This is a genomic window from Enterococcus nangangensis (assembly GCF_005405245.1).
Taxonomy (GTDB): domain Bacteria; phylum Bacillota; class Bacilli; order Lactobacillales; family Enterococcaceae; genus Enterococcus_J; species Enterococcus_J nangangensis.
Genome location: NZ_BJDR01000012.1, coordinates 1 through 56,710 on the forward strand (window position 1 = coordinate 1; position 56,710 = coordinate 56,710).

Below are 56,710 nucleotides of genomic sequence, written 5' to 3' on the forward strand. Positions count from 1 at the left end.
TTTTGTGGTTAAAAACATTGTACCGTATCAGGCACTCATATGGCCTTTTCTTTTTACACAATTATATGGACTTTATCAAATACTCATGACACTAATTTTACTCTATAATGGACTACAAATTAGAAAAGAATTATATGAAAAGAGAGATGAGGTATTTGTTAGAATCAGAAATTATGAGAACTATTCGCCTGGATAAAGGTCTTACGCAACAAGCTCTTTGCACCGATATTTGCTCACAAAGTACGTATGCCTCTTTTGAAAAGCAAGGATATTCTATTTCATCGGATAGGTTATTCAAACTACTTAACCGTCTTAATGTACACTTAGATGAGTTTGAGATGCTCCTAAATGGTAAGGAAAATATCAAGAAAATGCTAACAAGGAATTTAGAAAAGGCAATCCAAGGAAAAGACGCAACAGCCTTACAAACATTAGCTACTGAATTTTATCAACACTACGAATTAGAAAAGGACATTTTTTATTTATGCTATTATTTAAAGTCACTGGAGTTCTTTTCAAAGTTGACTACTTATTTTGATTTTAAATGTTTTTCTTATGAACAACGGCAAGTTGTAACAACTTTAAAAGAATACTTGAAGAATGTCGAACATTGGCGCTACTTTGAGTGTGCACTGTTTTCTAATTTGATCATGTATTTAGATTCCTCTAGTATTATGAATTTTATTAAAGCGTTACCGAACAAAGTAGATTTGGAATTACCGAAAAATCAAGAATTATTTATTAAAGCTGTCGTGAACAGCTGCGCTTCTTTGATTGAAAGCGAAGAATACCCATTGTTGTTAGCGACGTTACAACTGACGGAAGAATACACTACAGATTTAGAGCGATTGCATTGGCGCATCGTTTGCCAGTTTTTCAAGGATATCTGTGAAGAGATAGTAAAGGGAAAAAGAAATAAAGGACAATATCAATATCTAAAAATCTACAGTACCACGGAACATGATGGCTATTATCAGACCCTCATGAACTTTCGGCAACGGATATTGAAGGAAAAATGTAAATAAAGGTGAAGGAAACGCCGCGGCGTTTCCTTTTTGCTATCTGGCCGTGAGATTGCGTAAAGCAAGGGAAACCGCTAGAATAAGGACGATGGAATAAGGAAAGGTGGGGGCGCTGCAATGGAAAAATATCATCGGGCTTTTGGCGTTTATGGTTTTTATCTAGAACATGATCGGCTGTTAGTCATGAAGAAAAATGGCGGGCCGTACAAGAATCGCTACGATTTACCCGGTGGTTCTTTGGAAGATGGTGAAGCTTTAGCACATTGTCTTTATCGTGAATATTTAGAAGAAACAGGACGGCGCATTCAACAGGCGCAGCAAGTGGGCACTTATAGTTTTACTTATCCGTGGAACTATCAGACGTGGCATCACAATCAACACATCTGCGTATTTTATCACGTGACGGCCTTGGTGGCTGAACAGGCGGCAGCTGTGACGGCCTTTGCCGGACAGGATTCTTTAGGGGCAGCATGGGTACCTTTAAAAGAATTAACGCCAGCCAACGCTTCACCTTTAGTGTTAAAAGCCTGTGAGTTTTATTTGGCACCGGAAAAGTTTTTAGTTCATGATGTACACTATAAAACCTGGGACGTTTTGACTCAGCCGGTGTTTGCTTAAGGAATAGATAAGGAAGAAGTGAAAGGTAATGCGTAGTACTGAAGAAATGATGAACTTAATTTTGCAAGTGGCGCAAGAGTTGCCGCAAGTACGGGCGGTGGCTTTAAATGGTTCGCGGGCCAATGCCGAAGCCCCCAAAGATAGCTTTCAAGATTTCGATATTGTTTATGTGGTGACGGAAAAGGAACACTTAATTGCCAACCAAAATTGGTTGCGGGCTTTTGGCGACGTTTTGGTGGAACAACAGCCAGAAAATTCAGTTTTGTTTCCCCACAGTTTAGGAGAACGTTATACTTTTTTGCGGCAATTCACTGATGGCAATCGGCTTGATTTAATGTTGTGTCCAGTGTCTGCTCTAGCGGAGTGGTGGCAAGATAATCCTTTAATGACCGTGCTGTGGGATCCAGAAGAACTTTTGGCGGAACGACCGTTAGTAGACAGCAGCGTCTATTGGGTGAAAAAACCTAGTGCAGCGGAATTTTTAGATAGCTGCAACGAATTTTGGTGGGTGGCTACCTATGTAGTGAAGGGCTTGTGTCGCGGTGAACTATTTTATGCCAGTGACCACTTGTATGAAAATTGTCGTGGTGAGTTGTTACGTTTGTTGTCGTGGCAAGTAGGATTTGCGACGGATTTTGAAGTGAGCGTCGGGAAAAATTATAAATATTTAGCCCGCTATTTGCCGGCAGAGACCATGGCCAAACTCTACCAATTACAAGATTTAACGAGTCTGACAAAAATTTGGGAAAGTTTAATAGCCACCGAAGAACTTTTTAGTGAAGTTTCCGAGGCGTTAGCGCAAGGGCAAGGCTGGTCCACGTTTCAGTCAGCCAAAGGTGTCCAAGACTACACCATAGAAATGAGGAAAAAATTTCCATGTTAGATATTCAAGAAGTGTTGGCGAAATTTCGCCCCAATCAAAAAATAAATTACGATAAAGTATTGCAAAAAGTGATTGCTGGTTGGCAGCAACAGGCGGAGCGACCAAAAATTTTACTCCACAGTTGTTGTGGACCTTGTAGCACTTATCCTTTGGAGTATCTCAGTCAATACGCGGACTTGACGATTTATTTTGCCAACTCCAACATTCACCCGCAAGAAGAATATTTAAGACGGGAACAAGTGCAGCGGGATTTCATCCAGGACTTTAACGCTAAAACTGGGAATCACGTGGAGTTTTTAGCAGCACCTTATGAGCCTAATGCTTTTATCGCCGTGATGACCCAAGCTCACTTGACCCAAGAGCCTGAAGGGGGCGCCCGTTGTAGTGCGTGTTTTCAAATGCGTTTGGATTTAGTGGCAGAAAAAGCTTTGGCTCTCGGCTACGATTATTTTGGTTCAGCTTTAACCTTATCACCGAAAAAAAACAGCACTTTGATTAATGAAATCGGCATCGAAGTGCAAGAAATTTATAACGTTCACTACTTGCCGTCAGATTTTAAAAAGAATAATGGCTATCCCCGTTCCATTGAATTGTGTAAAGAGTATGATGTTTACCGTCAATGTTACTGCGGTTGTGTCTTTGCCGCAAAAGCCCAAGGAGTAGACTTAAAAGAAGTGAAGCGGGCCGCCAAAACTTATTTAGCGGCAAAAGAAGCACAGTCTGCAGCGGCCGTGCAGATTAATTACACGCAGCTAAGTGCCGACGAGGAGGAAGCTAAATGAAAAAAATTGCCGTCCTGGGGAGTAGTAATTTAGATTTAGTTTTTACCACTACGCAATTACCGCAAGCAGGCGAAACGGTAACGGGACAAGATTTTGTCATGCACTTAGGCGGCAAAGGGGCTAATCAAGCCGTTGCATTACAAAAGCTAGGGGCTGACGTAACTTTTTTCACTGCCGTGGGACAAGATGCTTTTGCTACGGAAATTCTCACGGGGCTTTCCGCCACCGGCTTAAAAGTTGTTCCACACCGTAGTACGCAACCGACTGGCGTTGCGCAAATTAATTTGTATGAGGGCGATAATCGGATTTTAGTCATTCCTGGGGCGAATCACGATTGGCCGGCAAGCTATTTAAAGCGTATCGCCGAACAAATTGCTGACTTTGATTATTTTGTCTTGCAGTTGGAAATTCCATTGCCGGTGGTGACTCGTTTGTGCCAAATCATTCGCCAGTTTCCTAACAAAAAAATCATTTTAAACCCAGCACCTGCCCAAGTTTTACCGCCAGAACTTTGGCCGTTGGTGGACTACTTGACGCCTAATGAGCACGAATTGCACCTTTTAGGGCGGAGGGGCACGACGGCGGAATTATTGCAAAGCTCACCACCCCAAATCGTCGTCACCAAGGGTGCTGCCGGAGCGAGTTATTTTGACCGTCACCAACAAAAAGTAATGACAGTGCCAGCTTTAGCTAACTTAAAGGTGGTGGATACCACCGGTGCCGGGGATACCTTTAACGGCGCCTTTGTTTACCAATTGGTCCAGGGGGCTGAACTAGCAGCCGCACTAGCATTTGCCAATGCGGCAGCGGGCCTAGCCACCACTAAAGTTGGGGCGCAAGCCGGCATGCCTAGTGCGGCCGCCGTGAAAGAAGCGCAAAGCAAGCACAGTTAAAAAGTTGCGAATGAAAGCGGTTGACATTTTGCGTTTCTTTTCTTATGATAATTGTAAGATAATATTTTGAGCACGTGGATAGTGATTGGTCTGGCCAAGCTAAACCTGGTTCTTAGTTGCAGCAGACGTCTTTGGCGTAGTCTAGCTGATACTGAGACTCAGGTTTTTTATTTGCTAAAAATGGTAGCGGATACAGTATTTGACGGGAGGAAAAAGGTCGTGGAAATTAAAAAAGTGTTGAACAATAACGTCGTGATTACCGCCGACGCTAAAGGGCAGGAAATCGTCGTGATGGGTCGCGGCTTGGCCTTTAATAAACGACCAGGTGATTTTATTTCCCCAGATAAAATTGATAAAGTGTACCAGCTGAATAACAATAATTTATTTCACAAATTCCAAGAGCTCTTACTAGAAGTGCCTGCGGAATACGTGGAAATTACCGACAACATCATTCAATACGCGACGGAAAAATTAAACACCCCTTTAAATGAATCCCTCTACTTGTCATTAACCGATCACCTCTACACTAGTGTGGAACGCGCCAAAAAAGGGGTGGAAGTCAAAAATGTTTTATTGTGGGATATTAAACGTTTCTTCCCCAAAGAGTACGCCATCGGTCAAAAGACCATTGCCAAGGTGCGGGAAAATTACGGCATCCAGTTAAGTGATGATGAAGCGGGTTTTATTGCGTTACACTTGGTCAACGCGCAAGGAGAAACGAAAGACGAAGACATGACGCAGCTCACGCAAACGATGCAAGATATTTTAAACATCGCCCGGCGCCATTTTAAGATGGACTTTGACGAAGAGTCGGTTTACTTTTATCGCTTTTCAGCCCATCTGCGCTTTTTTGTCTCCCGTTTATTACAAGCGCAAACCCACGAAGATGAAAGTGCGGACGACTTATTCTTTTTAGTGCAGCGGAAGTATCCGACAGCATTTGCCGGAGTGCAAAAGATTGCTACTTACGTGGCGGAAAAATTTCAGCACCACTTGTCCAGCGATGAACAACTTTACCTGACGATTCACTTGGCGCGTTTAGCGCAAAAAGATCGCCAGTTAACTTAATTTTAAAAAAGGAGGATGGCAATTTTAGTCTCACCCCCATTGGTGAGGCGGCGATGTAGGAGCATGGCGGTGGATAGTGACATTCAGTTGGCTAAACCTTCAATGAAAAAAATTTAATTGGAGGCATTACAAATGGGAAAATATCAAGAACTGGCAGCACAGATTGTGAAAAATGTGGGGGGCAAAGAAAATATCAACAGCTTAACCCACTGTATTACCCGCTTACGTTTTAAATTAAAAGACGAAAGTCGTGCGAATGATGAAGTGTTGAAAAATATGGAGGGCGTCGTGACGGTGATGAAAAGCGGTGGCCAATATCAGGTGGTCATTGGGAATCACGTGCCTTATGTCTATGAAGAAGTCATGAGTGCGGCTGGTCTTTCGGCTGAAAATATGGGAGATAGCAATACTTCTGGTGTCTTCAATAAGTTAATCGACGTCTTAAGTGGCATCTTCCAACCTTTCCTAGGAGCTTTAGCGGCTGGCGGGATGATTAAAGGGATGTTGGCGCTCTTTGTCGCTTTTAACTGGGTAACGGATACTTCCGGGACGTACATTATCTTGAATGCCATTGGCGATGCAATTTTTTACTTTATGCCGATTGCCGTGGGGATTACGGCGGCAAAAAAATTCAACGTCAACCAGTATGTCGGTTTAGCGATTGGGGCGGCCATGGTGTATCCCACGATTCAGTTGGATGCTTTAGCCGGAGTGGGAGATCCATTACGGACGCTTTTTGCTGGCAGTCTCTTTGCTAGTCCGGTCTATATGGAATTTATCGGCCTACCGGTAATTGCTAACAACTACGTCAGCAGTGTTGTACCGGCGATTATCGTTGTCTGGTTTGCTAGTAAAATTCAAAAAGTGGCCCGTAAAGTCATTCCGGAAGTCATTCAAAATTTCTTTGTACCATTTTTTGTCTTATTGATTAGTATCCCCATCGGTTTGTTAGCCATTGGGCCAGTCATTAGCTTCTTAACCGACTTATTAGCAGCTGGCTTCAACAACTTAATGGCCTTTTCACCGTTACTTTTTGGTTTAGTTTTAGGTGGCCTTTGGCAGTTGTTGGTAATTTTTGGTCTCCATTGGAGTGTGATTCCCATTGCCATTATTCAAATTGGGACGATGGGCTACTCCACGGCTTTAGTAGGAACTTTTGGGGCGAGCTTTGCTCAAACCGCGGCAGTGGCTGCCATGTACTTCAAACTGAAAAATCCGAAAGAAAAAGCTTTGGTAATTCCTGCGGTAATTTCTGGTCTTTGTGGGGTCACGGAACCGGCGATTTACGGTTTATCTTTACCGAAGAAAAAACCATTTATTTTCTCCATGGTAGGGGGAGCGATCAGTGGTGCCTTCTTAGCGCAAATGGGCGTCATTCAATATACGATGGGAGGCCTAGGTGTTTTCATGGTGCCGTCTTTCATTAACAATACTACTGGTGAAGCAATGGGGGCTATTTATGCCATTATTGCAATTGTCATGGCGATGGTGATTGGTTTTACGTTAACCTTCTTCTTCTGGCAAGACGACACGGTAGAAATTATGGAACCGACGACCACCACTAGTAATGGTAAAAAAGAAATTGTCATGGCCCCGCTTAACGGTACAGTCTCGGCTTTAAGTACGGCTAAAGATGAAGCTTTCGCAACGGGTGCTTTAGGTAAAGGCGTCTTAATTCATCCAACAGAAGGGAAAGTTGTTGCGCCTTTTGATGGAACTGTCGTAACGGTTTTCCCAACGCAACACGCTATTGGCATCGTCTCAGAACAAGGCTTAGAAATCTTGATTCACATTGGAATTGATACGGTACAACTGGAAGGCAAACACTTTAACGCCCACGTTACTCAAGGGCAAAAGGTAAAACGTGGTGACCTTTTAGTAACCTTTGAAAAAGAAGCCATCGAAAAGGCTGGCTACAGCACGGAAACGCCAGTCATTGTCACCAACACGAAAGACTATTTAGATATTTTAGAGACGGAAAAAACGTCCTTAAGTTCGGCCAACGATGAATTGTTAACTGCTTTGACTTAAGTAGTGACTGCAAAAAATCTGACTGTGGCAAGAGACGGCTGCAGTCAGCACCATTTAAAGCCAAAGGAGTGAAAGACAGATGACCGAAAAAAAGGGTGTTAAAATTGTCACGATTGGTGGGGGATCTAGCTACACGCCAGAGTTGATGGAAGGTTTTATTAAACGCTATGACGAATTACCGGTTGCTGAAATTTGGTTAGTGGACGTGCCGGCTGGTCAAGAAAAATTAGCAATTGTCGGGGCGATGGCCCAAAGAATGTGGGATGCCAGTCCTTATGATGTGACGGTTCATTTAACTTTGGACAGGCGTGAAGCGTTAGTCAACGCTGATTTTGTGACGACGCAATTTCGCGTGGGCTTACTAGATGCCCGCGTGAAAGATGAACGGATTCCCAGTTCTTACGGCATGTTAGGCCAAGAAACCAATGGCGCCGGCGGAATTTTTAAAGCTTTGCGGACGGTGCCAGTAATTTTAGATATTGTGGAAGATATGAAAGAGCTGTGTCCTAATGCGTGGTTGATTAATTTCACCAATCCTAGTGGCATGGTGACAGAAGCCGTGGTGCGCTACGGCAAATGGGAAAAAGTCATGGGTCTGTGTAATGTGCCAGTGATGGCCATGATGGTGGAACCAGCAATTTTAGGCGTGGAACCAGATGAATTGATTTATAAATTTATAGGCTTGAATCATTTTCACTGGCATAAGGTAACGGATTTAACCGGTAAGGATCGGACGATGGAGATGATTCGCGGGTTAGAAACAGAAGAAAATGGCTTGCCGAAAAATATTTATGATTTGCCTTTTTATCACGAGCAATTGGCGCAAATGCAGCTGATTCCTTGTGGCTATCATCGTTATTACTACCGGCAAGAAGAAATGTTGGCCCATGCGTTAGAAGATTATGAAACAATTGGCACCAGAGCCCAACAAGTGAAACAAACGGAAGCAGAACTTTTTGAATTGTACAAAGATCCAGCCTTAAACTACAAGCCAGAGCAATTACAGCAACGGGGTGGGGCTTATTATTCTGATGCGGCTTGTGAAACAATTGCTTCGATTTATAGCAATAAAGATACGCAAATTGTCGTCTCCACTAAAAATAATGGGGCGTGTCCAGACTTGCCGGCTGATTGTGTAGTGGAAGTGACGGCTTATGTAGGCGCTGGTGGGGCGCGTAACGTGGCGTTTGGCAGCTTACCAACGGCTGAACGAGGCTGGCTACAAGTCATGAAAGCCATGGAGCTTTTAACAATTGAAGCGGCGGTCACTGGAAATTATGGGACTTTGTTACAAGCCTTTATCATTAACCCTTTGATTCCTTCCGGCAATACTGCTAAACAAGTGCTGGACGAATTGCTCTTAGCCCATGCGGCTTACTTGCCACAGTTTGCGGAAAAAATTACGGAATTAAAAGCACAAGGACTGACGATTAAAGATGAAATAGCGCGGGAATTAACCGCTAAAGAAAACGAGAAGGAGGCAGTCTTAGATGGGATTTCCTAAAGACTTTTTATGGGGCGGGGCTACCGCTGCCAACCAATGTGAAGGAGGGTATCGCGACGGTGGCCGCGGTTTGGCCAATGTAGATGTGGTACCAGCCGGACCGGATCGTTTTCCAGTAATTGCCGGGCAAAAGAAAATGTTTAACTTTGATGAGGATCATTTTTATCCGGCACAAGAAGCCATCGATATGTATCACCGCTACAAAGAAGACATTGCGCTTTTTGGCGAAATGGGTTTTAAAACCTATCGCTTATCCATCGCGTGGAGCCGTATTTTTCCTAAGGGGGACGAAGAAACCCCTAATGAAGAAGGCTTAAAATTTTACGAAGATGTCTTTAAGGAATGCCACAAGCACGGCATTGAGCCTTTAGTCACCATCACTCACTTCGATTGCCCCATGCATTTAATAGAAAAATATGGCGCTTGGCGGAGTCGGGAGCTGATTATTTTTTATGAAAGACTTTGTCGCACGATTTTTAGTCGCTACAAAGGTTTGGTGAAATATTGGCTGACCTTTAATGAAATCAATATGATTTTACATGCGCCCTTTATGGGGGCGGGCCTCTACTTTGAACCTGGGGAAAATCAAGAGCAAGTAAAATATCAAGCGGCCCATCACGAGTTAGTGGCTAGTGCTCTAGCTACTAAAATCGCCCATGAAATTGACCCGGAAAACAAAGTAGGTTGTATGTTAGCCGCCGGCAATTACTATCCTTACATGCCTAAACCTGCGGACGTTTGGGAAGGGATGCAACAAGATCGCGAGAATTATTTCTTTATTGATGTACAAGCGCGGGGCAAATACCCTAACTACGCCTTAAAAGAAATGGCGCGCAAAGGAATTCAGTTGGTGATGGCAAAAGGCGATGAAGAACTGTTAGCCGCCCACCCCGTAGACTTTGTTTCCTTTTCTTATTATTCTTCCCGCGTGGCCACCACAGACCCTGATGAATTAGCCAAGACGGCTGGTAATATTTTTGCTTCCGTGAAAAATCCGTATTTGGAAGCTAGCGAATGGGGCTGGCAAATTGATCCTCTTGGATTGCGCATCACCATGAACGCCTTATATGATCGCTACCAAAAGCCCCTCTTTATTGTGGAAAATGGTTTAGGCGCAGTGGATACGCCAGATGAAAAGGGGTATGTGGCCGATGATTATCGCATCGACTACTTAGCCGCCCACATTCAGGCGATGGATGATGCCATTACAGAAGATGGTGTGGAGCTTTTAGGCTACACCACTTGGGGTTGCATTGATTTAGTTTCCGCCGGCACGGGGGAAATGAAGAAACGTTATGGCTTTATTTATGTGGATCGTAATAATGATGGCCAGGGGACGCTAAAACGCAGCAAGAAAAAATCTTTCAATTGGTATCAAAAAGTCATCGCCACCAATGGCGCAGACTTAAGTAACGATTAATTCAACAAAAAGAGTGGTGGGCAGTTTCGCAAGGAGCTGTCTACCACTTTTTTTATTATGCAGAACTTTTGAAAAGCTAGCACTAAAAAATAATTATTCTGAATAGTCATTAAGTAAAGAAAATAAAGGATTTTCTCTAACAAAAATAACGATTCTTCTCTATTAGAAAATGACTTAGTTTTTTCTGAAAAGACGCTAAGTTTTTTGAAGAAACACTTTTTATAAAAATGAAAGCGCTTCTAAAAATGTTAAGATGAAATTATAAAAAGGAGGAAACGCCATGAAAAATAATACCAAGTTGATTCACGGTTACAATGCTTTTGATGAAATGACGGGTGCCTCGTCGATTCCCATCTACCAATGCTCGACCTTTAAGCAGATTTCCATTGAAGTTGGGCAACCGTACACTTACTCGCGTTTTGGTAATCCGACACGGACTGCTTTAGAAAAAGCGGTAGCCTCAATGGAAGATGCGGAGTATGGAACGGCTTTTGCTTCAGGGATGGGAGCCATCTCTGCTGTTTTGCTGAGCTTCAAGCAAGGTGATCATCTCGTGATGTGTAAAAGTATTTATGGCGGGACTTTCCAATTAGTCAATGAAGCGCTGGAACGCTTTGGTATTGAAGTGACTTTTGTGGATGAAACCAATTTAAGTGCTTGGGAAAAGGCGATTCAACCTAATACGCGCGCCTTATATTTAGAAACGCCCTCTAATCCCCTCTTGTCAGTGACGGATATTGCAGGCGTGGTGGCTATTGCTAAAGAATACAAGCTCGCCACGATTATGGACAATACATTTATGACGCCGCAATTTCAAAAACCATTGGCAATGGGGGTTGATGTGGTGATTCACAGTGCTACTAAATTTATTAACGGCCATAGCGACGTGGTGGCGGGAATTGTCGTCACTAACGATGAAGCGTGGCACAACAAAATCTTTTTACAACAAAAAGTACTAGGCGGCATTTTAGGCGTTGAGGATTGCTGGCTGACGATGCGGGGCTTAAAAACCATGGGCCTGCGCATGGAGCAAAGCGCCAAGAGTGCACAAATTATTAGTGAGATGTTGGAAAATCATCCGGTGGTGAAAAAAGTAAACTATCCTGGTTTACCGAGTCATCCGGGATATGCTGTGCAACAAAAGCAAGCAACTTCTGGCGGTGCAGTGCTGTCCTTTGAGCTGGAAAATCAAGAGGCGGTCTTTGCTTTTTCCCACGCTTTAAAAATTCCCATTGTTGCTGTGAGTTTAGGGGGCGTGGAATCCATTTTATCTTATCCCGTCACCATGAGCCACGCTTGTGTGGCCAAAGCGGAGCGGGAAAAACAAGGCGTAACGGATGGTTTACTACGTTTATCCGTGGGCATTGAAGACACGGAAGATTTATTAGCCGACTTAGAACAAGCCTTAGCTGCTGTAAAAGTCGCCGTTAAAGTGCCGGTCGAACGCTAAATAGGAAAAATGCTGATTTCAGCAGCCAAAAGATATGAATAAGTTTGTTTGTGAGAAGTGTTGACGCACTTCTCTTTTTTGTTGCGCAATTTAAGCGTTTAGGCGCGTGATTTCTCCCAATTTAGGGAAAATTTTTCCGGAAATTAGTAAAAAGCTTAAAAATTTCAATACTGACGAAAAAATATTCTATGTTTTTTCACGAATGTAAACGCTATACTAAGGACACTAAAGCGCTAACAAAAGCGCCGAAAAGGAGGAAGTAAAGATTTATGAAGAAAAGAACAGCATTTTTAACCTTGGCCTTAGCATTAGGCTTGACTGTTTCATTAGCAGCTTGCGGCTCCAGTAAAGACGGTGGCTCAAGTGATTCCGGTAGCGGAGACAAAACGACCTCTAAAGTAGCTAACAAAGATAAACCCTTAGTGTGGTTTAACCGTCAACCTTCCAACAGTTCGACAGGTGAATTAGACATGAACGCTTTAAGCTACAACGACAACACCTACTATGTGGGCTTTGACGCGAAGCAAGGGGCCGAAGTTCAAGGAACCATGATTAAAGAATACATTGAAAAAAATATTGATAAAGTGGACCGCAATGGCGATGGCGTCATTGGCTATGTATTAGCGATTGGGGATGTTGGTCACAACGACTCCATTGCGCGGACACGTGGGGTGCGGACCGCCCTCGGAACTGGCGTGGAAAAAGATGGCGCCGTTAACAGTGAACCAATCGGGACGAACGCTGATGGGAAAGCAACTATCGTCCAAGATGGGACTTTAGATGTCAATGGTAAAACTTACAAAATCAGAGAACTTGCTTCACAAGAAATGAAAAATAATTCTGGGGCAACTTGGGATGCCGCTACTGCCGGGAACGCCATCAGCACGTGGGCTTCTTCTTTGGGCGACCAAATCGATGTCATCGCTTCTAACAACGATGGGATGGGGATGTCCATGTTTAACTCTTGGTCAAAAGAAAACAAAGTGCCAACATTTGGTTATGATGCCAACAGTGATGCTGTTGCCGCTATTGCTGAAGGGTACGGCGGGACCATTAGCCAACACGCTGACGTCCAAGCTTACTTGACTTTACGCGTTTTACGGAACGCTTTAGATGGCGTAGATGTTGATACAGGGATTGGGACTGCTGATGAAGCTGGGAATGTTTTAAGCGAAGATGTTTACACGTATAAAGAAGATGAACGTTCTTACTATGCCTTAAACGTTGCGGTTACTGCTGATAACTACAAAGACTTTACTGATTCAACAAAAGTTTACGAACCTGTTTCTAAACAATTAGATAAAACAAAATCACCTGAAAAGAAAGTTTGGTTAGATATTTACAACTCTTCTGATAACTTCTTAGGTTCTACTTACCAACCACTTTTAGAAGCCTACGATGATTTAATGAACTTAGATGTTGAATATATCGCTGGTGATGGTCAAACAGAATCCAACATTACCAACCGTTTAGGAAATCCTGGTGAATACGATGCCTTTGCCATTAACATGGTGAAAACTGATAATGGTGCATCTTATACCGCTATCTTGAATCAATAAGCTTAAAGGGAACTGGGACTGTGACAGGAGCTTGTTGCAGTCCCCTTTTCAAATAAAACTGGTTCATTTTTTAGTGAAGCAAGAGAAATAGCACAAAAAGCAAGATGTTCTTTTTTCGCTATTTCTCTGATTTCACGGTGGACCAAGCAACAAAAACTGGAAGCAGAAAATATCAAAAGAAGTTTACAGGGGTAAAAATAATGACAGCAGAGAAAGACGATATCGTTTTATCCATCAGAGGTATGAGCAAGTCTTTTGGCCGCAACCGCGTGCTGGATCACATTGACTTAGATGTGAAACGCGGCACCGTGATGGGGCTGATGGGGGAAAACGGCGCTGGTAAATCTACCATGATGAAGTGCCTGTTTGGGACCTATCAAAAAGACGAAGGCAGCATCTTCTTGGAAAATAAAGAAGTGAGCTTCACTGGACCTAAAGATGCCCTTGAAAACGGCATTGCTATGGTGCACCAAGAATTAAACCAATGTTTAGAAAGAAATGTGGTGGACAATTTATTTTTAGGTCGCTATCCCGTTAATTCCATGGGGATGGTGGACGAACGCCGTATGAAAAAAGAAGCCGCCGAACTGTTTAGAAAGCTGGGCATCACGGTGAACTTGAGTCAGCCGATGCGCACCATGTCCGTGTCGCAACGACAAATGTGTGAAATTGCCAAAGCGATTTCTTATAACTCCAAAGTGATTGTATTGGATGAACCAACGTCTTCTTTAACCGTGCAAGAAGTGGCTAAACTTTTTGAAATGATGAAGATGTTGCGGGAGCAAGGCATTTCTTTAATTTATATTTCCCACAAGATGGACGAAATTTTTGAAATTTGTGATGAAGTTTCTGTTTTACGAGATGGGAAGTTAGTTGCTACCAAGAGTACGAAAGATACCAACATGAATGAATTGATTGCCGCCATGGTGGGCCGCTCCTTGGAAAATCGTTTTCCACCAGTGGACAACACGCCAGGTGAGGCCATTTTATCCATTCGTCATTTATCCACCAAGTTTGAGCCGCAATTGCAAGATGTGTCTTTTGATGTGGGTAAAGGAGAAATTTTTGGTTTATACGGCTTAGTAGGTGCTGGCCGGACGGAATTGTTGGAAACAATTTTCGGGATTCGGACGCGGGCTGCGGGTCGCGTGTATTTCAACAATAAGTTGATGAACTTTAACAGCGCCAAAGAAGCGATGGATCACGGTTTTGCTTTGATTACTGAAGAGCGGAAAGCCAACGGGATTTTTGCCAAAGGGAATTTAATTTTTAATACCACTATCACCAACTTACCCCGTTATAAAAATGGGGTGGCTTTGTCCAATGCCAAGATGGAAAAGGCGACGGTGAAACAAATTAAAACCATGCGGACAAAAGCCATGGGACCTAATGATTCTATTTCCAGCTTATCTGGGGGGAATCAACAAAAGGTCATCTTTGGGAAATGGTTAGAACGCGATCCACAAGTCTTCATGATGGACGAACCAACCCGGGGGATTGACGTCGGGGCCAAATATGAAATTTACGAATTGATTATTAAAATGGCGAAACAAGGGAAGTCAGTGATTGTGGTTTCTTCGGAAATGCCAGAAATTCTAGGGATCACCAACCGCATCGGCGTCATGTCTAACGGCCGTTTATCCGGCATCGTCAACACCAAAGAAACCGACCAAGAAGAACTCTTAAGACTCAGTGCAAAATACCTATAACAAAGGAGACAAAAGTAGTATGGCAACTGGAAAAATTCTTAGTGCCGCGGATGAATTACAACTGCGTCAGCCCATTGACGAGTATGTAGGCGGTATTCAAAAACAAATTAACGATCTCCGGCAAGACGGGACCGACAAAGTGATTACCACTTTAAGTGCCATTGAAAGTGCTAAACGGGATCGCAGCTTATCTAAAGATGAAAAAGCCGCTAAAATCACCAACTTAAAAACACAATTGGAACAAGCGAAAAAAGTCGAAGAAAAAAATAAAGGAGCCATCGCCCAACTTATTGGCCAAGCTGAGACTTACATTAAAGCGCACTTTGACAAGGAATACTACCAACCGGTTGTCGCTAGTTGTGCCGCTGAAAAAGTCGCCGCTAAAGAAAAATATCAAGCTAAAGTGGCGCAATTGAAAAAAGAGCAACAACAAGCGATTGCCAAACTTTCTGACCATCAAGAAATCAAAGAAGAAAAATACGTCCACAAAAATAAATTATTTGATGCCAAGATGGACTTACAAAGCGAGCTGCGGGAAATTAAAGATCGCAAACACTTAGCCTTTACCCATAAGTATCATTTGCTGGACTTGTTGCGCTTATCGAAATTCTCCTTCAAAGAAACTTTTGATCAACGACGGGAAAATTACGTGTACTCCTTTAATCGTCGGGATTTCCTCTTACGCAATGGTTTGTATTTTGCTATTTTAATTATTTTCATCATCTTAGCAATTGTGACGCCAATTATTAAAGGTTCGCCACTGTTGACTTACAACAACGTCTTGAATATCTTGCAACAAGCTTCGCCACAAATGTTCTTGGCTTTAGGGGTAGCTGGGTTGATTCTCTTAACCGGGACGGACCTTTCCATCGGCCGGATGGTGGGGATGGGGATGACGGCTGCGACCATCATCATGCACCAAGGCATCAATACTGGTGGTGTGATGGGACACATCTTCGACTTCTCCCATATGTCTTTAGGAGGCCGAGTTGTGTTAGCTTTAGTGGTCTGTGTGGTGTTATGTACCATCTTTACGACGATTGCCGGACTCTTTACAGCAAAATTCTTAATGCATCCCTTTATTTCTACGATGGCTAACATGTTAATCATCTTCGGGTTAGTCACTTATGCCACTAAAGGGGTTTCCTTCGGGGCGATTGATCCAGCGATTCCCAACATGATTATTCCGAAATTAAATAGTTTTCCAACCATTATCTTCTGGGCTTTAGCGGCGATTGTAGTGGTTTGGTTCATTTGGAACAAGACGCGTTTTGGGAAAAACTTGTACGCTGTGGGTGGTAATCCTGAAGCCGCTGCTGTTTCTGGGATTTCTGTTTTTGCCGTAACAGTAGGCGCCTTTATCTTAGCTGGGATTTTATACGGCTTTGGTTCTTGGTTAGAATGTGCCCGCATGGTAGGTTCAGGTTCAGCCGCTTATGGTCAAGGTTGGGAAATGAACGCCATCGCCGCCTGTGTGGTAGGGGGTATCTCCTTCACTGGTGGGATTGGTAAAATCTCTGGGGTTGTTGTGGGGGTAATTATCTTCACCGCCTTAACTTACGCCTTGACGATTTTAGGGATTGATACTAACTTGCAGTTCGTCTTCTCTGGTTTAATCATCTTAGTAGCCGTAACCTTAGACTGCTTGAAATACGTACAAAAGAAATAAATTTTTAAACAGCAAACAACAGGATAATAAGAGAAGTATCCGAAAATAGGACGACTGTTTTTGTGATATTTCTCTTATTTTGCTATTTTCTCACGCCGTTTTTAAGTCATTTAATAATAAGGAGAGAATCTGAATTGTAGATAAATACTGGGATTGACTCGTTAATACATGATAGATTATAAATAATGTTGTTATCTAGCTAGGAATTTAAAAATTCACTATGTTGATGATAGCGTTATCATGCTATAATGCCAGTGACGTAAAAACGTGAGGAAAAGAGCCATAATTAACTACATAATGAGGGATCACATGGAAACGTACACGTTATTATTAGTAGATGATGAAGCAGATGTTTTAAAAGCCATCAATAAAAAAATGAATTGGGCGGAGTTAGGTTTTTCCGTCATTGGTTTTGCCGACAATGGGTTAAAAGCGTTAGAGTTGGTGGAAAAATACCAGCCAGACGTGGTGATGACGGATATTAACATGCCCTATATGAACGGCCTGGAACTAACGCAACGGATTAAAGAAGATTATCCGGCGACAAAAATGTTAATTTTCACCGGCTTTGATGAGTTTGAATATGCTAAAGAAGCGATTCGGCTGGAAGTTGGGGATTATATTTTAAAACCCGCGAGTTCTTTAGAGCTGACGGAAATTTTTAGTCAGTTAAAAGAAAAGTTAGACCGGGAGATTAGCGAAAGTCGCAACGTGGAAAGCCTGCAACAGTATTATCAGGACTCGTTACCTTTAATGCAGACTAACTTTTATTCGACGCTAATTGAAGGGCGGATTAAAGAAGAGGAGCTAGCAAAATATTTAAAGGATTACCAAATTCCTTTGACGGGACCTTTTTATTGTTGTCTGGTGCTCCACACGTCCTTGAGCCAAGTACCGGAAGGAATGAATCCTTTATTAGTGGTGGCTTCAGTCCAAAAGCAAGCCAAAGAATACTTCGGGAAAAAATGGTCCGTGGCCTATTTTACTTATTTAGGAGACACCATTATGCTGGTGCAACTAGCCAATGAAAATGAAATTTCCAGCTTAACGGATGAGTGTGATCGTTTTTGTAAATATATTTTGCGGCTTTTGCGGGCCGTAGTGACGATGGGGATTGGGCAAGTCTGTGGCGAACTTTTGGATTTAGACCAATCTTATACTAGCGGCCGGATGGCGGTATCTTACCGCGGACTATACGGCGCCTCGCGGGTGATTAACATTAAAGAAATCGCCCCCCAAGAGATGGAAAAATTTAACTTAGTTGACGAATCGGAATTAGCAGAACTCTTTAAAAAAATTCACATCGGTCCGGTGGCCGCCATTACGAAAGCCGCGCAGCAATACTTAGACCACGTCTACGCTTCCGCCAAGACTTGGCAACAGCATACCGTCGTCGTGGCCGAATTAATTGGCGCCCTCTATCGTTTTGCCGCCAATAATAATTTAACGGTGGAAGCTTTTGCCGGCAATTTGAAAGAGTTATACGCAAACTTGCCAGACTTAGAGCCGGATGCTTTAAGCCAGTGGTTAACGGCGATTAGTATCGACCTCCATGAAAAATTGCGGAATGCCCGGAGTAAGACAACGGCGACCTTGGTGCAAAAAGCCCAAGAGTACGTGCGTAATCACTACAGTGAAGCGAGTTTATCGTTAGATGATGTTTGCCAAGCTCTCGGCGTGTCTAACGCTTATTTTTCTTCCATGTTTAAACGGGAGACAGAAAAATCCTTCATTAGTTATTTGACGGATTATCGCCTCGATTGGGCTTCCCGTTTATTACTGGAGACCGACGAAAAGAGTTACGTCATTGGTCAACGAGTAGGCTACACGGATCCTAATTATTTCAGTTACGTTTTTAAACGGCGCTTCGGCATATCGCCGGTGAAATATCGAACGGGGATTACCAATCGTGAAGCATAATAATCAGGAGCTTAAAACCAGCAGTCGTTTTAAAAATATGAGTATGCAATCCATTCTGATGCTGACGTTTTCAGTGCTGTCGGTGCTGATTATTCTAATTACCGGCGTCTTATTGTACCAACGTTTCTCAGCGATTTCGCGCCAAAAAGAAGTCGCATCCACCCAAGAAATGATTGGTCAAACGAAAGAGGCGATGGACGACTATTTAATGCGGATGCGCCAAATTTCCGATACTGCGTATTACAACGTGGTGAAGGAAAATGATTTTTCCAATCAAATGCAAACGATCCATAGCGGCATGAACATCTTATACGAAGGCAACAAAGACGATTTAGCCAGTATCGCCATTTACAATAATTTTGGCAGTTTAGTGTTGGCTGAACCAGTCGCCTCGCAAAAAGAAGACCCCGATGTCACCAACCAAGAGTGGTACCAACAAGCCCTCTCAGAGATGGAAAACATTCACTTTTCCACCCCGCATATTCAAAACCTATTTGACAACGGGACGATGCGCTATGAATGGGTGATTTCTTTAGCCCGGGCTGTGGAGCTGAACAATAGCGGCGAGTCGCAATTAGGCGTTTTATTAGTGGATATGGACTACTACAAAATTTCCCATATGTTGGAGCAACTCAACAGCCAGAGTAGCAAAAAATATTATTACTTGTGTGACAGTACCGGCAATATTATTTATCACCCGAAACAAGTGCAGATTAGTAAAAAAATTGTGCCGGAAAATAATAGCGCCATTGTCCACTACCAAGAAGGCGTCCATGATGAATATTTTCAAGGAGCAGCGCGGAAAGTTTTAGTCAGTGATATTAGTTATACCGGCTGGAAACTAGTGGGGGTCATTCCTGCGGCGACTTTTACCCAAGATACATTTCAAACGGGACTCTTTATTGCTCTTTATGTCGTCTTGATGGCGATGGTTCTAGTCGTTATTAACCGGATGATTTCGTTGCGGATCTCGCGACCTTTGCAAAAGTTAAATGCTTCTGTCATGGAATACGAAGCTGGTGCCGGGGCAAAACCGGCGATTTATTTAGGGGGCTCCACGGAAATTCGCCACTTAGGCCAGTCTATTCAACAGTCTTATGAACAGATTGATCAATTGATGAAAGAGATTATTTTAGAACACAATGAACGGCGGAAAAGCGAACTGGATGTTTTACAAAGTCAGATTAATCCTCACTTTCTTTATAACACGTTGGAGTCTATCACCTGGATGATTGAAGGGGAGGAAAATGATCGGGCAGTCTTTATGATTACTCAGTTGGCGAAACTTTTTCGGATTAGTTTGTCTAAAGGACGGACGATTATTCCTGTGGCGGATGAACTGCAGCACGCTAAAAGTTACATGAATATTCAAAAGCAGCGCTATAAAGAGGCGATTGCGGTGACTTTTGAGGTGGAGCCAGCGTTAAATCAGTTATGTATCGTGAAACTTGTGTTGCAGCCAATTTTAGAAAATAGTTTGAACTACGCTTTAAAAGGTCTTGATGATAGTGGCGAAATTAAAGTTGTCGGCCGTTTAGTGGCGGGAGATATTGTCTTGACGGTGACGGATAATGGCATTGGCATTGCACCTGATGAAATTGATTTATTGCTGACGGATCGGCCCGAAGCCCATAAAAAAGGCTCCGGTGTAGGGCTAGTCAACGTCCACAAACGGATTCAGCTCTTCTTTGGTAAAGAGTACGGCGTGACTATCACCAGTAAGCTAGACGAAGGAACGACCGTGACGATTAAGATTCCGGCGATCCCTTACACGGAAGAAAATCGTCAAATTTTAGAACAAGGTTATAATTTTGGCGGCGAAGCCATGATTGAAGAACAAAGTCAGGAGGCCGCCCATGAAAAATAATAAAATTTTTATTTTAATTGAAGTTTCTTTGGCTATAGTGGCTATTATCTTAGGGACTTTGATGCTGAATCAAAAAACGGAGTCCGTAGTGGGGAAAGTCGCCGTGATTTTACCAGATTCTGATGATAACCGCTGGACTACTTTAAAGTCTGGCTTGAAGATGGCAGCCAAAGACCACCAAGTGGAAATGTTTGTGGCGGATACTAGCGGCAGCATGACCTTAGAGCAGCAACAAGCTCTTATCGAACAAGAAATTGCTAATGGGGCGGATGCGTTAATCATTCAGCCTTTAGCCAGTACGGCCGAGACGACTTATTTGCAAAAGTTACAGCAACGTTTACCCGTCCTCCTTTTAGGGGCCAGTACCCCATTAGCCACCAGTACCCCCAATTTTGTCACCAGCTCACCAGACAATTACGCCATGGGCCAGCATTTAGCTAACGAGCTTTTAAAAGATTATGCCGACAATTTGACGGCTAAAACAATTGGCTTAGTTCTGACGAATAGTGAAACGGAAACCATGAAAGCCCGCGCGCGGGGCTTTAGCGAAACCATTGCGGCAAAAGGCGGGAGCGTGACGTGGACTGTGGCGGATTTTGCCGCCACGGAGCGCACCACCGTGCTGGGGAAAAGGGCGAAAGTCAATATCGTGGTGGCTTTAGACGACGACAGTTTGACCGCAGCCGGCGCCACTGCTGCCAATCACGACTTAAAAGGCGCGATTGTTTACGGGATTGGCCACTCCACCGAAGCCCTTTATTACTTGGATACGGATCAACTGGAGTGTGTCATTGTGCCGGATGAATTTAGTATTGGCTATCAAAGTTTGCGCCAGACGGCCAAGCGTTTAAGCTTACACTTTTGGCAAGGGAAAACTATGGACACCACGTACTACACGTTGCGTCGAGAAACATTATTTGCTAAAGAAAATCAGGAACTTTTATTTATGATGAACCAATAGGGAAGAAAGGAAGTAGTAGGATGCAGTGGCCAAAGAAAAAACTTTTGAAAATCGGCCTGTGTTGTCTCGGGGTACTTTTCCTCAGTAGTTGCGGTAAAAAAGCCGCGGTAGAAAGCACGCGGATTTACGTCGGAGTTTCTTGTTATGATCAAAGCGATATTTTTGTCAAAGAGCTGACGACGCGTTTTGAAGAGGAAATCAAAGACATTGGTGATGCCGAAAAATTATCCACTATCGTGACGATTCGTGATGCCGCCGACTCTCCCCGCCAACAAAATAGCCAAGTCCAAGAGCTGATTGATGCCGGCTGTAATATTTTGTGCATCAACTTGGTGGAACGCACCGATACTTCTGAAATTATTGAACTAGCGAAAAAAAATAATGTGCCGGTGATTTTCTTTAACCGGGAACCCGTGGCGGAAGACTTGAAGCAGTGGGATAAACTATATTACGTGGGAGCCGACGCCAAAGAGTCGGGGACGATGCAAGGGGAACTGGCTGCAGAAGCGATTTTGAACAATCCGCAAATTGATCGCAATGGCGATGGCGTTATTCAATATGTCGTCTTAGAAGGTGAGCCGGGGCATCAAGACGCGATTATTCGTACCGAAGAAGCCATTAATACTTTGAAAAATAAAGGCATCAAACTGGAGAAATTAGGCCACGGCATTGCCAATTGGAATCGGGCACAAGCAGCCAATCGCATGGAACAGTTGATTGGCGAACACCAAAACAAGATTGAATTGGTGCTTTCCAATAACGACGATATGGCGCTAGGGGGTCTTGACGCTTACGCCAAATTAAACCGCACCGCGGCTAGTACGCCAATCTTTTTTGGTGTAGATGGGACGGCTGCTGGTTTACAAGCGGTGCAAGAGGGTACTTTGGCTGGGACTGTCTACAATAATAAGGACCAACAAGCTAAGGCGATGGCGGAGCTAGCCACCGCTCTAGTAACAGGTCAAAGTACTAGCTCGTTCCCCTTTAAAAATGGTAAAACACTTTACCTGCCTTATGCTAAAGTGACCCAAGAAAATGTTGATGAGTATTAAAAAAGCTGGCGTCCTCATGGGATGCCAGCCTTTTTTGCCGCTTAACCAATGCGGCGATTAAATTTTTCAAAGCCGAATAAAGCGTCAATCCGCGCCAAATATTCAGGAGGAATCGTCACGTCTAAAGCTTTGAGATTGTTTGCTAATTGCTGCGCGTTAGTGGCACCGGTAATCAAACTAGAGATGCGGGAATCCCGCAAAGCCCAAGCTAAGGAGAAACTAGCCAGGTCGGTATTTAATTCTGCAGCCATGTTCACTAATTCTTCGACGCGGTCTAAGTTTTGCGGTGTTAATAAAGCTTTGATTTGTCCTTGATAAGTAGCGCGGGAACCAGCAGGAAGCGCTTGACCTTTCCGATATTTACCCGTCAACAAACCTTGCGCTAGGGGTGAAAAAGGTACGATGCCGATACCAAATTTTTCGCAGACGTCCATCATTTCATGTTCAATGTAACGATCCGTCATGTTGTATTGCGGTTGAATCACACTTAAAGGATGCAGTCCGCGCTCTTGGATAATCAGTTGCGCTTCTAAGACTTGCACCGGTGTCCATTCACTGACCCCGTAGTAGAGGACTTTCCCTTGATCCACTAGGTCGCTGAGGGCTTGTAGCGTTTCTGCTAGCGGCGTGGTGGGGTCAAAGCGATGGCAAAAGTACATATCTAAGTACTCGGTTTGCATGTGCTGTAAAGACGTATCGATGGATTCCATAATGTGCTTGCGGGAAAGGCCGCGGTCGTTGGGACCATCACCAGTTGGGAAAAAGACTTTGCTGGATAAAACTAAATCTTTCCGCGGCAATTCTTTTAACGTTTTGCCTAAAAAGATTTCGGCGGCTCCCCGACTGTAACCGTCAGCACAGTCAAAGAAGTTGACGCCATTTTCATACGCTAATTTTAAAGTGTCAGCAGCTTGTGCTTGCTTCTCGCTGTCTGAAACGTTAGTCATCCAACTCCCCACGGCAATTTCGCTGACTTTTAAACCTGACTTTCCTAAATTTCGATATTTCATGACTGTTCCTTTCTTTGTTCTTTATTTTAAAATTTCGTCGATGCGGACCAATTCTTTCGGTGTGAAGTCCAAGTTATCCAACGCTTTCAAGTTATCTAACAGTTGACTGACGCGGGAAGCCCCGATTAAGACGCTAGCAATTTCTGGTAAACGTAAATTCCAAGCTAAAGCCATTTCCGCTAAAGTTTGGCCGCGGTTTTCAGCAACTTCATTCAATTGACGCACTTTACTTAAAGTAGCGGCGACGCGCTCTTCTGACAAGAAGGGACTATCGGCACGATGGGCACGGGAATCTGCGGGAATCCCATTTAAATAGCGATTGGTGAGTAAACCTTGTGCTAAGGGACTAAAGACGATTGCCCCCAATCCTTCGGCGGCTAAGACATCCGTTAAGCCTTCTTCCACCCTGCGATTAAACATATTGTAAGGGGGTTGGTGAATAATGAAGGGCGTGTGCAGCGCTTTAAAGAGTTTACTGATGGCTGCGGTTTGTTCAGGAGAATAATTGGAGACCCCGACGTACAAAGCTTTTCCTTGCCGCACTAAAAGATCTAGCGCTTGAGCGGTTTCTTCTAAAGGTGTGTTGGAATCTGGACGGTGATGATAAAAAATATCCACGTAGTCAAGACCCAGCCGTTTTAGACTTTGATTACAACTAGCCACGATACTCTTTTTAGAACCCCATTCGCCATAAGGACCAGGCCACATATAATAGCCAGCCTTGGAAGAAACGATGATTTCATCCCGATAATGATGCAGGTCGTCTTTTAAAATCCGACCAAAATTTGTTTCGGCGCTACCGGCAGGGGGACCGTAGTTGTTGGCTAAATCAAAGTGCGTGATGCCATGGTCAAAGGCGGTAAAGACCACCTCTTTTTGCGTGGTCATTTTATCCACGTCGCCAAAGTTATGCCAAAAACCTAAAGAAATCGCCGAAAGTTTAAGACCTGACGTGCCGACCCGATTGTATTGCATGTTGTCGTAACGCTTTTCTTGTGCTTGATACATTCTTTTTCCTCCTTTGCTTGAAGCAGGTGCAAAATTTTCTCTTTACTCACTGTAGCACTTCAAGTACACTTTAAGTAAAGAGTTTCCAGCAAAAAAAATAATTTGGAGAAAGAAGTTTTTTTCATGACGACAAACACCATCACAACCTATTCCATTCATGAAATGAGCCAACAGACGGCTTTACCTGCTTCCACCTTGCGCTATTACGAAGAAGTCGGCTTATTGAAAAATGTGGCCCGAAACGGCAAGCATCGTTTGTATACGCCAGAACACCTGAAGCGGATTGGCGCGATTCAATGCTTCAAGCAAACAGGAATGTCCATCAGCCAAATTCAAGAATTTTTTTACCACGAAGATGAGACCCATGACTTTGCCGCTTTAGTGGAACTTTTAAGCGCACAATCGGCGGCAATCGACCAACAATTGCAGTTGCTCTTAGATAATCAAAAACATATTCATAGTAAATTGGCTTTTTACCAAGCGAAAAAAGTAGCTAGTGAGGAACATTTGCCCGAACCCCGTTGGCGGGATTTTGCTTAAAAAAGAGAAAAACTTTCCCAACCATCACAACAAATTGTGATGGTTGGGAAAGTTTTTTTGACAATTAAGGGATGATAACTTTTTGAAGAGGTACAAGGACCGTTTTGACAGTGTTTGTACTTCTTTTTATATGGTTAAATGTTTTCCGGATAGTTAGATAAACGTAAAAATACTAATCCTAAAAGTAGATCAACTTCTAAAAAATTGATGGGCTTTTTATCATTTTAGGATAAGCGATTTTGCTAAAGTTAACCCACCTAAAAATTATTTTTATAGAGTGCATTTCAGAATCTTTTGCGTATCTTCTTTGTAAGAGGACAAAATGATGTCCTTGCTATCGTTCAGGTGTAGTTCACATGGACTTTGGTCGCCTCCGAAGCAACAACCACTCTATTCTAGAAAAGTTGGTGCTGAAGGAGGTTATTTGAAAAGCTCGACTCCCTTGGTCAGAAATTGAGCAATAAGCGGAGTCCAACTGAAAATTTGTTTTTCAATTTTTATGTTGGACTCACTTGTTGCCGAAATTTCTAGGGAGGCGAGCTAGACATGCCAATGAAAGAATCGCCGGGAAGCGGGAAAGGTTGATTAAAATGCTTACGGGCATTTTGCAAGTTCTATTGGTTGTCAAAGCAATCCTTGAGATTGTTAGAGCAATTGTGGAACTTGTGCAAACAACTAAAAAAGACCCTAAAGAGTAATCTTTAGAGTCGCCACCGGCCATTGCCATGTAGAAACTGGAAGAGGTATACCCATTACCTTTTCCCTACACCTGAATTATAGCAAGGGTAAATGAGAAAGGCAAGTAGCTGCGACAAGGGAGATCTTCCAGGCTTTTTCTTTTTTTATTTGGTCTTCATGATCTAGCCATGCAAGCTAAAATTTTTGGCGTTAAGTGGAAAGTCCTAAAAAATTTAGGAAACAATTTCCCAGGCCTTCCCAACGTACCACGCAAATTTTGAACGAGCTTGCTGAGCTCTTCTAATTGTCCAGCTCCTTAAACTAGCTTACTCGGCATTAATCTGTAACGATGTAAAAATTAAAAAGCAAATTTTCAATCGTTCCATCTTAATGCTCATAAGCTGAGCGAGTTTAAGGACCTCTTCTTTATTGTCTAGCTCCTTAAACTAGAAGAGTCGGTAATAAGCCATAAGCCACAAAAAATTTGAAAAAATAATTTTCCGTGTCTTTCGTCTTATTATTCCTCTTCTGTGCAAGTTTAATGGGCTCTTCCGATTGTCTAGCTCTCTTCCCTAGAAATTTCGGCAATAAGTGGTGACGGCATAAAAATTAAAAAGCAAATTTTCAATCGTTCCATCTTAATGCTCATAAGCTGAGCGAGTTTAACGAGCTCTTCCAATAACAAGTCAATCCAAGGCAAAAAGTTGCAGGATTATTCCGTAGATTGGGGGAAAGATCTGGAAACGTTTTATTTTCAAAGGTGTTCTGTTAATCTGTAGGTGTCGTAGCGGTTTGGTACTTTTTCAAGAAGCGTTTCGGAGTCAAAGCGGTGTAGCGTTTAAAGGTTTTGGCAAACTGCGCTTCTGAAGAAAAGCCACAGCTAGTGGCCACGGTTTCTAAGGGCAGATGAGGATAATTCAGCATAAAGCGTTGGGCTTGTAAAATACGTTTACTGTTTAAAAAGTCCGCCAAAGATTGACCAGTGTAGCTTTTAAAAATTCGCGCTAAGTAAGACTTGTTAAGAAAAAAGTGCTCGGCGACGGTTTGTAAACTCAGAGGTTCATGGAGGTGTTCCACCACGTAGCGCACAATCGGTTGTACGGTTTCAATTTGCATGACCCCCATGGGTTGGTTCAAGGAGCGCTGCTGATTGAAACGTTGTACCAACAAGAGGAGTTCTAAAACTTTTAACAATTGGCGCTGAAAATAATTTTCTTCTTGAAAAAGAGATTCATTGTATAAGGTTTCAAAAATTTCTTCTACTTGCTGTTGCTGGTGGGGTGTTAGGTCGTAAACGCCGGTCTGTTGGTGGAAGAAAAAAGCTGGGGTGGTGGCTAAGAGCGGCGCCACGGCATCTCCTAAAAATTCGACCGGCAGTTCAATTAAGTAGCGGCGATGTCCACTAGCTTTTGTAAAATCAGTGCGATGGGGAACCTTGGCATCAATTAAGACGAGACTCCCTTTGAACAAAGGATAGACGTGCTGGCCAATGAAAATTTTCCCAACACCAGTCAAATCTTGCAAGTAATACAATTCGTATTCAGGATGGGCGTGGGAGCGGGTCATGGCAAAAGGCAGCTTCCGTTGCCGTTTTTCAACAAAAATTTGTTTTTCCAAGTGGGGGAGCATCTAGACACCTACTTTAAAAGAATATAATAAAAAGAAATGAGGAATCATCATGAAGAAACGTTATGTACAAGTTGGTACGGGAGGTCGGGCACGTTTTTATTACGACGCCATTGCCACAACTTACAAAGAAACCAGTGAAATTGTCGCTTTTTGCGATTTGTCGCAAACGCGGATGGATTACGCGAATCGGCGCTTAGTTTCTAAAGGCCATCCGGCTGTTCCTACGTACCATTATACACAATTTGAACAAATGTTAGACGAAACCAAGCCAGATTATGTGATTGTGACTTCCGTTGACCGGACGCACCACGATTACATTATCCGCGCCATGGAAAAAGGCTACGATGTGATTACCGAAAAACCCATGACGATTGATAACGAGAAAGCCCAAGCCATTATTGATTGTCAAAAACGCACGGGCCATTCGTTACGCGTGACGTTCAACTATCGTTATGCGCCCCACAATACGAAAGTACAGGAATTAATTGCTAGTGGGGTGATTGGCGATGTCTATTCTGTCCATTTTGAATGGCTCTTAAATACTAAGCACGGCGCAGATTACTTCCGGCGCTGGCACCGGAATAAATACAATAGTGGCGGCTTGTTGGTGCATAAAGCGACTCACCACTTTGACTTGGTAAACTTCTGGTTAGGGACGCAACCTAAAACAGTCTTTGCTCTAGGCGATTTAAACTTTTACGGCATGAAAAACGCTGAAAAACGGGGCGTCGAACACTTCTATGCTCGCGCTTACGGCAGCGAATACGCCAAAAATGATCCTTTTGCCATTGATTTAACTAAGTCCCAAGACTTGAAAGAGCTCTATCTCGACGCTGAAAAAGATTCCGGCTACATTCGTGATCGTTCCGTCTTTTCCGATGACATCTCCATTGAAGACACGATGGGGGTAATCGTGAAATACAATAGCGGCGCCATTATGACTTACTCCTTGAACGCTTATCAACCGTGGGAAGGCTTTAACGTCGTCTTTAACGGTAGCAAAGGGCGGATTGAAGTGAAAGTTGTGGAAAATTCTTACGTCAATGCGGGCGGTAGCCAAGACGACGAAGGCAAAGCGAAATCCAAAACTATTACCGTCCATCCAATGTTTGGTGCGCCTTACACCGTGGATATTGAAGAAGGCGAAGGCGGCCACGGCGGTGGTGATCCAGTACTTTTAAATGATATTTTCGGGACACCCGTTGACGATCCATTCCATCGGGCAGCTAGCCATGTAGATGGGGCGATGTCCATCCTTACGGGTGTTGCGGCCAATAAGTCCATTGCTTCTGGCTTACCTGTGCATATTAAAGACTTGGTGGAATTTTAGGAAAACGCATAAAGAGCTACAGTGGCTGGCGCCGCTGTAGCTCTTTACTTAGCGTAAATATTTTTTTAAAGGTAAGTCACTTTGTTGTAACGTTTCAGCTACGAGCTGTGCAATTTGTTGCGCTCCTCGTTGATTAAAGTGGGTATTATCTTCCACGCCTTGAGGATAATTTTCATGGAGACCAGGTGCTAATTGTAAGAAAAATTGGCGACTTGTATCATCATCATAATGATTGAGAAAGTCGCGAGTGACTTGATTCATATTAAGAAACGTAAAATGATTTTTTTGCGCAAAAGCTGCAGCCGCTCTAGGATAGTCTCCCAAACAAGTAGGGTCAATTTGATTATTTTGATAACTACGACGAGTAACGGATGAAAGAATTACAGGTGTAGCTTGATGTGTTAGGGCAACTTGCGTAAACAAAGCTAAGTTTTCTTGATACGTACTATCCGGTAACGTTCCTCGTGGCGTATCAATTTTTTGATCATTGTGACCAAATTGAATAAAGAAGTAATCTCCTGCTTGAATTTCTGCGGCGATTTTTTGTAAGCGACCTTCTGCAATAAAAGATTTTGTACTAGCACCGTTTTTAGCGTAGTTGTGGACAGTAACTGCTGGTGTGAAAAATGCGTTAAAGTATTCGCCCCAGCCTGCTTCCGGGCGCTTTTCTGCTAACTTTGGGGCGGCTGTCGAATCTCCTGCAATAAAAATATTCACTGATTATTTCCTCCATTGATTAATGTTAGCGCTTCTTTGTATAAGCATAGCATAAGTCAGCTACATTTTTCACTTGAAATTTCAACTGTTTATCCAAGCTGTGGAGTAAAGATTGAAGAAAAGAGCTGTGCTAATCGTCACGGGGATAAGAATAAAACCCTCACCCCCAAAAAATAAATTTTTGAGAAATATTTTCCCGTTAGCGTGTTACAATAAAGGCAAATATCAAAGGTAATTTGAAGGAGGAGAGCTTTATGGCGGCAAATCATTATGAACCTTCCCGTTTCGTGATGGACTTTCACTTGGCGGCATTTGCTTATTATGATGGACTGACGGTGATTGATGAGCTGACTTTGGGGCAAAAAGTTGAATTGGTCGCAGAACCGGACAATCCCCACGATCCAGATGCGGTGGCTATTTATTATCAAGGTAAAAAAATCGGTTATGTACCAGAAGCGAAGAATGCCCTCTTGAGTACTTTTCTTTACTTTGGTCATGGCGACATTTTCGAAGCGCGGATTCAGGCCATGAATTTGCAGCAACATCCCGAGCGCCAATTTCGCGTGGTGGTCTACGTGAAGGACGGTCGCTAAAAATAAAAAATTTCCCAGTGAAACCTGTCAGGCTGGTTTTACTGGGATTTTTTGTGGCGCTGAGTAACGTTTTAAAAGGAAAAGTAGGTAAAATGGTGGTATGATGAAGCATAAGTGTTAAATCCGTTTGTGAGGAGTGGAAAAAATGTTGTTTGGCAAAAAGAAGAGTTTGTTTGCACCGGTGGATGGAGAATTTATTCCTTTAAGTACGGTAAAAGATCCTGTCTTTGCGCAAAAGATGATGGGGGACGGTATCGCGGTTATTCCTAGTGATGGTCATGTAGTCAGCCCGGTAGTAGGGACAATCAGCACAATTATTGAACAAAAACACGCCCTAGGGATTACGACGCCTAGTGGCAAAGAAATTCTCCTGCATATGGGCATTGACACAGTTGCCTTAGCTGGAAAGCCTTTTGAGCTGTTGGTAAAAGCAGGCGATGCGGTAACGGTAGGGACGCCATTAGCCGAAATGGATTTACAAATGGTGAAAGATAGCGGCAAAGACACGACGATTTTGGTCATCGTCACTGGTCAAGAAAAAATTTCTCCGAAATACACCACGGCCACCATGGTGAAAAAAGAAACAGAACTAGCTAAAATGTAAAGAGCACACAAAAGGAAGAAGGTCCGCTAGGGGTCCTTCTTCCTTTTTTAGCCCTCATGTTCAAAAGAAACAAACTGACGCTTTTTTTCTTTTTCGAGAAATTCTTTAGGGGTCATGTGGAACTCTTCTTTGAAGCAGCGGAGAAAATGAGAGTAAGAAGTAAAGCCGCATTGAGTAAAAATTTGGCTGGCGCTTCCTTGTTCCCGCAATAATTGTTTGCTGAGTAGTAGGCGTTTTTTCAAAATATATTGATGCAAAGTCAAACCAGTTGCGGCTTTAAATTGGCGGCCTAGGGCATACTTATTAATAAAAAAGCGCTGGCTTAACGGCTCTTGCCGCAAATCACTGGCTAAATTTTCAGCAATGTAGCGGAGAACTTCTGTCATTAAAGGATTTTCCGCGGGGCTTTCCTTCAGCATTTTCGGCTGTTCTTGCTCTTGCACTAAGCGATTAAAGTAAACCATCAGCTGCAAAAATTTTTCCTCGTAAAAAAAATCTGCGCCATAGCTTTGCTCAGGCTGTTGATCCAAGGGGGCTAAAAGTTCTCGCAACTTTTCAGGGGGGAGTTGTAAGAGCCGACTGCGTAAAGGACCGCTAGTTTGAAAGCATTGGGCTAAGTTTGTTTGCGGCGTGGAATGAGCTTCTAAATATTGCGGCATGACAAAAATATAAACCCGTTCAAAAAAATTAGACGTTTGATTGAGAATGCGGTGCAAATCATTTTGCTGAATCAACAGCACTGAACCGGGATTTAAAGGAAACTCACGACCATCTAAGAAAAACGTCCCGCTACCAGCTAACGTGCAGTGAATCTCATAGTAATCGTGGGAGTGGTAAAAGGTTTGTTCCGGCGCAACGACGTCTTTCACGTGATACACTTCGAAGCGCTCCGAAATCATGGTGTTAATCAATTCATTTTTATACTGGGGCATGGCTACACCTCCTAGACTTACCTTTATTATAATAAAAAAGATTCTTTTTGCAATTTTAGATAGTTTTTAGTCTCAAAATATTATTTTTTGTGGCAAGCCTTTATGGTAAAGTGTAAGCGTAATCAGAAAATAATGAGGTGGAAAGATGATTATTAAAGAAGAGATTTTTGTACCAAAAGAAACCGTAGAAGCTAAAATTGAATTAATGATGACCAACTTAACGACGATTAAAGATAATAGTGGTGCATTTTTACTAGATTTTGATGGCTTGAAAGTCGATGACAAAAGTTGGACCGTTTGGAACTGGCCGCAAGGTGTAGGCCTTTATGGGATTTACAAAAACTATCGCCAAACAAAAAATCCCCAAAGTTTAAAAATCGTCCAAGATTGGTTTGAAGCACGGATGGTGGAAGGTGCTCCACCAAAAAACGTCAACACCATGGCCCCGCTTTTAACCATGGCTTTGCTTTATGAGGACACGCAAGATTCCCGTTATGTGCCTTACTTGGAACAATGGGCCAACTGGGTGATGTACGATATGCCGCGGACGAATGAGCGGGGTTTACAACACGCGACGTATGGTCCGGAAAATAAAAACCAATTGTGGGACGACACCTTAATGATGACGGTCTTGCCATTGGCTAAAATTGGGACGTTATTAGGTCGGGAAGATTTTATCCAAGAAGCAAAATATCAATTTATGATTCATATTAAATATTTAATGGATAAAAAGACGGGCATGTGGTACCACGGTTGGACCTTTGAAGGTAATCACAACTACGCCGAAGCTTTCTGGGCGCGGGGCAACTGTTGGATTACTATCGCCATTCCTGAAATTATTGAAATTTTAAATCTCCAACCAGGGGATAGTTTCTACGAATTTTTATTGGCGACTTTAAATGCCCAAGTAGCGGCTCTTGCAAAATATCAAGATGCATCTGGCTTATGGCACACACTAATTAACGATGAGACTTCTTATTTGGAATCTTCGGCAGCCGCTGGTTTTGCCTACGGAATTTTAAAAGCGTGTCACAAACGTTACATTGACCAAAAATATGTAGACGTGGCTTATAAAGCCATGGCGGGCTTGATTAATGAAATCGATGAAAAAGGGGAAGTACAACACGTTTCTATCGGTACCGGCATGGGGGACAGCTTAGACTTTTACCGGAATATCGGGATGACGGCGATGCCTTATGGTCAATCCTTAACCATTTTAGCTTTAACGGAATTACTTTTGGCCTATTGCTAAAAAAGATGAAAAAGAAGCGTCGCGGCGCTTCTTTTTTGCTAGTTAGAAATTTAAAGGAGACAAGAAGATGTCAGGCTATTTATTTGTTTACTTTGCCGGAGAACAGACGGATCAAGAACAAATTTATTTTAGTGTCAGTCAAGATGGGTTGCATTGGCAAGATTTAAATGACGGCCAACCAGTGCTGGTGTCAACAGTGGGGGAACAGGGGGCACGGGATCCTTTTATCGTGAAGGATGAAAGGTGTGGTAAGTATTACTTATTAGCCACTGACTTAAAAATTAGTTACGGTGAAGATTGGCAACGAGCTAAAACGCGAGGTAGTCGTGATTTACTCGTCTGGGAAAGCAGCGACTTATTGCACTGGTCAGAGGTGCGGGCTTGTCCGGTGGGGTTACCAGAAGCGGGGTGCGTTTGGGCGCCAGAAGCCATTTATGACCAAGAAAAAGAGGCGTTTCTCGTCTTTTGGGCTTCTAACGTGCAAGAAGATGGCGACCAGCAGCGAAAAATGCGGATTTACGCTAGCTACACTAAAGATTTTGTGGACTTTTCGCCCACCTTTAAATATATTGAGCGCCCCAATGACATTATTGACACCACTATTGTGCATGTCCAGAATCATTATTATCGTTTCTCTAAAAATGAAACCACTAAAACGATTGAATTAGAAAAAGGTGCGACTTTAGCTGCCGATGCTTTCACGACGCTGGAAGTACCATTACTGAAAGATTTCTACGGCTTAGAAGGACCCGAATGTTATCAACTTCCCAGCGGTCAGTGGTGCTTAATCGCCGATCAATTTGCGACGAATCAGGGCTATTTACCCATGCTGATTGCTGACTGGGATAAAGGTCAACTGCAAGTTTTCCCCACAACCGCTTACGATCTGGGGCAAGGTAAAAAGCGTCACGGTGGTGTGATTGCCATTACTAATGACGAGTACCACGCCTTAATCGCTAATTTTAAATAAAAAAATCATCAGCTCTTCCGCCATTTGCAGCGAGAAGGGCTGGTGATTTTTTTATTTAAAGCCTTTCTTAGAAATTGATAATTCAACTTCATTAAAAAATAATCGTTCGCCTTTAGATGGAAAATGCTGTTAAATCAAGCGACTACATTTTAAACGTGATTTATTTCCGAAAATTATCAGAAATAGCCATTGCTCTTTACCTAGTAGTGTGTATAATAAGTGAATGTAAAGAAGCACGATAAGATAAATGTTCGTGTTTAACAAATGGAGGGAATCACGTTGAAGAAAAGAAATATTCTCGGTACAGCAATTGTTTCATTAGGGCTATTAGGAGCAATGAGCGCTTGTAGCACAGCTAAAGGAGCACAAGAAAGTTCGGATTCCAGTGCAAAAGCTGAGAAAGTAGCCACGGCAGCCATTATTACAGATGGTAACGGTGTGGATGATAAGTCTTACAACCAATCTGCTTGGGAAGGTCTCGTCAAATGGGGCGAGGAGCACCACGTTGAGCGGGGGAATGCCGGCTATCAATATTTCCAATCTTCAGGAGAAGCAGATTTTGTGCCGAATATTGACCAAGCGATTAGTGCTGGGTTTAAAACGATTTTTGGCGTAGGTTATATGTTGACTGCGTCTTTGAAGCAAGAAGCTGAGTTAAATCCGGAGACGAATTTTGTCATTGTGGATGACTTAATCGAGGGAATGGATAATGTTGTTTCAGCTAACTTTGAATCCAATCAAGCGGCTTATTTGGCTGGCGTAGCAGCGGCTTATACGACCAAAACTGATACAGTTGGTTTTATCGGCGGCGTGGAAAGTTCGGTCATTACAGCGTTTGAGGCCGGCTATTTGCAAGGAGTCGCTGATGCAGGTCAAGAATTAGGCAAAGAAATTAAAGTGATTGATCAATATGCTGGCGACTTTGGAGCGCCAGATAAAGGGAAATCTATTGCCGAAGCCATGTATGCACAAAATGCAGACGTGATTTATGCGGCAGCTGGTCAAACAGGGAATGGTTTGTTCCAAGAAGCAAAAGCCATCAATGAAACCGGCGATAAAGAAGTGTACGTGATTGGCGTCGATCGTGACCAAAGCCCTGATGGTAACTACACCTTAAATGGCGAAACGAAAAATTTCTGTATTGCTTCTACCTTAAAAGAAGTTGGCGATGTGTTAGCGGACTTAGCTGAACAAGCTAACGACGATCAATTTCCTGGGGGTCAAAGTTTAGTTTATGGCTTAGCTAAAGGCGGCGTAGATTTAGCAGAAACAGGTTTAACCAGTGACGCTAGTAAAGCGGTGGATGCTGCGCGGGAAAAAATTATCGCCGGTAACATCACCGTACAAGAAACCCTTAAGTAAGCAGAAAAAAGCCGCCAATCCCCAAATGTTTTTCGGTGTTGGCGGCTTTTTTGCGCAAAGAGTGGCACGAACTTAAAGGATAGTGTAACGTAAAGTGGAACAGAGAAAGGAAGATTTTAGTGCGTAAAGTTTATTTAAATCACGATGGCGGCGTGGACGACCTCGTGGCTTTATTTTTAATGTTACAAATGCCGGAAGTGGAATTAGTCGGCGTGGGGGTTATTCCTGGGGATTGCTATTTGGAGCCGGCGGTTTCGGCTAGTCGGAAAATTATCGACCGTTTTGGTCACGGGGTGAAGCTAGCTGTGGCGGCTTCTAATTCACGTCCGCAAAACCCTTTTCCTAAAGAATGGCGGATGCACGCTTTTACGGTAGATGCCTTACCCCTTTTAAATGAAAGCGGCCAAGTAGGGACGCCGCAAGCCGTACTGCCGGCGCATTTGCACTTGGTGGAATTATTGCAAAAGGCAACGGAAAAAATTGATTTAGTTTTCGTGGGACCTTTAACGGATTTAGCTCGGGCTTTGGCGGAAGATGCCTCAATTCAAGCAAAAATCGGCACCTTATACTGGATGGGAGGCACTTTTTTACCTGAGGGGAATGTGCAAGAACCGGAACATGACGGCACAGCCGAATGGAATGCTTTTTGGGATCCGCAAGCAGTGGCTGACGTTTGGGCCAGTGACCTGACGATTGACTTAGTCGCTTTAGAAAGCACCAATAAAGTTCCTTTAAGAAATGAAACCCGCGCTTTCTGGGCGCAAAAACGCCAAGCGTTGGGGGTGGATTTCTTAGGACAAGCCTACGCGATTGTGCCGCCATTAGTGCATTACGCCACCAATTCCACGTATTACTTGTGGGATGTTTTAACCGCCGCGAGCTTTGGCGAACCGACGTTAGTAACGAAAAAAGTAGTGCGGTCTAAAGTGCACGCTGATGGCTTAAGCCAAGGGCAAACTTATGCAGATCCTACCGGTCGACCAGTAAACCTTGTTTATGATGTAAAGCACGATGCGTTCTTTGATTACATTACCCAGTTAGCTGAAAAAGCTTAGCAAAAAGGAGCCATGAGAAAAACTCGCGGCTCCTTTTTTAGTGGAAATGTTTACTGAGCACTTTTCGCCGGATCTAGTTTACGTTCCACGATACCTAAAACCCAATCGGTAATGATGGCCATTAAGGCGGTAGGTAAGGCGCCTGCTAAAATAATGGAGGCGCCATTGGTGGCGTTGGTACCGCGGATGATGATATCCCCCAGACCACCAGCGCCGACGAAAGCCCCGATGGCGGTAATTCCGATGGCTACCACCAAGGCGTTACGAATGCCGGCCATGATCACGGAAACGGATAAGGGAAGCTCAATCATATAGAGGCGTTGCCAGGTCGTCATCCCCATTCCTTTTCCCACGTCTAAAATATTTTTATCTACTTGATTCATGCCGGTGTAGGTGTTTTTGATAATAGGCAGTAGCGAGTACAAGAAGACCGTGACGATCACCACGTTAACGCCTAAACCTAAGCCAATCATTAAAATGGAAATCATCGCTAAAGAGGGGATAGTTTGAATAATGTTGGCGATGCGGATGACCCAGTCGGCAATTTTGTGGTGGCGACTAATCCAGATGCCTAGGGGAATGGCGACGATAGCGGCAAAAAGTACGCCGTAAATGGAGATGAGAAAGTGACGCATAAATTGCGCGAAAACGTAGCTGCCATTTTCCCTAAAGTAGTACAAAAACTGTTCTAAGAGATTCATATCCTGCAAGTTCATTTTCTCACTTTCCTTCCTCAAAATAATGGTGTTTACTTAAAAATTCTGCTGCCACAACGCTAGGTTCCACCAAGTTATTATCGGCTTCAAAATTCAACTGTTGCATTTGTTCCGTATCGAGTACGCCGGCTAATTTTGCCAGAGCATCTTTGATTTTTGGCTCTTTTTTCAACAATTCGTCTGCCACAACGGGAGCGGCATCGTAAGGGGGAAAGAATTTTTTATCGTCTTCCAGCATGACTAAGTCGTAACTAGCAATGCGGCCATCGGTAGAATAGCCTAAGACGATATCCATTTTGCCAGCCGCCACGGCGTCATACACGAGACCGATTTGCATCGGCAAAATTTGTTGGAAAGAAAAGCCGTATTCTTCTTTAAAACCGGTATAGCCATCGCCAACTCGCGTAATCCAAGCAGTGTCCACCCCAGCAACTAATTCATTAGCATATTTTTGTAAATCGCTGACTTTTTTTAAGCCGTATTTTTCAGCGGTGTCTTTTCGGACTAAAAAGACGTACGTATTGTCAAAGCCGTAAGAGTCGAGATAGGTTTGCTTAAAGCGTTTTTTAAATTCTGTTTGGACAATTTGAAACGCTTCTTGGGGATCTTTTACCGGATCTAGCCCCAAGGTGGTAGTTAAATCCGTCCCGGTATAACGCGCCGCCGAAATTTGAGCATCGCCATTCATCATGGCTTGGTGGTTGATGGTGGTGGTGGCTAAATTATTAATAATCGTCGTGTCATAATCCGTGTAGTGTTCCACCATGCCCGCTACTAAGGCGGCTAAGATTTGGGCTTCAGAGGTGATGCCGCCGGTAATGGCCACCGTATTTTTTGAAGCGTTGCTAGCCAGACCTGGGAGGGAACAGCTAGTTAAAGTTACGAGGGCAATAAAGGTGCAAAGGAGTGTTTGCAATTTACGTTTCATCTTTATTCCACCTCCCGTACTTCTTTAGGCACGAGTTTATTTTCTAGACGACCTAAAAGAAAATCCGCCAAAAGGGCTAAGAGGGTTACGGGAATTGTGCCGGCAAAAATTAATGGGGGTTGATAATTATTTAAGCCGGAGAAAATCAAATCCCCGAGACCACCGGCGCCAATATAAGAAGCTAGCGTTGCCCAAGCAATCACGTAAACGGTAGCCAGGCGAATACCCGCCATGATGGTGGGCATGGCTAAAGGGAGCTCTACCAGACGAATAGATTCAAAATTAGTCATCCCCATGCCTTTAGCGACATCGCGATAGTTGGGATCCACACCTTTCATCCCGATATAAGTATTGCGTAAAATCGGCAGTAAAGAGTAAACGAATAACGCGAGGATTGCCGGCAATTTTCCTACGCCAAAAAAAGGAATCATTAAAGCTAATAAGGCTAAGGAGGGGACAGTTTGCAGCGCACTAGTAATTGCGAGGACGATATTGGCAATTTTCGGAGTGCGGGTCAAAAGAATTCCCAGGGGTACGGCAATCAAAATTCCTAAGGCTAAGGCCAAAGCGGAAAGATAAAGATGTTGCGCCGTTTTAGTTAAAATTTCACTGCCATATTCATTGAAAAAGGCTGTCATAATTCTAGACCTCCTCTTTTACAGATTCCACCGCGTCACTAATCGTTGCTTCGTCACCCCAAAGGACGTCGTACACGATATCTACTAGAGACGCCCGCGTCAAAATACCGGTAACGCGATTTTCATCATCTACCACTGGCACGTATTTTAAACCACGCTTCAAAATGCGTTGTAAGACGTTCCGCAGTTGGGTCTTCTGATTGACGTAAAAGACATCGGGATTTAAAATATCCCCGACACTGGAAACTTTCCCCCGCATTTTTTCCATCGTTTCAACGTCAATAAAACCTTTTAAGACGTTGCTATTATCCGTAACTAAAAGGGTATCGACGCGTTTTTCCCGCATCAGCTTAATGGCTTCCCGTAGTGATTTTTCTGGCGTGATGGTAATCGCCTTATTCATGGCAACTTCCCCTACGGTAGTCGTATCCGGTTTCGCCTGCAAGAGTCGTTCTTCTCCCAAGAGATTTTCCACAAACTCATTAGCGGGTTTTTGTAAAATATTTTCTGGCGTATCAAACTGAATCACTTTGCCTTCACTCATAATGACGATGCGACTAGCTAGTTTTAAAGCTTCATCCATATCATGGGTCACAAAGACGATGGTTTTCCCTAGCCGAGCTTGTAAATCCTTCACTAAATCTTGTAAAGCTTCCCGCGTAATAGGGTCTAGCGCTCCAAAAGGTTCATCCATTAAAATGATGTCTTGATCTGCGGCTAAGGCGCGCACAACACCGATGCGCTGTTGTTGCCCGCCAGAGAGTTCACTAGGATAGCGATCCAACATCTCGCGGGGCAGCTCCACTAAGTCAATCATTTTTTCGGCAGTTTCATTACGCACAGCCGGCTCTACTTTTAAAAGGCGCTGCACTAAGGTAATATTTTCGCGAATGGTCATATGGGGAATCAGGCCGATATTTTGAATGACATAGCCAATCTTGCGGCGCAACTCTACCGGATTAAACTCCTGAATATTTTTGTCGTTAATCAGAATTTTTCCTTTAGTGGGCTCATTCATCCGGTTGATCATCCGCATACAGGTGGTTTTCCCCGAACCCGATGTACCGATAAAACAAATGAATTCTCCTTGTTGAAAGGAAAGGTTGACATCTTCCACGGCAATTTTGCCGCCTTTATAAATCTTCGTCACGTTTTGAAATTCAATCATGCATGTTCACCTTCTATTTTTATTTTATTTCGTGTAAAACATCATGTAACATCTGCGCGAAAGGGACTGCTGACTCGCACAATTTTTCCTAAGTCTGCCTTATAAGTCTGACAAATTTTGGCTAAAAATTCAAATGAGGCCCTTTTGCTTGCTCCCTTGTTCTCATAAAAAGTTAGTCAAAATGCTGTATTATAACAAAAAGCAAAAAGAAATTAGTGGTTGTCAGAAAAGTTTTCTGTCAGGGCCGACAGGTGGTTTTGCTATAAAATAAAAATTATTGAATAACAACATAACAAATATTAAAAGAAGATGTGAATGCTTTTAAGAAAGCAGAGTAGCCCAGTGCCGACAGTGGCGGGTAGAGGGCGCTAGATTGAAGAGGAAGATTGCTAAAAGTGAACTCTATGGCAAGAAGTAAAGGGAATATTTTTATCCCGGTTGATTGTAAAATTCCTTCCTTTAAAAATCTCTTAAAGGCGGGAAGATTGCTTTTAATCAAGGCGTTTTAATGTTAAAATTGCCTATAGTCTATTGTGTGGCGAGGCGTTAGTCAAAATGGCTAACTGTTACGTCTCAGGAAAAAAGAATAAGGGGCAGCTCGCAGTGAAAAAATTCAATCCCAGTAAAAAAATTATTATTACCCTAATCATCGCCATCCTCGTTGTGGTAACCGTCTCCGTAACGGCCTTACAGCGTAACCGTGGCAATAAAAATAATCTTGTGCAATCTGTTATTAACGACACTGTTAGTTTTGTGGATCGTGCCCTAACGGCGCCAGTTAATTGGCTTAATCGAGGCATCACCGCGGTGGACGATCTTTTTAATACGTATGATGAAAATGCTAAATTAAAAGCGAAACTAGATAGCTACGACACAGTGGCTGTGGAAAATAAAAATCAAGCAAAAGAAATTGAAGAGTTAAAAGCAGAATTGGCTTTAAACGCCACTTTAACTAGTTACGATACGGTGACGGGAAACGTTATTAGTCGTTCGCCTAATAATTGGCAGGATATTTTAATTATCGACAAAGGTAGTAAAGATGGCTTAGAGAACAATATGCCGGTAATGTCGCAAAAAGGACTAGTAGGACGCATCGTTGAAGTTAATACGGCGTCTAGTAAAGTAGAACTTTTAACTTCTGAAAATCAAAACTCCGACCATTTTCCTGTGAAAGTCACTTCTGGTGATGGCGATTCCTTTGGCTTACTTTCTAGTTTCGATACCAAAGAAGGAGCCTTGGTGGTGACGCAATTAACGGGTAGTGCCACGATTAAAGTCGGCGACCTCGTCCAAACATCCGGTCTTGGTGGCAACTCACCAGCCAATCTCGTGATTGGGACAGTGTCTAAAATTAAAGCCGATAGCTTTGGCCTAGAGCGGCAAGTATACGTAACTCCTTATGCGCAAATGTATGACATTAATATTGTGACTGTAGTGAAACGCTTGGCAGGTGAAGCGGATGAGTAGAGCTTCTACTATTAAGTATTACGCGCCGTTTACTTTCTTTTTGCTAATGCTTTTAGATGGACAAATGACCCGCGCCTTGGATAGTATCTTTCACCAGAACTTTTTTATTCATCCCCATACTTTAATGTTGGCGTTAGTGCTGGCAACTTTCCAGCTGTCGCGTCGCTATATGCTGATTACAGCTACTATTATTGGCGTTTTAATGGATAGTTATTACATTGGCATCATTGGTATTTACGCATTGTGTTTACCTTTGATTGTGCTGTTGTGCTACCAAATTTTCCAATACGTGCATCCTAATGCCTTTACCTTGTTGTTGGCGGTCATTATTTTCGTGACGGTTTTAGAAACCTCCTTGCTCCTTGTCCAAGGTGTCTTTTCCTTGGCGGACGTGAACTTTGTTAATTTCATTACGCAAACTTTAGGGCCGACATTGTTATTAAATATCGCCTTGTTCTTAATTTTAATTATTCCTTTCAAGAAACTATTTATTTTTAAATAGTTTCTTTTTTTATTATTCCTTTTAGATAGCTCGGTTATTTATTGTGCTGTTTACGTGTTTTTTAAGAACTGTTTATATTTAATCTTCACCGATGAATTTGATACAAGAATGTAACATTAGCTTCAAATCTCTGACATAACTCTGTGCTAGAATGATTTTGTCGCTTAAGAAAGTCTAAAGATGTTTAAGCTTTAGATATGAAAAAACTTTTTAAGGAAAAGTCGGAGGAATGAACGTGAAGAAGAAGTTGTTGACAGCATTATTAGTGAGTGCCATAACCTTAAGTTCCGTTGCCTTACCAACAGGGGTAGCCGCTGACGAACTAGAGGATGTCATTAATCAACAAGAACAAGTTATTAAGGACCAACAAGATAAAATCGATGCTTTAAAGGATCAAAAAGCAAGTACTGAAACACAAATTTCAGCCTTAGAAGCCCAAATTGCTGAAGTCCAAGCACAAGCTGACGAATTGATGAAAAAACAAGCAGAACTTCAAAGTGAAGTGGATGACTTAAATCAACAAATCGCCGATTTAACGGCTCGGATTGAAAAACGGAACGAAGCTTTGAAAGAACAAGCTCGTAACGTTCAATTAAACAGCAAAGACACTTCTATTGTCAGTGCAATTTTAAATGCTAAATCTTTCTCTGATGCCATTAGCCGGGTGCAAAGCGTTAATACCATGGTGAAAGCAAATAGCGAAATGATGCAACAACAAGAAGAAGACAAGCAAGCGGTGGAAGACAAACAAGTTGAAACCCAAGCTAAATTAGATGAAATCACTGAAGCTCAAAGCGCCTTAGAAGTTAAAGCTGGCGACTTAAACGATAAGCAATTAGATTTAAATATCTTAAAAGCTGATCTTGAAAGCCAACAAGCTACTGAAGAAGGTAAAAAACAAGAAGCTGAACAAAAGAAAGCTGATGCTGAAGCTGAAAAAGCTGCCCAAGAAGAAGCAGCTCGTTTAGCTGAAGAACGTCGGCAAGCTGAAGAAGCTGCCGCTGCTCAAGCTGCTGCTGAGGCTGCCGCTCAAGCGCAAGAAGAAGCAAATAATAGCTCTGCTAGCACTGGTTCTTCCAACAATGGCGGAAGCAACAATAATAGCAGTAACAATGGTAACAGCAACAACAACACTGGCAATAACAACGGCGGTGGTACTACTGTTGACCCAACGCCTTCCATTCCAAGTGGTTCTGTCAATGCATCCGCAATTATCGCTACTGCAGAACGTTACTTAGGTGTTCCTTACCTTTGGGGTGGGACAACACCAAGCGGTTTTGACTGTTCTGGTTTAGTGCAATACGTTTATGCCCAAAACGGTATCTCTTTACCACGGGTAACTACTAGTCAAGAATATGCTGGGACTGTTATTCCAGTAAGCCAAGCTAAAGCTGGTGACTTATACTTCTTCGGTTCTCGGGGAAGTACCCATCACGTAGCTATCGCTACTGGCGGTGGAAATTATATCCACGCACCACAAACTGGTGACGTTGTAAAATACAGCACAGTTTCTTGGTACACACCAAGCTTCGCTGTTCGTTTAAATTAATTTGATGATAATCGCGCCCATCTTCCTCAGAAGATGGGCGTTTTTACGTAAGATAAAGAAAAAAAGCAACAGAAAAGCCGCGAAAAACAAACATTATGGCAAATTTAACGATTATTTTCGCAATTTTTTTACTACTTTTGATCAGAATCGGGTACAATAGGGGAGTATTAAGCTTAAGGAGGAAAACAAATGACAGATGCGCAAAAGTATATCACGGCCGTGCAAGAGAAATTAGCACAAAAAGGTGCTTGGGAGCAAGAGTTCTTGCAAGCAGTGCAGGAATTTTTACCCACCATTGTTCCTTTCTTAGAAGAACATCCTGAGTATATTGAAAAAGATATTGTTAGTTTATTAGTAGAGCCAGAACGAATTATTCAATTTCGGGTGCCTTGGCAAGACGATGAAGGTAAACGCCAAGTAAACCGTGGCTATCGTGTGCAATTTAATTCTGCTTTAGGGCCTTATAAAGGTGGTTTACGCCTGCACCCTAGCGTTAACCTAAGTATTTTGAAATTTTTAGGCTTTGAACAAGTTTTTAAAAATAGTTTGACGGATTTAGGTATCGGTGGTGGTAAAGGTGGCAGTGACTTCGATCCTAAAGGTAAATCCGACGATGAAATTATGCGCTTTTGTCAAAGTTTTATGACAGAGCTTGCCCGCCACATTGGCCCAAGTCTTGATGTCCCTGCCGGTGATATCGGTGTTGGCGGTCGAGAAATTGGTTTCTTATTTGGAATGTACAAACGGCTGCAACAATATGATGCGGGTGTTTTAACGGGGAAACCCTTAAACTTTGGTGGTAGCTTAATTCGGACCGAAGCCACGGGTTACGGCCTAGTTTATTTTGTGAAACATTTACTGGCGGATCAAGGGACTACTTTAAAAGGTAAAAAAGTAATTCTTTCTGGCAGTGGCAATGTTTCCATTTATGCCATTGAAAAATTAATCGAGTTAGGTGCGATTCCCTTAACCTGTTCCGATTCTAATGGTTGCATCTATGATCCAGCCGGAATTGATTTAGCTTTATTAAAAGAAATCAAAGAAGTAAAACGGGAACGTTTAACTAGCTATCAAGCTGCGCGTCCTGAAGCGCAATATATGGAAGGCTCTGTTTGGGATCAAGATATTGCAGCAGATATCGCCTTGCCTTGTGCTACGCAAAATGAAATTAACGGCACCCAAGCACAAAACTTTATTAACCATGGTGTGAAATTAGTAGCGGAAGGGGCTAATATGCCAAGTTCTAATGAAGCGATTGCTTTGTATTTGGCTAACGACGTTTATTATGGTCCCGCCAAAGCAGCTAATGCGGGTGGTGTAGCAGTTTCCGCCTTAGAAATGAGTCAAAATGCGCAACGTTTAAGTTGGAGTCGCGAAGAAGTTGACCACCGCTTAGATGATATTATGGAAAATATTTTCTTAACTTGTCGCAATACTGCTGAACGTTACGGTTTGAAAAACAATTATGTAGCAGGGGCTAATATTGCTAGTTTTGAAAAAGTAGCCCATGCTATGCTGTTACAAGGTCTTGTTTAATGAAAAGGAGGGTGACAAAATTTTTGTCACCCTTCTTTTTTATCTTTTTAACAAGATTCTGAAAAGTTTTCATACTGTTTGCAACAATTGAAATATACTTGTAATAATTAAAATATCATTTTGAAATCTTGGAGTGCTAAACTCTAGGGTAAAGAGATTCAGTATATTTGCCAAGTCGGAGGAATAATTGTGAAGAGCAAGTTATGGACAGCCTTATTAGTTAGCACCATGGTCTTAAGCAGTATCGCTTTACCCACCATCGCTTCAGCTGATGAATTTGATGACATGATTAGTCAACAGCAAGAAGTAATTAAAACTCAACAAGATAAACTAGCCGATTTGCAAGCGCAAAAGACTAGTACTGAAGCGCAAATTAGCGCTTTAGAAAGTCAAATTGCCGATATTCAAGAACAAGCAGCAGATTTAATGGATCAACAAGCTGATTTGCAAGGGAATATTGATGATTTGAATGCCGAAGTGGCCACTTTACAAACACGGATTGAAAAACGTAACGCAGCTTTAGAAGAACAAGCACGGGAAGTGCAATTAAATGGAAATGATACCTCGGTGGTTTCTGCTGTATTGAACGCCCATTCGATTTCTGAAGCTATCACGCGGGTTCAAAGCGTCAACACCATGATTAAAGCGAATCATGACATGATGGAACAACAAAAGACGGATAAACAAGCGGTGGAAGATAAAGAAGCTGAAGCTGAAAAGAAAATGGAACAACTACATCAAGCTGAAGCAGTCTTAGATCAAAAAGCCGGCACCTTAAGTGACAGCCAATTAGAATTAAACGTCTTAAAGGCTGATTTAGAAGCGAAAGCAACGACTGAAGAAAGTAAAAAACAAGCGGCTGAAAGCAAACTAGCTGATGCTAAAGCCCAACAGGCAGCACAAGCTGAAGCAGCTAAAAAAGCAGCGGAAGCCAAAGCAGCTGCTGAGGCTAAGGCTCAAGAGGCCGCAGCGCAACCAACAACTGTGACCCAAACACAAACAGCAGTTCAAAATAATCAGCCAAGTGGGACGAAAACTGAAACCTCACAGCAAGAGCCTACCAAAAACAATTCTGTAGAAAAAGAAATTACGATTCCCGCACCGAGTGTTAGTGGAAGTGGCATCTTAGGCACAGCCGCTAACTACTTAGGCGTACCTTATTTATACGGGGGAACTACACCAGCAGGTTTCGACTGTTCTGGTTTTGTTCAATACGTATTTAAATTAAATGGGATTAGCTTACCACGGACCGCAGCTGAACAAGCATATGCTGGCACGCAAATTCCAGTCAGCCAAGCTCAACCGGGTGATCTTTACATTTTCCCTGGTTTAGGTCACGTGGCCATTGCCACAGGCGGTGGCGGTTATATTCACGCTCCCCACACTGGTGATGTAGTAAAATACAGCCAAATTAGTTCTTCATGGGGGCCAATTTTTGCAGTCCGCATCAACTAAAAGCAAGATAAAAGACTCGACGTCGGTCGAGTCTTTTTTTGTAGAAAAGAAAAAAGCCGCCACGCTTGCGTGACGCCTTTCCTCAGAAAATTATTTTACTTCATCAGCCGTTTTAATGATGTGTTCTACAATGCCGTAGTCTTGGGCTTCTTCAGCGGATAACCAGAAGTTGCGGTCCGTATCATGAGCAACTTTATCATAGCTTTGACCCGTAGCTTCAGCGATTAATTTATTGACCCGTTCCCGCATTTTAATGATTTCTTTGGCTTCGATTTGGATTTCGGTACTTTGCCCTTGAACGCCGCCAGAAGGTTGGTGAATCATATAGCGAGTATTTGGTAAACTAAAACGGTGCTCTTTTTTAGCGCCCAGGTAGATGGTAATCCCCGCACTAGCTACCCAACCGGTGCCAATCACGTAAACGTCAGGTTTGACGAATTGAATCATGTCATGAATGGTATCGCCAGATTCCACATGGCCCCCTTGGGAGTTAATGAAGATTTTAATCGGTTCGTCACTGAGGGAAGCTAAAAGCAATAATTGGCTAGAAACTTCTTTAGCGACATCTTGATTAATTTCGCCATAAAGTAAAATTGTCCGGTTTTCAATCATTTTTTGCGTGAGGAGTGCTTGCGTATCTTTCGGATTTGTTTCTTTCTTGTCCGTCACAAAAATCAGTCCTTTCATGGTTGCTGTCCTTATTTTATCCTTTTGGTCAATAAACGTCAAAGAATTTGGAAGCTTGCCAGTCCGACTGCTACTAATTTTTTAAAATAGGGTTGTCAAAGTTAGGTATAGTTTAAAACTATCAATACTTAAAACTTATTTGAGTTATCCCCCAAGGCCGCTTTGTGCTAGAGTGAGGGTAGTAAATTATTGGAGGAAGATCGATGACTACAGTAGAATATACAAAAACAACCCATGCTCCTTTTCGTTTTGATACAGTTGGTAGTTTCTTGCGTCCAGCAAGTTTAAAAGTTGCCCGTGCGGCCTATGAAGCCGGCAAAATTTCCAAAGAAGAATTAACCAAGGTAGAAGATCAAGAAATTATCGCCCTCATTCAAAAGCAGGAAGCAGCTGGTTTGCGGGCGGTGAGTGATGGTGAATTTAGAAGAAGTTGGTGGCATTTAGATTTCTTCTGGGGCTTACAAGGAATTGCTTATAAAGATGCCAGTCACGGTTATTATTTTGCCGGCAAGGAAACCCGAGCAGAAACCGCCACTGTCACTGGAAAAATCTCCGGGGAGCATCATCCTTTTGTGGAGCATTTTAAATTTGTTCAGGCCCATAAATCAGCCCAGAGCGAAGTAAAACAAACCATTCCCGCTCCTGCTCAATTTTTCAAAGAGTTAATTCGGCCGGAAAATCAAGCTGAAGCGGCGGCTTTTTATCCGCAACAAGCAGATTTAATTGCCGATATCATTAAAGCCTATCGCCAAGTGATCGCCGATTTTTATGCCGCGGGTTTACGAGTTTTACAAATCGATGATTGTACTTGGGGCATGTTAGTGCAAAAATTACCAGAAGGTCTCGTCACGGAGGGGAAATCGGAAGAAGAAGTACGCACGGCATTGAAAAAAGAATTGCTAGCGATTAATAATGGCATTCTTGTCAATCAACCAGCGGATTTAATTATTAATACCCACGTTTGTCGGGGCAATTATAATTCCCATTGGTCGGCAGCAGGGGGCTATGACTTGGTGGCCGAGCCTTTGTTTACCGAAGAATTAGTGAACGCCTATTATTTAGAATACGACAGTGATCGGGCGGGCAGCTTCGTTCCTTTAGCTAAAGTTAGCGGGAATAAAGGCGTTGTTTTAGGTTTGATTACTTCTAAATCTGGAGCATTAGAAGATCGTCAACAAATTATTGCTAGAATTAAAGAAGCGAGTCAGTATGTGCCTTTAGACCGTTTATACCTTTCACCCCAATGTGGGTTTGCTTCGACAGAAGAAGGCAATACCTTGACGGAAGAAGAACAATGGGCCAAAATCGCCTTAGTCAAAAGTATCGCTGAAGAAGTTTGGGGCCAGGATTAGTCCTTGATAAAATTATTGCTTAGAGCTCTCATTGGAAAGAGAGCCCTAAGCTCTTTTTTTAAGAACAGGAGAGAAGAAACTAGTGATGAACCTTTCAGCCGTTAAAATTACTTTCCATAGCACAATTTTAAAAGCTGTATTTTTTATAAAAAATGTATAGAAAAAGGCTTGTTGGGCTAAGGATGAAGGACTTTCTTTTGAATTTTTTTGAAGAATATACAAAAAAATCTTTTTATAAATGACGAAAATATAACAGTTTAGAAAACAGAATGAAAGAGGTTGGAAACTGAAAAAAGAATGAGAGTATTTTAATTAATTGTGAAGTTTTTTTGAAGATTAGCCGTTTTATAACGTTCTTCAAAAAAATAACGAAAAATCTTTAAATAAAATTATTAAAAAGGTATTTCCTTTTCTTTCATAATTAGGTATACTATAAACAGGCAGAGGAAATAAAAACCATCTGTTTCAATTGCGATTAATCGCCAGAAGAGGAGTGATGCTTGTGTTAACTTTATATACTTCCCCAAGTTGTACATCTTGCCGGAAAGCGCGCGCATGGCTACAAGAACATGAAATTGCCTTTACAGAAAGAAATATTTTTTCAGAACCTTTAACCTTGAACGAATTAAAGTCTATTTTGAAAATGACCGAAGACGGAACGGAAGAGATTATTTCCACCCGCTCTAAAGTCTTCCAAAAGTTAAATATGGATCTCGATGATCTACCTTTGAAAGATTTATTAGTGCTCGTCCAAAAAAATCCTGGTTTGTTACGGCGTCCCATTATGATTGATGAAAAACGTCTCCAAGTTGGTTTCAATGAAGATGAAATTCGTCGTTTCTTACCACGTGAAGTTCGCCAATTAGAATTACGTCATGCGCAAATGATGGCTGGTCTATAAAGTACACGAAGGTTGTGCCCGAAGAAGTTACTGCGGACACACCGTTTATTCAAAAAAAGAACTTATGACAAGACTTTTGTCACAAGTTCTTTTTTTGCGCCCTGAAAGCCTAATTTTCAGCGTATTAAAAAAAACTAAGTTTAACGATTTATCCTTTACAATACTTGCATTTAAAGAGAAAATAAACTATAGTAGGTGCATTCGCAAAGGAACGAGGAGGTGTTGCCCTGTGGAGATGGAACACATCAACGAAAATACGATTCGCGTCGTCATTGAAAATCAAGATTTAGAAGATCGTGGCATTACGTTTCTCGACTTAATGGGCAATCAAAAAGAAATCGAAAAGTTCTTTTACAGTATTTTGGAAGAAGTCGACGAAGAAGCCCAATTTCGTGACTCTGATGCGGTGACTTTTCAAGTTTTACCTAACCGCAATGGTTTAGAACTCTTCATTAGTAAAAATTTAAATCTCGAAGATTTTTCTCTAGAAGAACTACCAGATAATTTGCCTGCAGAAGGTATGGCGGATCTTTTAAAGGAACGACTTGAAAATAAAGATTTACCAGAGCTGCCGGAAATCGCAGATCGCTGGTTGGAACAAGATGAATTTGTCTATCAGTTAGCGGACTTTGAAGCGGTGATCGCCTTAGCACAACAACCTGTTTTTGAAAATGCTTTGACGAATCTCTACTTGTTTGGCGGTAAATATTATTTAGGTGTCACCTATTTAGAAACGTTGGAAGACTTTGAAAAGCGGATTGATCGTGCGTTAGTTTTAGAATATGCGGTAGAGAGTCATTATGCGCAAGAATATTTAGCAGAACACGGTGAGCTTTTGATGCAGTCATCAGCCCTAGCGTTAGTCCATCATTATTTTAAAAAGTAAAGGGGCCAAATTGCCCAAGTTTACCTAAAAGTCTGTGGCGACTCACGTCACAGGCTTTTTCTTTCACATTGCAGAAGGAGTGTTGTCCATGTTAAAAGATTTTCAGTCAGAAAAATTATATTATGGGTTTCCCATTTTTGTCTTAGGGTATCAAGATGCCCAGTTTGGTTATAATGTCACCACTTGCTCTTCCTCGTATTCTTTAGGGGATCAAGTCGTTTTTGGTTTATCCACCTATTCCCATGGAGCCAAAGAAATTATCGTCCACGGCAAATGTTCCTTAAATATTTGTGGGGTAGAGTACTTAGATATCATGGAAGCAGCAGGTTACCAGCATGGGGTGGGAAAATTAGCTGCAGGCAACATTGCCTATGAAGTAAGCGACTCTTTACAAGTGCCTTATTTACCGCAAGCGCAAATCGTCTTGTTTTTGACGATTGAAAAAGTGGAAGAACACGCGGGTGCCTACCATTTTATTGCTAAAATTACGGAACGCAAAGTCCAAGAGCAAGCAATTACCTCGGAAGGAACACTGGAGGCAGCTGCTTTAGCTCCCGTCTTTTATGTAGGGGATGGCGCTAAACGCGTTTATCGCACCTGGTCCTCGCAAGTTCGGCCCACGGGTGGTTATTGGTTGTAAGTCAGAAACAAATAAAACATAAGAGGTTCGGCGAAATCTTGCCGAACCTCTTATGTTTTTTTGCTAATCGCTAAAAGAAACACCGTGGGGCGCATTTTTTTCATATAGAGGCGCCGCAAAGTTTGGTACAAGTAAATCAGTTCTTCATAATGGAAATCTAAATCCCAATAGTAAAAAGGAATTTCAGGATATTTTTTATGGAGCAAGAAAGAAGAGCCAATGATTAAATCAAAATCGTCGTTGCTATCTTCATAGGTTTCAAAATCCACAAATGTCAGACTAGCTAAGAAAGTGTGGAGTTGTTGCATAAACATATGATTTTGCTCAATGGCTAGAGCCACCCGCAAGTTGGCACCTTTTTGTCGCTCATTGAAGTAAGGATTCAAGATGTGGGCAAAAGTCGTTTGTAAATATTCTTTTTGTTTCAATAAAGGCTGGTACTCCGGTTGTGCCAAAATATCATCAAAAAAGGGCGCAATTTTTTCCGTGATTAAAGCGATGAGACCTTGATTACTTTTCGACTCCGCAAAAGATGGCAAGGTGGGAAATGGTCGTTGGAAAATATAATAGCCAAAGGTGATGTTGAGATAATTCCCTAGCATTACTTCTTGCTCTCCTTGCCGCAAAGTCCCCTCAAAAATTTCTTGATCGATGTACGTAATAAACTGCGTGGCGAAATCCCAAATAATATTTTCGTTTTTGGCAAATTCATTTAAGGTGGTCTCTAATACTAAATCTTGGTTGTTTGTAAAATACGGCGCAAACAGGGAGATAAAGAAGAGAAACGCACTTTCCCCTTTGGCCGTCCCTAAAGGCAACTCAGGATAATCCGTCAATAAATTCAAGTCAAAGTAGCGACTCTGATGGAAGAGAAAATCATACTTATGATTGTAAGGGGCGTAAAAGTGGCGCCGAATCCGCGCATAGGCAACGGCGAAAAAGTATAAGAGCTCCTGGCGACCCACATAAGAAGAGTTCATAGAGAAAAATTTAGTAAAGCGCTCTTGGAAGTAGCTTAATTCTTTTTGATCAAAGGCAAAGGGCCAAACTAGCCCCCGCGTTCCTAACCACATTAAGTAAAAGAGAGTTAAGCGAATCGTCGTTTCGTCCCCTACAATGGACATACTCGTGTAGCTGATGCGCATCCCATACTTTTTCAAAAATTCCGTTAAAGGTTTAATCTTCCGACTTAAAGTAGAACGGCTGATAAACATTTCTTCGCAAAAATATTGTAAAGATGGCTCTGGCTCGTTCATAATATATTGGACAAAACGGAAAGGTACCGATTCTTGCAATAAGAAGTAGCGGTACTCATCTAAAGACAACACAAGCTTAGTGGTACTGATGCCGCTATTTTTAATGAGAATACTTCCTTGCTGCGGACTGGCTTGTTGAATCTCGTGGTTTAGCTCATTTAAGTGATGATAAGCTTGTTGATAAGTGAGATTAAGCTTCTGGGCGATGAAGAAGATCGAATAATGACCTTTATTGAGTGTCGTCAGTAGGCGCAAAATGCCATAACGATTCTTCATGGAAGCATCTAACATTAAATCTTCATAAAGCATCGGTATCCCTCCTTATGATATTTACTATATATTAGCCTAGTTTAAGTGAGTTGTCATGCTTCTTTGGTAATTTTTTTCGGGAAAAAAGGCGCCAGTATCAGCCCAACAACTAGACCAATTGGCATAAAGACGACCCAACTCATACCAATGGAAAATAAGGGGATATGCTGTGCTAAGGCCAAGATATCTTGAATCACTGGCAAGCTTTGCAACTTAAGCGGTAAAGCGTTCAGACCATCGCATAAAGCAGCAATTAACGTGAAGACGGTCACGCTGACATAAACGCATTGCCGTTCTTTAAACAAAGGACCCGTCAAGACTAAAAAGATTAAGGTAATTGCTAAAGGATAGATAAACATTAAGACCGGCAGTGCGCCAGCGATAATATTCGTTAAGCCGACGTTGGCAAAGATAGCCGGTAACACGCTAGTGATGATCAACCACTTGCCATAAGAAATTTGGGGAAAGATTTCGTGAAAGGTCTCGGAAAAGGCGGTGATTAGACCAATTGCCGTTTTAAAACAGGCGATAATCACAATGAGCGCTAACAAGATGCTGCCTAAAGTGCCTAAGTAATGGTCGGCCAGTTGAGCTAAAGCGATGCCACCATTTTCTGATAAGGCAAACTGCCCTAAACTCATGGTCCCCATTAAAGCGAGACAAGTATAAATGATTCCCATAATGACGATACTAATAAAACCACTTTTAATTGTATCTTTAGCGATGGTTTTGGGCTGTTTAACCCCCATCTGTTGTAAAGTTGTGACAATAATAATGCCAAAAGCTAAGGAAGCCAAAGCATCCAAGGTGTTGTAGCCTTCTTTTAGTCCAGCATTTAAAGGACTCGTGAGATAGGCGGCATCCGTTGGGGTGACGTTAAAACTCCCTAAAGGTTTGAGAAAGGCGAATAAGATTAAAACGAATAATAAGAGCAGGAACAAAGGATTTAAAAATTTCCCAACATAATCCAATAATTTATTTGGACGCTTAGCAAAAAGGTAAGCACCGAAAAAGAAGGCGACAGAAAAAAGTAAGAGAATTAATTTTTGCGTGGAGCTAGGTACAAAAGGCTGTAAGGCGATGGCAAATGACGTGGAAGCTAAGCGGGGCAGCGCAAAGAAAGGACCAATAACCAGGTACAATAGGGCGGTAAAAATAGTGCCGTATAAAGGATGAATCCGTTTGGCAACTTCCAAAATTCCTTTTTGGCGGGAAATCCCGATGGCAATAACGCCTAAAAAGGGCAAGCCAATACCGGTAATTAAAAAGCCTAAGTTGGCCCACCAAACGTTACTCCCGGCTAATTGTCCTAAATGAACGGGAAAGATTAAATTACCGGCTCCAAAAAATAAGCCAAATAGTAGCGAACCGACGTAGAGATAGTCTCTGAATTGTAGTTTTTTTTCTGTCATACCTTGTGCTCCTTTAATTTTATAACAATTAAAGTATCAAATTTTTCTCCCTAGTACAAGGGTTCTGACAAAAATAATTGCCATCGCCATGTAAATTAAGCTAAAGGACGAACATCAAGAGTAAACCGGCACAGCTACTAGGGAATTTGTTAGCGTAAAGGGGGAAAGCATTTTTACAGCAGGAATCTTTTGTGCTACACTGACCTTAATACTGAAGGGAGTCTTTACTTATGGAAAAAGCAACCATCACTACGCGGGAATTTTTAGTCGAAGGCGGCTGTAACGCTTGTGGCCTGATTAATTGTTGTACCTACACACTACACTTTACCGATAGCCCAGACCAAACAGTGGAAAATATGGATGAAGCAGCTCTTGTTACTGCGATTGCCTTAAAAGGCGGTTGGCGTCAAGGTACAGAACCAGTCGGCATTGGGGAAGATGCCATTTACTTCCAAAAAGATGGCGAGAAAATTTATTTTGAGGAAGACAACTTTAAAACCACCTTTAAAAAAGGCAGCACGACAATTACTTGTCCTAAATATAAAGTTCATGATCGTCAAGATTTACCCGCAATTTTTGCTAAAACTAACGAAGTCTTAACTAGCTTGTTCCAATTGCCAGCCTATGACTTTGTAATGGTAGATTAAAAAGCAAAATCAAATACCTCTATTGAGGCTTTTAGACCACATTCTTTGAGAGTGCGGTCTTTTTTTGTATAGAGGAAAGTCTTTTAATCATTATAGTTGACAAATGTAGACGGTAAAAGGTAAGCTAACAGTGTAAAAGAGCGTCAGCCTTCATACCCGCTACTTATCAACGTACGAAATGGCGGCGAAGGCTTGCGGTAAGTTATTGAAGGAGGGGTTAAGGATGGATAAAAATAAAAATGATACTACTGAACACGTAGCATCTGAACACGTAGCATCTGAAGAACACGAAAAGCACCAACAACACCGTGAAGGGCACCATGACATGGGTCAGATGAAGATGGAGTCAATGGCGATGGACCACACCGAAGTGGATCACAGTCACCACGAGATGGGCGGGATGAAGCACGACCATCATGAGATGAGTGGCATGGATCACAGTCACCACGACATGAGTCAGATGAACCACGATCACCAAGAGATGAGTGGCATGGATCATTCTATGCACATGGGGAATTTCAAACAAAAATTTTGGCTATCCCTTGTGTTAGCCATTCCGATTATTTTATTGTCCCCCATGATGGGGATTGAGTTGCCGTTTCAATTTAGTTTTCCCGGCTCGGAGTGGGTGGTCTTAGTATTAGGCACCGTGCTTTTTTTCTACGGGGGGGCGCCATTTTTAAAGGGTGCTAAGATGGAACTGCAGATGAAAAGTCCAGCTATGATGACCTTGATTGCCATGGGGATTTCGGTGGCGTATATTTATAGCTTATACGCTTTTGTCATGAATGAATTTTTCCACGGCCACGTCATGAATTTCTTTTGGGAATTGGCCACCTTGATTGTCATTATGCTTTTAGGTCACTGGATTGAAATGAACGCCGTCATGAGTGCGGGGGATGCTTTAGCGAAATTAGCGGAGCTTTTGCCCTCCACAGTGGTTCGGCTCTTAGCGAATGGACAAACGGAAGAAGTTCCTTTAAGCACCATTCAAGTCAATGAACGCTTGCTAGTGCGGGCTGGCGATAAAGTGCCCACAGATGGGATCATTGAAAAAGGGGAGTCTACCGTCGACGAATCGGCTTTAACAGGGGAGTCCCGTGGCGTAGTGAAAAAAGCTGGGGATAAAGTCATTGGTGGTAGTCTGAATGGTAACGGCACAATGGAGATTCGCGTCACCGGGACTGGCGAGAGCGGTTATCTCGCTAAAGTTATGGAGATGGTCCGTCGCGCCCAACAAGAAAAGTCGCAACTGGAAGGTTTAGCCGATAAAGTAGCCAAGTGGCTCTTTTATGTCGCTTTAGGAGTAGGGTTGGTCGCTTTTGTTTGGTGGTTAGTCGCCACTGACTTGCCGACTGCTTTAGAGCGAATGGTGACCGTCTTTATTATCGCCTGTCCTCACGCTTTAGGATTAGCAGTCCCGCTAGTAGTGGCTCGTTCCACGTCCATTGCCGCAAAGAACGGTTTACTTTTGAAAAATCGGACGGCTTTAGAAAATGCCCACGCCTTAGACGAGATTTATTTGGATAAAACAGGAACCTTAACTGCGGGCACTTTTAAAGTTACCGGCGTAGAAAGTTTGGTCAGCGACTACGACAACAAACGAATCCTAGCGCTTTTAGGTGCGCTAGAAGCTAACAGCACACATCCTATTGCTACGGGGATTATGAAAGAGTTAGCTGCCAAAAAAGTTACACCTTTAAAAGCAAGCGACGTGAAAAATATTGCCGGGCTAGGTTTGACTGGCCAAGTGGACGGTCAAGTGGTCCAAATTTTAAATGCTGGTGGACTAGCTCAGTTGAACTTAAATGTTCCACAAGCTCAAATTCAACCTTATGCAGAACAAGGCAATACCGTCAGCTTCTTAGTCGTCGCCAATCAATTAGTGGGTTTGGTAGCTTTAGGGGATCAAATTAAACCAACAGCTAAACAATTTATCACTGAACTACAAACCTTGGGGATTGAACCGGTGATGTTGACCGGGGATAATCAAGAAGCGGCGGCCAGCGTTGCTGAGTATTTAGGCTTGAAAAAATACCACGCTAGTCTTTTACCGGAAGATAAAGAGAAAATTATCGCAACGGCGATTGCTGCCGGAAAACGCGTGGCGATGGTGGGGGACGGGATTAACGATGCCCCAAGTTTGGCTCGGGCGACTGTCGGAATTGCCATTGGGGCCGGAACCGACATTGCGGTGGATTCCGCCGATGTGGTCCTCACCAACAGTAATCCCCAAGACATTTTGAACTTCTTACAAATCGCGCAAAAAACACGACGGAAAATGATTCAAAACTTATGGTGGGGAGCGGGCTATAATATTTTAGCTTTACCGTTAGCGGCCGGTGTCTTAGCGCCAATTGGGATTTTATTGAGTCCCGCTGTTGGAGCCGTCCTGATGTCTTTAAGCACGGTGATTGTCGCTTTAAATGCGTTAACGTTACACTTGAATAAATAAATAAAAGCTAGTCGCCCAATTTTGGCGGCTAGCTTTTTAATTTGATATGTTTTGAAAACCACCTGCTATGCGGGTGGTTCTGAGAAGCTTTCAGCGAGGTATTAAAAAATCCTCCTAA

General features: G+C 42.6%; 48 protein-coding genes. 36 read left to right on the top strand and 12 right to left on the bottom strand.

Annotated elements, in window-relative coordinates; translation table 11 throughout:
- Positions 1–155: 155 nt before the first annotated feature.
- The 17 genes from FFM57_RS05325 to FFM57_RS05405 all read left to right on the top strand — a co-directional run bounded on the left by FFM57_RS05325 (position 156) and on the right by FFM57_RS05405 (position 22,408).
- Positions 156–1,025: an Rgg/GadR/MutR family transcriptional regulator gene (locus tag FFM57_RS05325; protein ID WP_170999902.1), complete on the top strand. Its 870-nt coding sequence runs from the start codon at positions 156–158 to the stop codon at positions 1,023–1,025.
- Between the two features lie 114 nt (positions 1,026–1,139).
- Entirely contained in the window at positions 1,140–1,640 is a 501-nt protein-coding gene (locus tag FFM57_RS05330) for an NUDIX hydrolase (protein WP_137599493.1), read from the top strand.
- Between the two features lie 28 nt (positions 1,641–1,668).
- Positions 1,669–2,523, top strand: a complete 855-nt coding sequence (locus tag FFM57_RS05335) for an aminoglycoside 6-adenylyltransferase (protein ID WP_137599494.1) — start codon at positions 1,669–1,671, stop codon at positions 2,521–2,523.
- The gene (locus FFM57_RS05340) at positions 2,517–3,305 is read left to right on the top strand and encodes an epoxyqueuosine reductase QueH (RefSeq protein WP_137599495.1); all 789 of its coding nucleotides are present in this window, start codon (positions 2,517–2,519) and stop codon (positions 3,303–3,305) included. Before FFM57_RS05335 ends, FFM57_RS05340 begins: the two co-directional genes overlap by 7 nt.
- On the top strand, positions 3,302–4,198 hold the full coding sequence (locus FFM57_RS05345) for a ribokinase (RefSeq protein ID WP_137599496.1): 897 nt from the start codon (positions 3,302–3,304) through the stop codon (positions 4,196–4,198). Before FFM57_RS05340 ends, FFM57_RS05345 begins: the two co-directional genes overlap by 4 nt.
- A gap of 219 nt (positions 4,199–4,417) precedes the next feature.
- Positions 4,418–5,266 carry a BglG family transcription antiterminator LicT gene (licT, locus tag FFM57_RS05350; RefSeq protein WP_137599497.1) on the top strand — a complete coding sequence of 283 codons (849 nt, stop codon included), beginning with the start codon at positions 4,418–4,420 and terminating at the stop codon, positions 5,264–5,266.
- A gap of 132 nt (positions 5,267–5,398) precedes the next feature.
- Positions 5,399–7,297: a beta-glucoside-specific PTS transporter subunit IIABC gene (locus FFM57_RS05355; protein WP_137599498.1), complete on the top strand. Its 1,899-nt coding sequence runs from the start codon at positions 5,399–5,401 to the stop codon at positions 7,295–7,297.
- Between the two features lie 79 nt (positions 7,298–7,376).
- Positions 7,377–8,801 carry a 6-phospho-beta-glucosidase gene (locus tag FFM57_RS05360; RefSeq protein WP_137599499.1) on the top strand — a complete coding sequence of 475 codons (1,425 nt, stop codon included), beginning with the start codon at positions 7,377–7,379 and terminating at the stop codon, positions 8,799–8,801.
- Complete coding sequence (locus tag FFM57_RS05365; RefSeq protein WP_137599500.1) at positions 8,788–10,221, top strand: 6-phospho-beta-glucosidase; 1,434 nt, start codon at positions 8,788–8,790, stop codon at positions 10,219–10,221. Before FFM57_RS05360 ends, FFM57_RS05365 begins: the two co-directional genes overlap by 14 nt.
- Before the next feature lie 280 nt (positions 10,222–10,501).
- Entirely contained in the window at positions 10,502–11,671 is a 1,170-nt protein-coding gene (locus FFM57_RS05370) for a trans-sulfuration enzyme family protein (protein ID WP_137599501.1), read from the top strand.
- A gap of 269 nt (positions 11,672–11,940) precedes the next feature.
- Positions 11,941–13,230, top strand: a complete 1,290-nt coding sequence (locus FFM57_RS05375) for a substrate-binding domain-containing protein (RefSeq protein ID WP_137599502.1) — start codon at positions 11,941–11,943, stop codon at positions 13,228–13,230.
- Positions 13,231–13,430: 200 nt separating this feature from the next.
- On the top strand, positions 13,431–14,939 hold the full coding sequence (locus tag FFM57_RS05380; protein WP_137599503.1) for a sugar ABC transporter ATP-binding protein: 1,509 nt from the start codon (positions 13,431–13,433) through the stop codon (positions 14,937–14,939).
- Positions 14,940–14,958: 19 nt separating this feature from the next.
- On the top strand, positions 14,959–16,608 hold the full coding sequence (locus FFM57_RS05385) for a galactose/methyl galactoside ABC transporter permease MglC (RefSeq protein ID WP_137599504.1): 1,650 nt from the start codon (positions 14,959–14,961) through the stop codon (positions 16,606–16,608).
- A 309-nt stretch (positions 16,609–16,917) separates the two neighbouring features.
- Complete coding sequence (locus tag FFM57_RS05390; RefSeq protein WP_137599505.1) at positions 16,918–18,528, top strand: response regulator; 1,611 nt, start codon at positions 16,918–16,920, stop codon at positions 18,526–18,528.
- Complete coding sequence (locus FFM57_RS05395) at positions 18,518–20,395, top strand: cache domain-containing sensor histidine kinase (protein WP_212741491.1); 1,878 nt, start codon at positions 18,518–18,520, stop codon at positions 20,393–20,395. The genes FFM57_RS05390 and FFM57_RS05395 overlap by 11 nt, the downstream gene beginning before the upstream one ends.
- Entirely contained in the window at positions 20,385–21,356 is a 972-nt protein-coding gene (locus tag FFM57_RS05400) for a sugar ABC transporter substrate-binding protein (RefSeq protein WP_137599506.1), read from the top strand. Before FFM57_RS05395 ends, FFM57_RS05400 begins: the two co-directional genes overlap by 11 nt.
- 20 nt (positions 21,357–21,376) lie before the next feature.
- A complete protein-coding gene (locus FFM57_RS05405; protein WP_137599507.1) occupies positions 21,377–22,408 on the top strand; it encodes a galactose ABC transporter substrate-binding protein in 1,032 nt (343 codons plus the stop codon).
- A 41-nt stretch (positions 22,409–22,449) separates the two neighbouring features.
- On the opposite strand, the gene FFM57_RS05410 is transcribed toward FFM57_RS05405, so the two are convergent.
- Together FFM57_RS05410 and FFM57_RS05415 are read right to left on the bottom strand one after the other, a co-directional pair.
- Entirely contained in the window at positions 22,450–23,418 is a 969-nt protein-coding gene (locus FFM57_RS05410; protein WP_137599508.1) for an aldo/keto reductase family protein, read from the bottom strand.
- Positions 23,419–23,439: 21 nt separating this feature from the next.
- Entirely contained in the window at positions 23,440–24,426 is a 987-nt protein-coding gene (locus FFM57_RS05415) for an aldo/keto reductase (RefSeq protein ID WP_137599509.1), read from the bottom strand.
- 123 nt (positions 24,427–24,549) lie between these two features.
- On the opposite strand from FFM57_RS05415, the gene FFM57_RS05420 reads away from it, so the two are divergent.
- Complete coding sequence (locus FFM57_RS05420) at positions 24,550–24,966, top strand: MerR family transcriptional regulator (RefSeq protein ID WP_137599510.1); 417 nt, start codon at positions 24,550–24,552, stop codon at positions 24,964–24,966.
- Between the two features lie 1,446 nt (positions 24,967–26,412).
- On the opposite strand, the gene FFM57_RS05425 is transcribed toward FFM57_RS05420, so the two are convergent.
- On the bottom strand, positions 26,413–27,261 hold the full coding sequence (locus tag FFM57_RS05425) for an AraC family transcriptional regulator (RefSeq protein WP_170999903.1): 849 nt from the start codon (positions 27,259–27,261) through the stop codon (positions 26,413–26,415).
- 61 nt (positions 27,262–27,322) lie between these two features.
- Between FFM57_RS05425 and FFM57_RS05430 the strand changes: the two genes are divergently transcribed.
- Positions 27,323–28,603: a Gfo/Idh/MocA family protein gene (locus FFM57_RS05430; protein ID WP_137599512.1), complete on the top strand. Its 1,281-nt coding sequence runs from the start codon at positions 27,323–27,325 to the stop codon at positions 28,601–28,603.
- Positions 28,604–28,651: 48 nt separating this feature from the next.
- On the opposite strand, the gene FFM57_RS05435 is transcribed toward FFM57_RS05430, so the two are convergent.
- Positions 28,652–29,320 (bottom strand): rhamnogalacturonan acetylesterase, encoded by a 669-nt coding sequence (locus FFM57_RS05435; RefSeq protein WP_137599513.1) that lies wholly within the window; start codon positions 29,318–29,320, stop codon positions 28,652–28,654.
- Between the two features lie 254 nt (positions 29,321–29,574).
- Here FFM57_RS05435 and FFM57_RS05440 point away from each other — a divergent pair, with 254 nt between their 5' ends.
- Both FFM57_RS05440 and FFM57_RS05445 read left to right on the top strand, forming a co-directional pair.
- Entirely contained in the window at positions 29,575–29,913 is a 339-nt protein-coding gene (locus FFM57_RS05440; RefSeq protein ID WP_137599514.1) for an HIRAN domain-containing protein, read from the top strand.
- 145 nt (positions 29,914–30,058) lie between these two features.
- The gene (locus FFM57_RS05445; protein ID WP_137599515.1) at positions 30,059–30,517 is read left to right on the top strand and encodes a PTS sugar transporter subunit IIA; all 459 of its coding nucleotides are present in this window, start codon (positions 30,059–30,061) and stop codon (positions 30,515–30,517) included.
- Positions 30,518–30,564: 47 nt separating this feature from the next.
- Here the strand turns inward: FFM57_RS05445 and FFM57_RS05450 are convergent, their stop codons facing one another.
- A complete protein-coding gene (locus FFM57_RS05450; protein WP_137599516.1) occupies positions 30,565–31,449 on the bottom strand; it encodes an AraC family transcriptional regulator in 885 nt (294 codons plus the stop codon).
- A 145-nt stretch (positions 31,450–31,594) separates the two neighbouring features.
- On the opposite strand from FFM57_RS05450, the gene bglB reads away from it, so the two are divergent.
- From bglB to FFM57_RS05470, 4 genes are all read left to right on the top strand, one after another.
- The gene (gene bglB / locus FFM57_RS05455; protein WP_137599517.1) at positions 31,595–32,701 is read left to right on the top strand and encodes a beta-galactosidase BglB; all 1,107 of its coding nucleotides are present in this window, start codon (positions 31,595–31,597) and stop codon (positions 32,699–32,701) included.
- Positions 32,702–32,768: 67 nt separating this feature from the next.
- The gene (locus FFM57_RS05460) at positions 32,769–33,671 is read left to right on the top strand and encodes a glycoside hydrolase family 43 protein (RefSeq protein WP_137599518.1); all 903 of its coding nucleotides are present in this window, start codon (positions 32,769–32,771) and stop codon (positions 33,669–33,671) included.
- Positions 33,672–33,950: 279 nt separating this feature from the next.
- The gene (locus FFM57_RS05465; protein ID WP_371851240.1) at positions 33,951–35,033 is read left to right on the top strand and encodes a BMP family lipoprotein; all 1,083 of its coding nucleotides are present in this window, start codon (positions 33,951–33,953) and stop codon (positions 35,031–35,033) included.
- Positions 35,034–35,152: 119 nt separating this feature from the next.
- The gene (locus FFM57_RS05470) at positions 35,153–36,088 is read left to right on the top strand and encodes a nucleoside hydrolase (RefSeq protein WP_137599519.1); all 936 of its coding nucleotides are present in this window, start codon (positions 35,153–35,155) and stop codon (positions 36,086–36,088) included.
- 50 nt (positions 36,089–36,138) lie between these two features.
- Here FFM57_RS05470 and FFM57_RS05475 read toward each other — a convergent pair whose 3' ends face one another.
- From FFM57_RS05475 to FFM57_RS05490, 4 genes are read right to left on the bottom strand one after another with little or no spacing between them, the layout of a single operon-like run.
- Positions 36,139–36,804, bottom strand: a complete 666-nt coding sequence (locus FFM57_RS05475) for an ABC transporter permease (protein ID WP_137599520.1) — start codon at positions 36,802–36,804, stop codon at positions 36,139–36,141.
- A 4-nt stretch (positions 36,805–36,808) separates the two neighbouring features.
- The gene (locus tag FFM57_RS05480; RefSeq protein WP_137599521.1) at positions 36,809–37,732 is read right to left on the bottom strand and encodes an osmoprotectant ABC transporter substrate-binding protein; all 924 of its coding nucleotides are present in this window, start codon (positions 37,730–37,732) and stop codon (positions 36,809–36,811) included.
- Positions 37,733–37,734: 2 nt separating this feature from the next.
- On the bottom strand, positions 37,735–38,370 hold the full coding sequence (locus tag FFM57_RS05485; protein WP_137599522.1) for an ABC transporter permease: 636 nt from the start codon (positions 38,368–38,370) through the stop codon (positions 37,735–37,737).
- 4 nt (positions 38,371–38,374) lie between these two features.
- A complete protein-coding gene (locus tag FFM57_RS05490) occupies positions 38,375–39,538 on the bottom strand; it encodes a betaine/proline/choline family ABC transporter ATP-binding protein (RefSeq protein WP_137599523.1) in 1,164 nt (387 codons plus the stop codon).
- Between the two features lie 603 nt (positions 39,539–40,141).
- Here FFM57_RS05490 and mreC point away from each other — a divergent pair.
- The 5 genes from mreC (at position 40,142) to FFM57_RS10025 (ending at position 46,047) form a co-directional block, all read left to right on the top strand.
- Positions 40,142–41,005, top strand: coding sequence for a rod shape-determining protein MreC (gene mreC / locus FFM57_RS05495; RefSeq protein WP_137599524.1), 864 nt, complete (start codon positions 40,142–40,144; stop codon positions 41,003–41,005).
- Positions 40,998–41,507 (top strand): rod shape-determining protein MreD, encoded by a 510-nt coding sequence (gene mreD, locus FFM57_RS05500; RefSeq protein ID WP_137599525.1) that lies wholly within the window; start codon positions 40,998–41,000, stop codon positions 41,505–41,507. Before mreC ends, mreD begins: the two co-directional genes overlap by 8 nt.
- Before the next feature lie 229 nt (positions 41,508–41,736).
- Positions 41,737–43,056, top strand: coding sequence for a C40 family peptidase (locus tag FFM57_RS05505; RefSeq protein WP_170999904.1), 1,320 nt, complete (start codon positions 41,737–41,739; stop codon positions 43,054–43,056).
- Between the two features lie 189 nt (positions 43,057–43,245).
- Positions 43,246–44,592, top strand: coding sequence for an NADP-specific glutamate dehydrogenase (gdhA, locus tag FFM57_RS05510; protein WP_137599527.1), 1,347 nt, complete (start codon positions 43,246–43,248; stop codon positions 44,590–44,592).
- Between the two features lie 189 nt (positions 44,593–44,781).
- A complete protein-coding gene (locus FFM57_RS10025; RefSeq protein WP_137599528.1) occupies positions 44,782–46,047 on the top strand; it encodes a C40 family peptidase in 1,266 nt (421 codons plus the stop codon).
- A 90-nt stretch (positions 46,048–46,137) separates the two neighbouring features.
- On the opposite strand, the gene FFM57_RS05520 is transcribed toward FFM57_RS10025, so the two are convergent.
- The gene (locus FFM57_RS05520) at positions 46,138–46,734 is read right to left on the bottom strand and encodes an ATP-dependent Clp protease proteolytic subunit (protein WP_137599529.1); all 597 of its coding nucleotides are present in this window, start codon (positions 46,732–46,734) and stop codon (positions 46,138–46,140) included.
- A gap of 203 nt (positions 46,735–46,937) precedes the next feature.
- Between FFM57_RS05520 and FFM57_RS05525 the strand changes: the two genes are divergently transcribed.
- The 4 genes from FFM57_RS05525 (at position 46,938) to FFM57_RS05540 (ending at position 50,513) form a co-directional block, all read left to right on the top strand.
- Positions 46,938–48,086 carry a 5-methyltetrahydropteroyltriglutamate--homocysteine S-methyltransferase gene (locus tag FFM57_RS05525; protein ID WP_137599530.1) on the top strand — a complete coding sequence of 383 codons (1,149 nt, stop codon included), beginning with the start codon at positions 46,938–46,940 and terminating at the stop codon, positions 48,084–48,086.
- A gap of 502 nt (positions 48,087–48,588) precedes the next feature.
- Positions 48,589–48,987 (top strand): transcriptional regulator SpxA, encoded by a 399-nt coding sequence (gene spxA, locus FFM57_RS05530; protein WP_137599531.1) that lies wholly within the window; start codon positions 48,589–48,591, stop codon positions 48,985–48,987.
- Between the two features lie 235 nt (positions 48,988–49,222).
- Positions 49,223–49,873, top strand: a complete 651-nt coding sequence (locus FFM57_RS05535; protein WP_246023414.1) for an adaptor protein MecA — start codon at positions 49,223–49,225, stop codon at positions 49,871–49,873.
- A gap of 88 nt (positions 49,874–49,961) precedes the next feature.
- Positions 49,962–50,513, top strand: a complete 552-nt coding sequence (locus tag FFM57_RS05540) for a flavin reductase family protein (protein ID WP_137599533.1) — start codon at positions 49,962–49,964, stop codon at positions 50,511–50,513.
- Positions 50,514–50,563: 50 nt separating this feature from the next.
- On the opposite strand, the gene FFM57_RS05545 is transcribed toward FFM57_RS05540, so the two are convergent.
- Complete coding sequence (locus FFM57_RS05545; protein WP_137599534.1) at positions 50,564–52,078, bottom strand: helix-turn-helix domain-containing protein; 1,515 nt, start codon at positions 52,076–52,078, stop codon at positions 50,564–50,566.
- Between the two features lie 53 nt (positions 52,079–52,131).
- Complete coding sequence (brnQ, locus tag FFM57_RS05550; protein WP_137599535.1) at positions 52,132–53,490, bottom strand: branched-chain amino acid transport system II carrier protein; 1,359 nt, start codon at positions 53,488–53,490, stop codon at positions 52,132–52,134.
- Between the two features lie 230 nt (positions 53,491–53,720).
- On the opposite strand from brnQ, the gene FFM57_RS05555 reads away from it, so the two are divergent.
- Both FFM57_RS05555 and FFM57_RS05560 read left to right on the top strand, forming a co-directional pair.
- Positions 53,721–54,137 carry a DUF4809 family protein gene (locus FFM57_RS05555; RefSeq protein WP_137599536.1) on the top strand — a complete coding sequence of 139 codons (417 nt, stop codon included), beginning with the start codon at positions 53,721–53,723 and terminating at the stop codon, positions 54,135–54,137.
- Between the two features lie 223 nt (positions 54,138–54,360).
- Positions 54,361–56,592 (top strand): heavy metal translocating P-type ATPase, encoded by a 2,232-nt coding sequence (locus FFM57_RS05560; RefSeq protein ID WP_371851241.1) that lies wholly within the window; start codon positions 54,361–54,363, stop codon positions 56,590–56,592.
- The last annotated feature ends 118 nt before the right edge of the window (positions 56,593–56,710 follow it).

What these genes read in the sequence shown, in the direction of transcription:
- FFM57_RS05330 (WP_137599493.1), top strand. Translation starts at nt 1,140, where the DNA reads ATGGAAAAATATCATCGGGCTTTTGGCGTTTATGGTTTTTATCTAGAA.
- FFM57_RS05335 (WP_137599494.1), top strand. Translation starts at nt 1,669, where the DNA reads ATGCGTAGTACTGAAGAAATGATGAACTTAATTTTGCAAGTGGCGCAA.
- FFM57_RS05340 (WP_137599495.1), top strand. Translation starts at nt 2,517, where the DNA reads ATGTTAGATATTCAAGAAGTGTTGGCGAAATTTCGCCCCAATCAAAAA.
- FFM57_RS05345 (WP_137599496.1), top strand. Translation starts at nt 3,302, where the DNA reads ATGAAAAAAATTGCCGTCCTGGGGAGTAGTAATTTAGATTTAGTTTTT.
- FFM57_RS05355 (WP_137599498.1), top strand. Translation starts at nt 5,399, where the DNA reads ATGGGAAAATATCAAGAACTGGCAGCACAGATTGTGAAAAATGTGGGG.
- FFM57_RS05360 (WP_137599499.1), top strand. Translation starts at nt 7,377, where the DNA reads ATGACCGAAAAAAAGGGTGTTAAAATTGTCACGATTGGTGGGGGATCT.
- FFM57_RS05365 (WP_137599500.1), top strand. Translation starts at nt 8,788, where the DNA reads ATGGGATTTCCTAAAGACTTTTTATGGGGCGGGGCTACCGCTGCCAAC.
- FFM57_RS05370 (WP_137599501.1), top strand. Translation starts at nt 10,502, where the DNA reads ATGAAAAATAATACCAAGTTGATTCACGGTTACAATGCTTTTGATGAA.
- FFM57_RS05375 (WP_137599502.1), top strand. Translation starts at nt 11,941, where the DNA reads ATGAAGAAAAGAACAGCATTTTTAACCTTGGCCTTAGCATTAGGCTTG.
- FFM57_RS05380 (WP_137599503.1), top strand. Translation starts at nt 13,431, where the DNA reads ATGACAGCAGAGAAAGACGATATCGTTTTATCCATCAGAGGTATGAGC.
- FFM57_RS05385 (WP_137599504.1), top strand. Translation starts at nt 14,959, where the DNA reads ATGGCAACTGGAAAAATTCTTAGTGCCGCGGATGAATTACAACTGCGT.
- FFM57_RS05390 (WP_137599505.1), top strand. Translation starts at nt 16,918, where the DNA reads ATGGAAACGTACACGTTATTATTAGTAGATGATGAAGCAGATGTTTTA.
- FFM57_RS05400 (WP_137599506.1), top strand. Translation starts at nt 20,385, where the DNA reads ATGAAAAATAATAAAATTTTTATTTTAATTGAAGTTTCTTTGGCTATA.
- FFM57_RS05405 (WP_137599507.1), top strand. Translation starts at nt 21,377, where the DNA reads ATGCAGTGGCCAAAGAAAAAACTTTTGAAAATCGGCCTGTGTTGTCTC.
- FFM57_RS05410 (WP_137599508.1), bottom strand. Translation starts at nt 23,418, where the DNA reads ATGAAATATCGAAATTTAGGAAAGTCAGGTTTAAAAGTCAGCGAAATT.
- FFM57_RS05415 (WP_137599509.1), bottom strand. Translation starts at nt 24,426, where the DNA reads ATGTATCAAGCACAAGAAAAGCGTTACGACAACATGCAATACAATCGG.
- FFM57_RS05420 (WP_137599510.1), top strand. Translation starts at nt 24,550, where the DNA reads ATGACGACAAACACCATCACAACCTATTCCATTCATGAAATGAGCCAA.
- FFM57_RS05430 (WP_137599512.1), top strand. Translation starts at nt 27,323, where the DNA reads ATGAAGAAACGTTATGTACAAGTTGGTACGGGAGGTCGGGCACGTTTT.
- FFM57_RS05440 (WP_137599514.1), top strand. Translation starts at nt 29,575, where the DNA reads ATGGCGGCAAATCATTATGAACCTTCCCGTTTCGTGATGGACTTTCAC.
- FFM57_RS05445 (WP_137599515.1), top strand. Translation starts at nt 30,059, where the DNA reads ATGTTGTTTGGCAAAAAGAAGAGTTTGTTTGCACCGGTGGATGGAGAA.
- FFM57_RS05450 (WP_137599516.1), bottom strand. Translation starts at nt 31,449, where the DNA reads ATGCCCCAGTATAAAAATGAATTGATTAACACCATGATTTCGGAGCGC.
- bglB (WP_137599517.1), top strand. Translation starts at nt 31,595, where the DNA reads ATGATTATTAAAGAAGAGATTTTTGTACCAAAAGAAACCGTAGAAGCT.
- FFM57_RS05460 (WP_137599518.1), top strand. Translation starts at nt 32,769, where the DNA reads ATGTCAGGCTATTTATTTGTTTACTTTGCCGGAGAACAGACGGATCAA.
- FFM57_RS05475 (WP_137599520.1), bottom strand. Translation starts at nt 36,804, where the DNA reads ATGAACTTGCAGGATATGAATCTCTTAGAACAGTTTTTGTACTACTTT.
- FFM57_RS05480 (WP_137599521.1), bottom strand. Translation starts at nt 37,732, where the DNA reads ATGAAACGTAAATTGCAAACACTCCTTTGCACCTTTATTGCCCTCGTA.
- FFM57_RS05485 (WP_137599522.1), bottom strand. Translation starts at nt 38,370, where the DNA reads ATGACAGCCTTTTTCAATGAATATGGCAGTGAAATTTTAACTAAAACG.
- FFM57_RS05490 (WP_137599523.1), bottom strand. Translation starts at nt 39,538, where the DNA reads ATGATTGAATTTCAAAACGTGACGAAGATTTATAAAGGCGGCAAAATT.
- mreD (WP_137599525.1), top strand. Translation starts at nt 40,998, where the DNA reads ATGAGTAGAGCTTCTACTATTAAGTATTACGCGCCGTTTACTTTCTTT.
- FFM57_RS05505 (WP_170999904.1), top strand. Translation starts at nt 41,737, where the DNA reads ATGAACGTGAAGAAGAAGTTGTTGACAGCATTATTAGTGAGTGCCATA.
- gdhA (WP_137599527.1), top strand. Translation starts at nt 43,246, where the DNA reads ATGACAGATGCGCAAAAGTATATCACGGCCGTGCAAGAGAAATTAGCA.
- FFM57_RS05520 (WP_137599529.1), bottom strand. Translation starts at nt 46,734, where the DNA reads ATGAAAGGACTGATTTTTGTGACGGACAAGAAAGAAACAAATCCGAAA.
- FFM57_RS05525 (WP_137599530.1), top strand. Translation starts at nt 46,938, where the DNA reads ATGACTACAGTAGAATATACAAAAACAACCCATGCTCCTTTTCGTTTT.
- FFM57_RS05535 (WP_246023414.1), top strand. Translation starts at nt 49,223, where the DNA reads ATGGAACACATCAACGAAAATACGATTCGCGTCGTCATTGAAAATCAA.
- FFM57_RS05540 (WP_137599533.1), top strand. Translation starts at nt 49,962, where the DNA reads ATGTTAAAAGATTTTCAGTCAGAAAAATTATATTATGGGTTTCCCATT.
- FFM57_RS05545 (WP_137599534.1), bottom strand. Translation starts at nt 52,078, where the DNA reads ATGCTTTATGAAGATTTAATGTTAGATGCTTCCATGAAGAATCGTTAT.
- brnQ (WP_137599535.1), bottom strand. Translation starts at nt 53,490, where the DNA reads ATGACAGAAAAAAAACTACAATTCAGAGACTATCTCTACGTCGGTTCG.
- FFM57_RS05555 (WP_137599536.1), top strand. Translation starts at nt 53,721, where the DNA reads ATGGAAAAAGCAACCATCACTACGCGGGAATTTTTAGTCGAAGGCGGC.
- FFM57_RS05560 (WP_371851241.1), top strand. Translation starts at nt 54,361, where the DNA reads ATGGATAAAAATAAAAATGATACTACTGAACACGTAGCATCTGAACAC.